43 protein-coding genes are annotated in these 52,061 nt (G+C 64.7%); 24 read left to right on the forward strand and 19 right to left on the reverse strand.

The window, feature by feature from the left end:
- The first annotated feature begins 158 nt into the window (after positions 1-158).
- The 4 genes from FJW08_RS21780 to FJW08_RS21795 all read left to right on the forward strand — a co-directional run bounded on the left by FJW08_RS21780 (position 159) and on the right by FJW08_RS21795 (position 2,577).
- On the forward strand, positions 159-530 hold the full coding sequence (locus FJW08_RS21780; RefSeq protein WP_140812226.1) for a cupin domain-containing protein: 372 nt from the start codon (positions 159-161) through the stop codon (positions 528-530).
- Positions 531-1,036: 506 nt separating this feature from the next.
- Positions 1,037-1,483 carry a hypothetical protein gene (locus FJW08_RS21785; RefSeq protein WP_210241206.1) on the forward strand — a complete coding sequence of 149 codons (447 nt, stop codon included), beginning with the start codon at positions 1,037-1,039 and terminating at the stop codon, positions 1,481-1,483.
- Between the two features lie 62 nt (positions 1,484-1,545).
- Positions 1,546-1,968 carry an ester cyclase gene (locus tag FJW08_RS21790; RefSeq protein WP_140812227.1) on the forward strand — a complete coding sequence of 141 codons (423 nt, stop codon included), beginning with the start codon at positions 1,546-1,548 and terminating at the stop codon, positions 1,966-1,968.
- Positions 1,969-1,971: 3 nt separating this feature from the next.
- Positions 1,972-2,577 carry a TetR/AcrR family transcriptional regulator gene (locus tag FJW08_RS21795; RefSeq protein ID WP_140760317.1) on the forward strand — a complete coding sequence of 202 codons (606 nt, stop codon included), beginning with the start codon at positions 1,972-1,974 and terminating at the stop codon, positions 2,575-2,577.
- A gap of 88 nt (positions 2,578-2,665) precedes the next feature.
- Here the strand turns inward: FJW08_RS21795 and gshB are convergent, their stop codons facing one another.
- The 3 genes from gshB to FJW08_RS21810 form a co-directional block, all read right to left on the reverse strand.
- Positions 2,666-3,610: a glutathione synthase gene (gshB, locus tag FJW08_RS21800; RefSeq protein ID WP_140812228.1), complete on the reverse strand. Its 945-nt coding sequence runs from the start codon at positions 3,608-3,610 to the stop codon at positions 2,666-2,668.
- A 122-nt stretch (positions 3,611-3,732) separates the two neighbouring features.
- A complete protein-coding gene (locus FJW08_RS21805; RefSeq protein WP_140812229.1) occupies positions 3,733-4,107 on the reverse strand; it encodes a GtrA family protein in 375 nt (124 codons plus the stop codon).
- Between the two features lie 3 nt (positions 4,108-4,110).
- Positions 4,111-5,112 (reverse strand): glycosyltransferase, encoded by a 1,002-nt coding sequence (locus FJW08_RS21810; RefSeq protein ID WP_140812230.1) that lies wholly within the window; start codon positions 5,110-5,112, stop codon positions 4,111-4,113.
- 164 nt (positions 5,113-5,276) lie between these two features.
- Here FJW08_RS21810 and FJW08_RS21815 point away from each other — a divergent pair, with 164 nt between their 5' ends.
- The 7 genes from FJW08_RS21815 to FJW08_RS21845 all read left to right on the forward strand — a co-directional run bounded on the left by FJW08_RS21815 (position 5,277) and on the right by FJW08_RS21845 (position 13,210).
- The gene (locus FJW08_RS21815; RefSeq protein WP_140812231.1) at positions 5,277-7,070 is read left to right on the forward strand and encodes a GtrA family protein; all 1,794 of its coding nucleotides are present in this window, start codon (positions 5,277-5,279) and stop codon (positions 7,068-7,070) included.
- A 202-nt stretch (positions 7,071-7,272) separates the two neighbouring features.
- Positions 7,273-8,622, forward strand: coding sequence for an EAL domain-containing protein (locus FJW08_RS21820; RefSeq protein WP_140812232.1), 1,350 nt, complete (start codon positions 7,273-7,275; stop codon positions 8,620-8,622).
- Positions 8,623-8,788: 166 nt separating this feature from the next.
- The gene (locus tag FJW08_RS21825; RefSeq protein ID WP_140812233.1) at positions 8,789-9,556 is read left to right on the forward strand and encodes an SDR family oxidoreductase; all 768 of its coding nucleotides are present in this window, start codon (positions 8,789-8,791) and stop codon (positions 9,554-9,556) included.
- Positions 9,553-10,506 carry a 2-dehydro-3-deoxygalactonokinase gene (locus FJW08_RS21830; protein WP_140812234.1) on the forward strand — a complete coding sequence of 318 codons (954 nt, stop codon included), beginning with the start codon at positions 9,553-9,555 and terminating at the stop codon, positions 10,504-10,506. Before FJW08_RS21825 ends, FJW08_RS21830 begins: the two co-directional genes overlap by 4 nt.
- Complete coding sequence (locus tag FJW08_RS21835; RefSeq protein WP_140812235.1) at positions 10,503-11,141, forward strand: 2-dehydro-3-deoxy-6-phosphogalactonate aldolase; 639 nt, start codon at positions 10,503-10,505, stop codon at positions 11,139-11,141. Before FJW08_RS21830 ends, FJW08_RS21835 begins: the two co-directional genes overlap by 4 nt.
- Positions 11,141-12,016 (forward strand): SMP-30/gluconolactonase/LRE family protein, encoded by an 876-nt coding sequence (locus FJW08_RS21840; protein WP_140812236.1) that lies wholly within the window; start codon positions 11,141-11,143, stop codon positions 12,014-12,016. Before FJW08_RS21835 ends, FJW08_RS21840 begins: the two co-directional genes overlap by 1 nt.
- Positions 12,017-12,151: 135 nt before the next feature.
- On the forward strand, positions 12,152-13,210 hold the full coding sequence (locus FJW08_RS21845; protein ID WP_140812237.1) for a D-alanine:D-lactate ligase-like protein: 1,059 nt from the start codon (positions 12,152-12,154) through the stop codon (positions 13,208-13,210).
- On the opposite strand, the gene FJW08_RS21850 is transcribed toward FJW08_RS21845, so the two are convergent.
- From FJW08_RS21850 to dnaK, 6 genes are all read right to left on the reverse strand, one after another.
- Positions 13,207-13,494, reverse strand: a complete 288-nt coding sequence (locus tag FJW08_RS21850) for a DUF1330 domain-containing protein (RefSeq protein ID WP_140812238.1) — start codon at positions 13,492-13,494, stop codon at positions 13,207-13,209. The genes FJW08_RS21845 and FJW08_RS21850 overlap by 4 nt on opposite strands.
- 27 nt (positions 13,495-13,521) lie before the next feature.
- On the reverse strand, positions 13,522-14,235 hold the full coding sequence (pyrF, locus tag FJW08_RS21855) for an orotidine-5'-phosphate decarboxylase (protein ID WP_181183005.1): 714 nt from the start codon (positions 14,233-14,235) through the stop codon (positions 13,522-13,524).
- Positions 14,236-14,261: 26 nt separating this feature from the next.
- Positions 14,262-14,858, reverse strand: coding sequence for an NADPH-dependent FMN reductase (locus FJW08_RS21860; RefSeq protein ID WP_140812240.1), 597 nt, complete (start codon positions 14,856-14,858; stop codon positions 14,262-14,264).
- A 338-nt stretch (positions 14,859-15,196) separates the two neighbouring features.
- The gene (pmtA, locus tag FJW08_RS21865; RefSeq protein WP_140760345.1) at positions 15,197-15,802 is read right to left on the reverse strand and encodes a phospholipid N-methyltransferase PmtA; all 606 of its coding nucleotides are present in this window, start codon (positions 15,800-15,802) and stop codon (positions 15,197-15,199) included.
- A gap of 104 nt (positions 15,803-15,906) precedes the next feature.
- Positions 15,907-17,037: a molecular chaperone DnaJ gene (gene dnaJ, locus FJW08_RS21870; RefSeq protein WP_140760347.1), complete on the reverse strand. Its 1,131-nt coding sequence runs from the start codon at positions 17,035-17,037 to the stop codon at positions 15,907-15,909.
- A gap of 221 nt (positions 17,038-17,258) precedes the next feature.
- Positions 17,259-19,175 (reverse strand): molecular chaperone DnaK, encoded by a 1,917-nt coding sequence (gene dnaK, locus FJW08_RS21875; RefSeq protein WP_140812241.1) that lies wholly within the window; start codon positions 19,173-19,175, stop codon positions 17,259-17,261.
- A 241-nt stretch (positions 19,176-19,416) separates the two neighbouring features.
- On the opposite strand from dnaK, the gene FJW08_RS21880 reads away from it, so the two are divergent.
- The 5 genes from FJW08_RS21880 (at position 19,417) to FJW08_RS21900 (ending at position 29,242) form a co-directional block, all read left to right on the forward strand.
- A complete protein-coding gene (locus tag FJW08_RS21880; RefSeq protein WP_181183004.1) occupies positions 19,417-21,630 on the forward strand; it encodes a hypothetical protein in 2,214 nt (737 codons plus the stop codon).
- 10 nt (positions 21,631-21,640) lie between these two features.
- The gene (locus FJW08_RS21885; protein WP_140812243.1) at positions 21,641-25,501 is read left to right on the forward strand and encodes a hypothetical protein; all 3,861 of its coding nucleotides are present in this window, start codon (positions 21,641-21,643) and stop codon (positions 25,499-25,501) included.
- 206 nt (positions 25,502-25,707) lie between these two features.
- Positions 25,708-26,385 (forward strand): ribulose-phosphate 3-epimerase, encoded by a 678-nt coding sequence (gene rpe / locus FJW08_RS21890; protein WP_140812244.1) that lies wholly within the window; start codon positions 25,708-25,710, stop codon positions 26,383-26,385.
- Between the two features lie 404 nt (positions 26,386-26,789).
- Positions 26,790-27,536 (forward strand): GntR family transcriptional regulator, encoded by a 747-nt coding sequence (locus FJW08_RS21895; protein ID WP_140812268.1) that lies wholly within the window; start codon positions 26,790-26,792, stop codon positions 27,534-27,536.
- Positions 27,537-27,715: 179 nt separating this feature from the next.
- The gene (locus tag FJW08_RS21900; RefSeq protein ID WP_140812245.1) at positions 27,716-29,242 is read left to right on the forward strand and encodes a malonyl-CoA synthase; all 1,527 of its coding nucleotides are present in this window, start codon (positions 27,716-27,718) and stop codon (positions 29,240-29,242) included.
- A 24-nt stretch (positions 29,243-29,266) separates the two neighbouring features.
- Here FJW08_RS21900 and FJW08_RS21905 read toward each other — a convergent pair whose 3' ends face one another.
- Genes FJW08_RS21905 through FJW08_RS21925 form a run of 5 tightly spaced genes read right to left on the reverse strand, consistent with a single transcriptional unit; the run spans position 29,267 to position 34,250 of the window.
- Positions 29,267-30,379 carry an NAD(P)/FAD-dependent oxidoreductase gene (locus tag FJW08_RS21905; RefSeq protein ID WP_140812246.1) on the reverse strand — a complete coding sequence of 371 codons (1,113 nt, stop codon included), beginning with the start codon at positions 30,377-30,379 and terminating at the stop codon, positions 29,267-29,269.
- 10 nt (positions 30,380-30,389) lie between these two features.
- Positions 30,390-31,562 (reverse strand): N-acetylglucosamine-6-phosphate deacetylase, encoded by a 1,173-nt coding sequence (gene nagA / locus FJW08_RS21910; protein ID WP_140812247.1) that lies wholly within the window; start codon positions 31,560-31,562, stop codon positions 30,390-30,392.
- A complete protein-coding gene (locus FJW08_RS21915) occupies positions 31,559-32,593 on the reverse strand; it encodes an SIS domain-containing protein (protein ID WP_140812248.1) in 1,035 nt (344 codons plus the stop codon). The genes nagA and FJW08_RS21915 overlap by 4 nt, the downstream gene beginning before the upstream one ends.
- A complete protein-coding gene (locus FJW08_RS21920; protein WP_140812249.1) occupies positions 32,590-33,372 on the reverse strand; it encodes a GntR family transcriptional regulator in 783 nt (260 codons plus the stop codon). Before FJW08_RS21920 ends, FJW08_RS21915 begins: the two co-directional genes overlap by 4 nt.
- Entirely contained in the window at positions 33,369-34,250 is an 882-nt protein-coding gene (locus tag FJW08_RS21925) for an N-acetylglucosamine kinase (RefSeq protein WP_140812250.1), read from the reverse strand. Before FJW08_RS21925 ends, FJW08_RS21920 begins: the two co-directional genes overlap by 4 nt.
- A 200-nt stretch (positions 34,251-34,450) precedes the next feature.
- On the opposite strand from FJW08_RS21925, the gene FJW08_RS21930 reads away from it, so the two are divergent.
- From FJW08_RS21930 to FJW08_RS21955, 6 genes are all read left to right on the forward strand, one after another.
- Positions 34,451-35,401, forward strand: coding sequence for an N-acetylmuramic acid 6-phosphate etherase (locus tag FJW08_RS21930; protein WP_140812251.1), 951 nt, complete (start codon positions 34,451-34,453; stop codon positions 35,399-35,401).
- Between the two features lie 117 nt (positions 35,402-35,518).
- Entirely contained in the window at positions 35,519-36,778 is a 1,260-nt protein-coding gene (locus tag FJW08_RS21935) for an ABC transporter substrate-binding protein (RefSeq protein ID WP_140812252.1), read from the forward strand.
- A gap of 232 nt (positions 36,779-37,010) precedes the next feature.
- Complete coding sequence (locus tag FJW08_RS21940; protein ID WP_140760380.1) at positions 37,011-37,940, forward strand: sugar ABC transporter permease; 930 nt, start codon at positions 37,011-37,013, stop codon at positions 37,938-37,940.
- A 302-nt stretch (positions 37,941-38,242) separates the two neighbouring features.
- Positions 38,243-39,082 carry a carbohydrate ABC transporter permease gene (locus tag FJW08_RS21945; RefSeq protein WP_140812253.1) on the forward strand — a complete coding sequence of 280 codons (840 nt, stop codon included), beginning with the start codon at positions 38,243-38,245 and terminating at the stop codon, positions 39,080-39,082.
- Complete coding sequence (locus tag FJW08_RS21950; protein WP_140812254.1) at positions 39,079-40,140, forward strand: Gfo/Idh/MocA family oxidoreductase; 1,062 nt, start codon at positions 39,079-39,081, stop codon at positions 40,138-40,140. Before FJW08_RS21945 ends, FJW08_RS21950 begins: the two co-directional genes overlap by 4 nt.
- A gap of 16 nt (positions 40,141-40,156) precedes the next feature.
- Positions 40,157-41,155, forward strand: coding sequence for an ABC transporter ATP-binding protein (locus FJW08_RS21955; protein ID WP_140812255.1), 999 nt, complete (start codon positions 40,157-40,159; stop codon positions 41,153-41,155).
- A 194-nt stretch (positions 41,156-41,349) separates the two neighbouring features.
- Here the strand turns inward: FJW08_RS21955 and FJW08_RS21960 are convergent, their stop codons facing one another.
- From FJW08_RS21960 to FJW08_RS21980, 5 genes are all read right to left on the reverse strand, one after another.
- Positions 41,350-42,195: a fumarylacetoacetate hydrolase family protein gene (locus FJW08_RS21960; RefSeq protein WP_140812256.1), complete on the reverse strand. Its 846-nt coding sequence runs from the start codon at positions 42,193-42,195 to the stop codon at positions 41,350-41,352.
- 196 nt (positions 42,196-42,391) lie between these two features.
- On the reverse strand, positions 42,392-43,123 hold the full coding sequence (locus FJW08_RS21965; protein ID WP_140812257.1) for an SDR family oxidoreductase: 732 nt from the start codon (positions 43,121-43,123) through the stop codon (positions 42,392-42,394).
- 159 nt (positions 43,124-43,282) lie between these two features.
- Complete coding sequence (locus FJW08_RS21970; RefSeq protein ID WP_140812258.1) at positions 43,283-45,655, reverse strand: aldehyde dehydrogenase family protein; 2,373 nt, start codon at positions 45,653-45,655, stop codon at positions 43,283-43,285.
- A gap of 71 nt (positions 45,656-45,726) precedes the next feature.
- Positions 45,727-46,773, reverse strand: coding sequence for a deoxyribose-phosphate aldolase (gene deoC / locus FJW08_RS21975; RefSeq protein WP_127871140.1), 1,047 nt, complete (start codon positions 46,771-46,773; stop codon positions 45,727-45,729).
- A gap of 203 nt (positions 46,774-46,976) precedes the next feature.
- Positions 46,977-47,804, reverse strand: a complete 828-nt coding sequence (locus FJW08_RS21980) for a ferredoxin--NADP reductase (protein WP_140760397.1) — start codon at positions 47,802-47,804, stop codon at positions 46,977-46,979.
- 219 nt (positions 47,805-48,023) lie between these two features.
- Between FJW08_RS21980 and FJW08_RS21985 the strand changes: the two genes are divergently transcribed.
- Positions 48,024-50,108 carry a hydantoinase/oxoprolinase family protein gene (locus FJW08_RS21985; protein ID WP_140812259.1) on the forward strand — a complete coding sequence of 695 codons (2,085 nt, stop codon included), beginning with the start codon at positions 48,024-48,026 and terminating at the stop codon, positions 50,106-50,108.
- A 1-nt stretch (position 50,109) separates the two neighbouring features.
- On the forward strand, positions 50,110-51,849 hold the full coding sequence (locus tag FJW08_RS21990) for a hydantoinase B/oxoprolinase family protein (protein WP_140812260.1): 1,740 nt from the start codon (positions 50,110-50,112) through the stop codon (positions 51,847-51,849).
- Positions 51,850-52,061 lie beyond the last annotated feature (212 nt).

A 52,061-nucleotide genomic window follows, 5' to 3' on the forward strand; every position in this document is an offset into this window, starting at 1 on the left:
GCCATTCGACCCGGCGCCGCAGAGGAGAGGAGCGGGCACGGTCAGTATATATTTTAGCAACTGCTTATAATTGTATGCCGGCTCCAAATGGGATATGAATTCGTCGCGGTTCCGACAATCGCAACGTCAGGCTCCGCGTCGAGTACAGGGAGGATGACATGGCCGGTGTGGAAGTCAGCAAATTTGCGTCCAAGTCTCACAACAGCCCGGATGAAGTTCGCACGCCGGACAAGACGCGCGTCGAAGTGGTGCGCCTTCCCGGCTATACGTTGGGCCGGCTCAACATGGAGCCGGGCTGGAAATGGTCCGAATGCGTGAAGCCGGTAGTCAAGACCGACAGTTGTCAGGTTTCGCATGTCGGCTACGTCGTCTCGGGAACCATCACCATCAAAATGGATGACGGAACCCAGAAAACGTTCGGGCAAGGCACATCCTATACGATACCGCCGGGCCACGACGCCTGGGTGGAAGGCAACGAACGCTTCGTCTGCATCGAAGTCATGAGTGCCGAGCAGTATGCCAAGGCATAGTAGGATCTAGGCTCCAGGCCGAGCGCGGTCGGCAGGTGGTAACGGCTGCCTTCCTTGAGCAGGTCCGCCGCCGATGCCTGGAGCGCCGCCTGTCCGCGCTCGCGGTCACCGCCTTGTCGGGCAGGCCGACGATCTGCATGCCGCCCGGCGCGATTCATCAGCGGGACATCGGCCGCCACGAGGCCGGGAGCCATTGTGCGAACCCGCCACCAGCTGTCCGGGCCCTGAACGAAGTCCGTCCGCCACGCTGCGATCAGGTGAGATCAGACCAACACCCCAGCCCTCGCCGGAGCGATAGCTGCCGCGGCCGACCCGCGTCCAGTGCCCCGGGATGTCAAAACCATCGTCTCCTAATAAGATTATTATTGCAATGAGACAGAAATCTCACTATGAGGTGCCCATCGTTCAATCTCACCCAGGGATCACACCACATGTTTTCGACCCGAGCATTTCATTCCGATGCCTCTGAACATCATCGCTGGACGCCCCCTGGGCCGATCCTTCGAATGTTGCTCGTAGCGGCGCTGCCAATTGGGCTCGCCATGGGCGCCGCGAGCGGCGCGTCTGCCGGATCGTTGAAGGCCGAACTTAGTCAACTGCCGAGAATCCGGGTCCTGCCTGCCGGCGTGGTGCAGATTTCACCCTATGTGCCCGGCATGGGCGAGCATTGGGCGAACCCGGCCAATCTGCCCTTCGGACCCATCTACTGTGTGATCGAGGGCCACATCACCTGCATGGAGTATATGATTTCACAGAAGGATTTCGCCGAAGGCGTCTCCCACAACAAGCTCGTGCCTTGGTTTGACGGCAAGCGGCAGCCTCCCATCAATCACATCGATATCGGGTTCGAGCCAAACGGCCACCATGGCTACGAAATTCCGCACTACGACATTCACATGTATTTCCTGTCGCCGGAGGCCCGTCTGGCCGGCGACAAGCTCGTCACGAAGTAAGACTGCTAATCCGCCGCCGCGCCGATGCCGCGGCATCATTCCCGCGAACAATGAGAACCAAGATGATGCTTACCCCCAAGGACATGGATCGGAAGATTGACGAGCATTTCGGCTTCGAGGCAAGCGACAACGTCGAAGGCGTGCTGCGGACCCTGTCCGAAGACGTCGAGCACGACGTTGTCGGCTGGCCCTTCGGACCCTCACATGGACGCGATGCTGCCCGCTCCTTCTACCAGGCGACGTTTTCCGATCTGGCGGAAAGCTCGGTCGATTGCGTCAAGAGGCTTTACGGCGATGGCTTCCTCGTGGATGAGTCACTATGGCGGGGCCGCGCGCCAGGCCGACCCTTTGGGCTTGAAGGCCGCAATCGTCCTTTGGAGTTCCGGCTGCTCCATGTCATAGAGTTCAACAGCCAGGGCGACATCAAGCGGGAAAATGTCTGGCTCGACCTTGCAGCAATCATTCGGCAACTGCCACAGGACTGATCAATGACCCGAGCGGGTAAGGCCGGACGGCCGAACCAACGGCGGCGGACCCGCAAGGACCTGCTTGAAGCCGCGACGCGGCTCATGAAACAGGGCCGCCAGCCGGCACTCGAAGATGTAGCGGCGGAGGCGCTGGTCTCACGAGCCACCGCCTACCGCTACTTCCCGAGCATCGACGCGCTGCTCCTGGAAGCCTCCATCGACATCGCTGTGCCCGGGCCGGAAGAACTGTTCGAGCATGAATCCTCGACTGATCCGGTGGCGCGCGTTGAGCGCGCCGACCGGGTCCTGCATGACATGATCCTCGCGAATGAGCCCGCACTCCGTGCAATGCTGGCCCAGTCAATCGAGCGCCGGGCCAGAGCCGTCGAGGATGGCGACCTCCCTGCCCGCCAGAACCGACGCACACCGCTGATCGAGGCGGCGCTCGAGCCGGCACGTGATTGGTACCACCCGGAGGACCTCGACAGGCTTGCGAAGGCGCTTGCGCTCATCCTCGGGCCTGAGGCCATGGTGGTGTGCAAGGATGTTTTGCAGCTCGACGATGCGGAAGCGCGTGACGTGAAGCGCTGGGCGATCAGAACGTTGGTCACGGCGGCGCGGAAATGAAATAGCGCGGTCGGTCAGCCGGCTGCGTGGCGGGGTCATTGTCGTGCTGCCCGCAGCAACAGGCGGTAAACAAAGGTCGGGGCGCTGCCTAGAGTCGCCGCTTGCCTTCAACGCAATCCCAGAAAAGACTGGCGATGTCGGCGCCGCCGAAGCGTTGCACTTCGCGCACGCCGGTCGGCGAGGTGACGTTGATCTCGGTCATGTAGTCGCCGATCACGTCGATGCCGACCAGGATGAAGCCGCGTTCCCTCAGCGACGGTCCGATGCGGGCGCATATCTCGCGCTCGCGTTCGGTCAGCTCGGTCTTCTCGGCTCGGCCGCCGACATGCATGTTGGAGCGCGAATCGTGCTCCGCCGGCACCCGGTTGATGGCGCCGACCGGCTCGCCGTCGATCAGGATGATGCGTTTGTCGCCCTTGCGCACATCCTTCAGGTAGCGCTGCACGATATAGGGCTCGCGGAACAACTGGCCGAACATTTCGAGCAGCGAGGCGAGGTTGCGGTCGCCTTCCAGCAGATGGAAGATGCCGGCGCCGCCATTGCCGTAGAGCGGCTTGACGATGATGTCGCCGAATTCCTTGCGGAAGGCGGCGACCTCGAGCGGATCCTTGGTGATCAGCGTGTCCGGCATCAGGTCGGAAAACTCGGTGACGAAGATCTTTTCCGGGCTGTTGCGCACCCAGGCCGGGTCGTTGACGACCAGCGTCTTCGGATGGACGCGCTCGAGGATGTGGGTCGTGGTGATGTAGTTCATGTCGAAGGGCGGGTCCTGGCGCAGCAGGATGACGTCCATCTCCGACAGATCGGTGCGTACCTTTTCGCCCAGCGAGTAGTGGCTGCCCTTCTCGTCGCGCACCTGCATCTCCTCAATGCGGGCAAACACCTTGCCGTCGCGCAGCGACAGCTGGTCTGGCGTGTAATGGAACAAGTGATGACCGCGCCGCTGCGCTTCCAGCGACAGCGCGAACGAGGTGTCGCCGGCGATCGACACGGTGGAGACATGGTCCATCTGGACGGCGATTTTCAGCTTCATGGCAGGTTCCCAGCGCAATTGGAGCGACGTGCATCCCCTTGGATGCACAAACTACGCTCCAACACTTTTGAATTGACAGCGATATAAGGGTCGCGGCGCCTTCTGCCAATCGGGCCACGCCGCTAACGGTCGAAGACCAGCCGCGAGTAACCCAGGAAGGACAGCGTCATGGCCACCAGCGAAGCGATGGCGAGAGCCACGAGAGGCGAGATTGCCGGCACCGCGAACAGGACGGCCGAGTAGACGGCATAGTTGACGATGCTGGTGGCGACGCCGACACCGCCATAGCGGGCGCCTTCCCTTGTCATTCCCCTGCTCGACGGCGAGAAGGTCAGGTGCCGGTTGATCTGCCAGGTGACGCAGAGCGCGAAGCCGATCGACAGGATGCGGCTGACGAACGGCCCGAGCGGTGTGACGGTGAGCAGCAGCCAGAGTGCGGCCGCATCAGTGACGAAACCGATGCCGCCTGCGAAGACAAAGCGGACGACGCGGTGCATCGTTCAGGCCGCGCGCGAGGCCTTGCCCCGTTCCGGCTTCCGAACCACATCGCCCGTGCGGCGCTCGACACGGCCCGAAGGCATGGAGAGATAGAAGATCCGCTTCTGTTCGGCGCGCCCACGCGAGACCGAATCGAGGATCAGTCCGGTCACCGCCGCCAGCATCGACAGAAGCAGCAGGCCGACCGACAGCACCCAGGTCGGCATGCGCGGAACGAGGCCGGTTTCGGCGAATTCGACCAGCACCGGCGCCATCAGGAACAGGCTCGAAGCCAGGAAGAACAGCGAAAAGGCGCCGAAGAAGCGCAGCGGTTGCGTCTCCTTCATCAGCATGGCGAACATCCACAGGATCCTGGCGCCGTCGCGGAAGGTCGACAGCTTCGACGACGAGCCTTCCGGCCGGCGGCCGTAGTCGAGCGCGATTTCGCTGACCGGCAATTTGAGCTGCGAGGCGTGCACCGACATTTCGGTCTCGATCTCGAAGCCGCCGGAGACGGCGGGAAAGCTCTTGACGAAACGCCTGGTGAAGACGCGGTAGCCGGAGAAGATGTCGGTGAAATCGCTGCCGAACAGCCATTTGTAGAGGCCGTTGAAGACCCGGTTGCCGAAGGCATGCCCGGCGCGGCCGGCATCGTCGGTGACACCACGCCTGGTGCCCACTACCATGTCGGACCGCTCGGTCAAGAGCGTGTTGATCAGCTGCGGCGCGTCGTCGGGCGCATAAGTGCCGTCGCCGTCGGCCATCACATAGATGTCGGCGTCGATGTCGGCGAACATGCGCCGCACCACATTGCCCTTGCCCTGGCGCGGCTCGCGAACCACGATGGCGCCGGCCGCGCGGGCGCGCAGGGCCGTCAGATCCTTCGAATTGTTGTCGTAGACATAGATGGTCGCCGCGGGCAGCGTCTCGCGGAACCGCCGCACCACCTCGGCGATGGTCAGCTCCTCGTTGTAGCAAGGCAGGAGCACGGCGATGACGGGTTCATGGCTGATGTCTTGCGGCATTTTCGTCTCCGAATGCCTTGTCGACCATGCGGTCGCGCTCCGGAAACCGGCCGCGTTCAGGCGGTTTTACTATTTATTGAAGCCGTTAAGGCTAGGTTTAAGACCGACTTCATGAGTGTCGATTGGCCTGGAAAGGCCCGGCATTCCCGCCAAGGGCGATCGGGATGGGCACAGCAAGGGGAACTTCCACCTGGAAGTCCGATATCGCGTTCGCGCTGCTTGCCGCATTGCTGCTGATGGCGCTCGGGGCCCTGCAGGGGTTCCCGCAACTCGCCAATCCGGCGGGCGACAATGACAGCCTGCTGCAATTGGTCGAAGTCCGCGACCTGCTGGCGGGCCAGGGCTGGTTCGACCTGCACCAGTACAGGATGGGGCTGGAGGGCGGCTTCGTCATGCACTGGTCGCGTCTGCTCGATGCGCCGCTGGCGCTGAGCATCCTTGCCGCTTCGGCCCTGACGGGCAGCGCCGCCTTGGCCGAACAAATCGTGCAAGTGCTCTGGCCTGCGCTGCAGTTCTGGCTGGCGGTCTTCTTCACCATCCGCGTCGCGCGCGCTTTCGCCGGCGCGTCCGCCGTGCTGCCCGCCGCCGTCGTCGGCGGGGCGGCCTTGTATTACATCGGGATTTTTTCCCCAGGCGCGCTCGATCATCACAATGTCCAGCTGATGCTGACGCTGGCGGGCCTGGCCTTGCTGCTCGAGGCGCCCACGCAGCAGCCGGCTGCCCTTGTCGCGGGCATCTGCGCCACGCTGACCCTGGCCATCGGCATGGAAAGCGCGCCCTATGCCGGCACCCTCGGCGCCGTCGTCGCGCTGCTGTTTCTCGGCAAGGGTGACGGTGAAAGGCTGATCGCCAGGGATTTCGGCCTCGGCGTCGCCGGCGCCTCGGCTTTGGTCTTCGCCGCCACCAACCCCGTCTCGTCCTGGGGCCAGGCCCAATGCGACACGTTCTCGGTCGTCCAGTTCGCCGTGACCGGGCTTGCCGGCACCGGTCTGGCAATCATTGCTTCATGGAAGGCCGCCAACGCGACGGCCGCCCGGCGCCTGATGTCGCTTGGCTTGCTTGCCGTCGCCCTCGCTCTCGTTGTTGGGCTCCTATACCCGCAATGCCTGGCGGCGCCCTATGCCCATCTCGACCCGCGCCTGCAGCAGATGTGGCTCGGCTATATCGAGGAGGCGCAGTCGATCGTCCAGCTTGTCGCCGACGATCCGGCCAGGGCCGTGGCGCGTTTTGCGACGCCCCTGGTGGCGATCGTCCTGATGGCGCTCCGCTTCAGCCATGGTGGCTGGCGGCGGCAGGACAGCCTCGTCGCCGCACTGCTGGTGGTGGCGGTCCTGGTCAGCGCCTGGGAAGTCCGAGGCTCGACCTTTTCCATCGCCTTCGCGGTGATTCCGCTTTCGGCCTGGATCGCCAAATGGCGGCAGCGGGCGGAGGCCCGCCCCTCCAGCGGCTCCGTGCTCAGAATGGCCGCAGCCTGGCTGATCTCGGTCAATGCGATCTGGTCGGGTGCCGCCGAGGCCGCCTCGAGCGTTTTCGCAACCACCGCACCCGCCAGGGACGCCAGCATCGATGCGCCCTGCAACAGCAAGGCCTCGTTCGCCGTGCTTGGCGCGATGGCCCCTACCACGGTGCTTGCCATCTCCAATCTTGGTTCGCCCGTCCTCGCCTTTACCGGTCATCGCGTGTTCGCCGGGCCCTATCATCGCAACGTCGCCGGAAACCTGCTCGTGTTCGATGCCTTGCTGGGCTCGGCCAGCGACGCGAAAGCCATCGTCGAAAGCCACCATGTCGGCCTTGTCGCGCTCTGCCGCGGCAACCCAGAAAGCCGGCTGTTCGCGGCCAGGGCGCCGGACGGTTTTCTGGCCGGGCTGATGCGCGGCAGCGTGCCGGAATGGCTGGAGCCGGTCGCGGAGACCAGGGGCAGCCCCCTGGAGCTCTACCGCGTCAAGTCAAACGGCTGAAAATCCGGGTGCTCGACGTATCTTGTAGCCGGCTTCACGAAGGTATCCGGCGTCTGGGCACGGGTCACGGCGAAAGGCGGATCCCGTTTTCGGAATCGTGCTCCGGCTACAAAAATCGTTTTTGGGATACGTTTCCTAAAGGGTTTGCTGCCAGTCTCGAAATAAATTCCGACGACAAGAGCAGGGACGAGCAGGGACACCGATGCAAACTCCGTTTGGCACCGGTCAGGCAAACAGGGAAAGCACGGATCTGGCGTTCACCGATCCGTTGACCGGGCTTGGCAATCATCGCCGCTTCTTCGACAAGGTGGACCGCCTGATCAGCGACCGCGCCGACGATCCCGCGCCCTTCACCGTCGGCATTCTCGATCTCGACGGCTTCAAGCCGATCAACGACCTGTTCGGCCACAAGGCCGGCGACGACATCCTGATCCAGGTCGCGATGCGGCTGCGCGCCTCGATGGACGGCCATTCGACCGTCTGCCGCATCGGCGCCGACGAATTCGCCTTCCTCTACCCCCTGGTGTTCTCGGAGGAGGCGGCGGCGGAAAAATCCCGCATGCTGATCGAGATCCTGTCGGCGCCTTATGATGTCGGCGAGCGCACCGCCAGGCTCTCGGCCTCGGTCGGCTGCTCGCTGTTCTATTCCGGCGACGAGACCACCGAGATTCTCATCAACAAGGCCGAAACGGCGCTTTACCATGCCAAGCGTTCCGGCCGCGGCCGCGTCGTCGTCTACACCCGTGAGATGGAAGAGGCCGCCAAACGCGTCACCCGCATCGAGCAGGCGCTGCGCCGCGCCGTCTCCGCCGGCGAGGTGGAGCCGCATTTCCAGCCGATCGTCGATCTCACCACGCGCCGCACCATCGGCTTCGAGACGCTGGCGCGCTGGACCGACCGCGACCTCGGCGCGGTGCCGCCGACCGTCTTCATCCCCATCGCCGAGGAGCGCGGCATCATCGGCCCGCTGTCGCAGCTGGTGCTGCGCAAGGCGACCGAAGCCGCCAGGAGCTGGCCGAAGGACCTGTTCCTGTCCTTCAACCTGTCGCCCTCCCAGCTCGTCGACCAGAACACCGGCTTGCACATACTGGCGATCCTCGACCGCACCGGCTTCGATCCCCGCCGGCTGGAGATCGAGATCACCGAAACCGGCCTGATGAACGACCCGGCCTCGGCCGCGCAGATCGTCGAGGATCTGCGCCGTGTCGGCATTCGCGTCTCGCTCGACGATTTCGGCACCGGCCAGTCCTCGCTCGGCCGTCTGCGTGAATTCCATTTCGACAAGCTCAAGATCGACCGCGCCTTCGTCTCCTCCATTCTCGACGACCGGCCATCCGAACACATCATCCGCGCCATCCTCGCCATGTGCGAAGGGCTCGGCATGGACGTGGTCGCCGAAGGCATCGAAGAGGAAGCGCAGGCCGACCGGCTGGTCCAGTTCGGTTGCGCCGGCGGGCAGGGCTATCTCTTCGGCAAGCCGGCCGATGCCGACGCCACGTTGGGCTACCTCCGCGATTCCTTCCGTGGCGCCTTGCGCGCCAAGGCGGTCTGAGCGCCAGATTTCGGCGTTGCCCGCCATGCGGCGATGCCGCCTGGCGGGTCGCGCCCGGACGCGATCGCCTTTTGTCCGACATAAGCCTGAAATAGCGTCTTTTCGCCCTTGCCCGCCGGACGTGTCTGGCTAGGATGCGCGCCGGTTGACCCGGGAGACGAAAATCATGATGCCATCGGCGCGTTTTGCCGACCTCGAAGGCGCTTCGGTGCTGATCACCGGCGGCGGCTCCGGCATCGGCGCGGCATTGACCGCAGGATTCATGCGGCAGGGCGCCAAGGTCGCCTTCATCGACATCGCCGACACGCCGAGCACCGCGCTCGCCGACCGCATCGAGAAGGAGTTCGGCCGGCGTCCGCTCTACCTCAAGACCGATCTGCGCGATGTCGAGGCCTTGCGCGCCTCCGCGGCAACGGCCGCCGACACGCATGGCGACGTCACCGTGCTGGTCAACAACGCAGCCTGGGACGAACGCCATGCCGTCGAGGACGTCACCGTCGAGTTCTGGGACAACAACCTTTCCATTAACCTGCGGCCGCATTTCTTCACCGCGCAGGCCGTGGCACCAGGCATGAAGCGGGCCGGCGGCGGCTCGATCATCAATTTCACTTCGACATCCTACCTGATCAACCACCCCGACATGCCGGCCTATACCGCCGCCAAGGCGGGCATACTCGGCCTCACCAAGGGGTTGGCCGGCAAGCTCGGCCCCGACCGCATCCGCGTCAACGCCGTCGCGCCCGGCTGGGTGATCACCGAACGGCAGCAGGAGCGCTGGGTGACCGAAGAGGCGCTTGCCGCTCACGTCGCCAAGCAGTGCATCAGGGATGTCATGCGGCCGGACGACATGGTCGGCACGGTGCTGTTCCTGGCCTCGGATGCCTCGCGCATGCTGACCGCGCAGATGCTGATCGTCGATGGAGGCTTCCTGTGAGCCCAGCCAGCAGCGTTCCGGCAGTCGCGGCGCTCGATTGGGGTACGACCCGGCTTCGGGCCTGGCTGATCGACGGAAGCGGCAAGGTGCTTGCCGAGCGTCGCGGCGACGATGGCCTGATCACCGCGCGCGAAAAGGGTTTTGTCAACGTCCTGGAGGGCCATCTGGCAGCGATGGGCGCGCCGGAGGAATTGCCCGTCATCATCTGCGGCATGGCCGGCTCCCGCCAAGGTTGGCTGGAGGCGCCTTATGTCAGCGTGCCGTCGCCGCTCGGCGCCATTCTCGGCGGCGCGGCCCGGGTGCCCGGCCAGAAACGTGACATCCGTATCGTACCCGGCCTTGCCCAGCGCCTGGCCGACGCGCCCGACGTCATGCGCGGCGAGGAGACGCAGTTAGCCGGCGCCGGCCTGCCGGCCAGGGGCCGCGAACTGGTTTGCATGCCTGGCACTCATTCGAAATGGGTGCTGGTCGAGGACGGCGCCGTCGCCGGCTTCGGCACCTGGCCGACAGGCGAACTGTTTTCCGTGCTTGCGGCGCACTCGATCCTGCGTCATTCGCTGGGCGAACATCCAGGCCCGGTTGCTGCCGACAATCCGTTCTTCCGCCGCTGGTGCGAAATTGCACTGGGCGAGGGTGGTGACGTCACCTCGCGGCTGTTTGCCATCCGCGCCGCCGGCCTGCTCCAGGATCTCGAGGCCGATGACGCGGCCGCCTGCCTGTCCGGCCTGCTGATCGGCGGCGAGATCGCCTCCGCGAAACGGCGCCACGGCGCCGGGGCCACGTCGGCGGTGCTGATTGCGTCGGGGGCTCTGGCGGTGCTTTACCAGACCGCGCTCGGCCTTGCCGGACTTGGTGTGCGGACAGTCGATGCGGACGAGGCTGTACGCGCCGGCCTGGTCGAGGCCGCGCGCGAGAACGGCATGATCGCCAGAACCGGAGCAGCCCTATGAGCCAGACCGCACCCTTTCCAAAACTCAAGCGCGGCCTGGTCGCCATCCTGCGCGGTTTGAAGCCCACCGAGGCGATCGCCATGGGTCAGGCGCTGTTCGACGCCGGCATCGAGGCGATCGAAGTGCCGCTCAACTCGCCCCAGCCATTCTCGTCGATCGCCAGGATTGTCCAAGTGCTGCCGAAGTCAGCCCTGGTCGGCGCCGGCACGGTGCTGACGGCGGCCGATGTCGACGGGTTGCAGCAGGCTGGTGGGCGGCTGCTGGTCAGCCCCAACATCGATGCCGAGGTGATGGCGCGCGCCATGCATTACGGCATGGTGACCATGCCCGGTGTGTTCACGCCCACAGAGGCCTTCCAGGCGATCCGGCTTGGCGCCTCAGCCCTGAAATTCTTTCCGGCGAGCGCGCTGGGCGCATCGGGCATTTCGGCGATCCGGGCGGTGCTGCCGGCGCAGACGCTGGTCGGCGCCGTCGGCGGCGTTTCCGAGAAGGATTTTGCCGGCTACAAGGCGGTTGGCGTGACGGTCTTCGGTCTTGGCTCCAGCCTGTTCAAGCCGGGCATGAGCGTCGACGACGTGGCGGCGCGGGCGCACGCTGCCGTGGGAGCCTGGGACGCGGTGTTCGGAGACGCATGATGAGCGAGGTTTCGGTTTTTTCCGACCATGTCTGCGAGCTCGGCGAAGGGCCAAGCTACGATCCCGCCACCGATGCGCTGTTCTGGTTCGACATCGTCAACGGACAGCTCCTGGAAAAGTCCGTGGCCGGCGGTGCGCTGAAGATCCACGAGCTCGGCCAGATGGCGAGCGCCATCGCCATCATCGACGACAAGCGCCAGCTGATCGCCACCGAAACCGGTCTCTTCGTCCGCGACGTCGCGACCGGCCGGATGACGCTGCATACGCCTGTCGAGGCGGACAACCCCCTTACCCGCTCCAACGATTCCCGTGTCCATCCCTGCGGCGCCTTGTGGATGGGGACGATGGGCAAGAGCGAATCGAAGGGCGCCGGTGCGATCTACTGGTTCTTCAAGGGCGAACTGCGCAAGCTGTTCTCCGGCATCACCGTGTCGAACTCGATTTGTTTCTCCGCGGATGGCGCGCTCGCCTACTACACCGACACCTCGACCGGGCTGCTGATGCGCGTCGCCTGCGATCCGGTCACCGGCCTGCCCTCTGGAGAACCAAACGTGTTCGTCGATCACCGTTCGTCCAAGGGCTATGTCGACGGATCGGTCGTCGACCGCGACGGCGTGCTGTGGAATGCCGTCTGGGGCGGCAAGGCGGTCAAGGCCTATTCGCCCGACGGCACATTGCTGCGCGAAATTGCGATGCCGGTGACGCAGCCCTCCTGCCCGGCCTTTGTCGGCAGGAATGCCGATCGGCTCGCGGTAACGTCGGCCTGGAAAGGCAAGGACGACAAGCAGCGCCAGCTCGATCCGCAGGCCGGCATGACCTTTCTGCTCGATATTCCCGTCAACGGCCGCTTCGAACCGCGCTTGCTGATCGCCTGAACAGGCCGGCGATCGGCTCCGCTCATATCTATCGTGGTGCTGTCACGCAGGCGTCCGGCTTGAGTCGGTTTCGCGAAAGCCGTTTGCGTCGGCCGTGCGATGCTGGGCGATCGCGCCGCCGGGAATGTTCGTCTTATGTCGAGTCACAAGCCAAAGCTGATCCTCGTCCACGAACCTGAGAAGGCCTGCTTCGACCGCCTGGTCGCCGACGGCCATGCGCCGCAGCACGCCGCCGAGATTTCGTCCTACCTGGCGCAATCGACCGATCTCGCCCCCGAATTCGATGCGCTGGCCGCCGCCTGTGACAGGCGTGGCCTCGCCTTCGCCGCGGTGGAGCTGGACCATGCTGCAAGCACGCTCACCGAAGCCGATCCTTCCACGACGCTGGTCTGGACGCTGACCGACGGCATCGCCTATTTCCGTGGCGGCGCCGCACCCGCGCTGGCGCGGCTCAACGGCTTGAGGACGATCGGTGCCGATGATTCGCTCTTCGCGCTCTGCCAGGACAAGTTCCGTTCCGGCGCCGTGCTTGGCGCGCTCGGCCTGCCGGTCCCGCAGGCGGGTCTTGCCCGGGATGGAACCTGGCTGGTCGCGCCGCCGGCCTCCGCGGCGGGCTGGTTCGTCAAGCCCAACCGGCTCGGCGCCAAGATCGGCATCTGGTCGGATTCGCGCATAACCGATCTCGGTCACGCGCTGGAGCTTAGCCGGCGTGTTTTCGCGGCCTATCGCGATGATGTCGTCGTCCAGCCCTATGTCGGCGGCCGCAATGTGCGCGCCAGCTTCCTCGGGTTGACGCCGCAAGTTGGTGTCGAGGCGCTTGGCATTGTCTTTGTCGAGTCAGGCGCCGATTTCCAGACCATGGCCGACAGCCTGGCGCTTTATGGCGACACCGGCGAGGCGGCAAAGGCTGCCGGGCACTATGCCGAACCCGAACTCGCCCCGGTCGCGGCCAGCCAGCCGGTGGCCGATGCCAGGATCCGCGCGATTGCCAAACGGTTGATGGACGGGCTCGGCCTGCGCGACGTGTTTTCCGTCGACCTGCGCGTCGAGCCCGACGATAATGTTCATCTCATCGAGTTCGAGGTCTGCCCCGGCCTGCCGTGCTTCGATTTCCGCTCCTATTGCCGCCAGCAATGGGGGCTGAGCCTGGCCGACGCGATGGCGGAAACCGCGGCGAACAGGCTCTTCCGCTAGATGCCTTCCACCAGCACGATCTCGCCGTCGGCGACGTTCTGGCGGATCGCCACCGCGCGTTGATACTCCGGCGAGTGATAGCAATCATGCGCGGCCGCGAGCGATTCGAACTCGATGAGCACATTGCGCGCCCGCCCTGGGCCCTCGGCTTTCTCATGCTCGCCGCCACGGGCCAGGAATTTCGCGCCGAAGCGCTCGAAAGCCGGTTTCGCCGCCGCGACGTAATCCTTGTAGCCTTCCGCGTCGCGCACATCGACGCGGGCGATCCAGTATCCCTTGGGCATTCTCTTTCTCCTGTCCGTGCGGGCTCGTCAGGCCGAGCGCATTTCTTCGAGTATCGCCTCCGCCGCGGCGCGCCGGTCGCCGGCCGCCACGATCGGCCGGCCGACCACGAGGTAGCTGGCGCCGTTGCGGATCGCCTGTGCCGGGGTTACCACGCGCTTCTGGTCGCCATGGTCGCTGCCCGCAGGCCGGATGCCGGGCGTCACCACCGCCATGTCGGGGCCGACGATGCGGCGCACCGCTTCGGCCTCCGCGGCCGAGCAGACGATGCCGCCCATGCCGGCATGCAGCGCCTGTTCCGAGCGCCTCAGCACCAGCGTGTGCGGGTCATATTCATAGCCGACGTCGATCATGTCCTGCTCGTCCATCGAGGTCAGCACGCTGATGGCGAGCAGGCAAAGCTCGCTGCCGCGCGCTGCCTCCACCGCCGCGTGCATCGCCTTGGGATAGGCATGGATGGTCAGCATGGTCATGCCCATCTTGACGATGTTTTCGACGCCCTTGGCCACCGTGTGGTCGATGTCGAGCAGCTTCATGTCGAGGAAGATTTTCGTCCCGCCGCTGGCCAGCTCCCTGGCAAAGTCGAGCCCGCCGGCGAAGGCCAGCTGATAGCCGATCTTGTAGAAGGAGACGACACCGTCGAGCTCGCGCACCGCCTGCTCGGCTTCCTTCACGGTCGGCACGTCGAGGCCGACGATCAATCTTTCCTGCATGGATTTGGCCTGCATGGGGTGGGTTTGTATGGGATGGGCCTGCATGGTAGCGGCAGTCACGCCTCGACCCTGGTCGACAGCATGCGTGAGGTTTCGATCAGCGTGCGGCATAGGTGCTCCATCGATTTGTGCAGTCTTTCGTCGCGGAGATGGCCGTCCCCGTCGAAGGCGTCGCCACCCTCCGGCACCGAGCATTCCGGCGTCACCACCTCCATCTGGCAGCGCACCAGGACGGCGCGCAGATGGTTGATGCAGCGGATGCCGGCAAAATGGCCTTTGGAGGATGAGCAGAGGCCCGCGACCTTGCCGGCAAGCGGCCTGACCGACTGGCCGCCATCCCGTCGCACCCGGCTCACCCAGTCGATCGTGTTCTTGAGCAGCGGCGGGATGGAGCCGTTATATTCCGGCGTCGCGATCAGCAGCCCGTCATGAGAGGCGATCAGCCGCGCGAGCTTCTGGGCGTTCTCGGGGACGCCCCTTTCCTTCTCCAGGTCCTCGTCTAGGATCGGCAAGGGATAGTCGGCGAGCGAAATGCGGGTGACCTCGGCGCCTTGCAGCGCAAGTTCCTTCTGCGCCGCGTCGGCGGTCCTGCCGCTATAGGCGCCGCCGCGCACCGAGCCGGCGAAGACGAGGATTTTCGGGATCACTGCCATTGGCCACCCTTGTTCTGGGACTGGTACAGCCAAGGTTCGATCAAATCAACGCATCAAACGGAAACCGCAACTCTAAACTTCGTCATCCTGGGGCGAAGCAGGAGCGAAGCTCCGTCGCGGAGAACCCTAGGATCCATGCCGCGACATTCGCCGAAGGACGCAATGGAGCAGAACTCCCCACCGCAGCAGCGCCTCGAAGTCGCGGCATGGATCCTCGGGTCTGCGCCGCGTCGCCTCGCTCCTTGCCCCGCCCGTGGATGATGAAGTCCTGGGGCTTCCGCCAATCGCCAAGGTATGCTGCCAGCATCAGGAACCGCGAGCGCCTCCGCGACGGGAATCTAATGCGCTTCGCGCCGGTAGATCCAGAGCTGCGTCGGTGGGATGTTGCGGAAGATGAAGTCGAAATGCTTGACCGTATAGTCGCCGCGGCCAGCCGGGATCGGCGACATCGGACCATAGGTCAGTTGCACGATCGGCCGTCCGGCCGGGATGCGGTCGAGCAGGCTCTCGATATAGGCGATGCGCTGGGCGACCGGGAAGTTGAGCAGCGGCACCCCGGAAACGACGCTGTCGAAGATCATCCCGCTCCTCTCGCCAAGCGTGGCGTTGAGGTTGAAGGCATCGCCCTCGATGACGTTGACGCCGGGGTAGAGCTGGCGCAGGTGGCGCACGAAATCGGTATTGTACTCGACCGCGTAGAGGTTCTCGGGACGCACGCCCTGGGCGAGGATGGCACGGGTGATGACCCCGGTGCCGGGACCGACCTCGAGCACCGGCAGGCCGGACTTCGGGTTGACGATCGAGGCCATCTTGCGCGCGGTGATCGAGCTGGTCGGAACGATCGACCCGACCGTCTTCGGCTTGTCGATCCAGCCCTTGAAGAATTTGAGTTCGTCGTCGAACTTCTCGGCAAACGCCTTCCGCAGTCCGTGACCACGTGCCATGCAAGCTCTCCTCAGCGCTCCCGTGGAAGCTACTTAACACCTGGGTGACGCAAGGCAAGGCGCGGCCATGCCTCTGCCGTGGATAAGATAGCTCTGGTCGCGTCTCAACGCTCGCCGAAAGACTCGAAAAAGTCCTTCATGCGGGCGAAAAAGCCGCTCGATTGTGGCGAATTGTCCTGCGAGGAGAGTTGTTCGAACTCTTCCAGCAATTCGCGCTGGCGGCGCGACAGGTTCTGCGGCGTCTCGACCGCGGTCTGGATGTAGAGGTCGCCGACATTGGGCTGGCGCAGCACCGGCATGCCCTTGCCCTTGAGGCGGAACTGGCGTCCGTTCTGCGTGCCTTCGGTCACCTTCACCTTGGTCTGCGTGCCGTCCAGCGTCGTCACCTCGAAGGAGCCGCCAAGGGCGGCCGTGGTCATCGAGATCGGTACCTTGCAATAGAGATCGGCGCCGTCACGCTGGAAGAATTCGTGCGGCTTCACCGCCAGGAAGATATAGAGGTCGCCCGAAGGCCCGCCGCGCAGGCCGGCCTCGCCCTCATTGGCAAGGCGGATGCGGGTGCCGTCCTCTATGCCGGCCGGGATGTTGACCGACAGCGAGCGCTCCTCGGTGACGCGGCCCTGGCCGGCGCATTTCGGACACGGGTCCTTGATGGTCTGGCCGCGGCCCTGGCATTGCGGGCAGGTCCGCTCGATCGAGAAAAACCCTTGCGTGGCACGCACCTTGCCGTGGCCGTTGCACATCGAGCAGGTGACCGGCTGGGTGCCCGGCTTGGCGCCGCTGCCCGAGCATTCCGTGCAGGATATCGAAGCCGGCACGCGGATCTGCGCGGTCTTGCCTGCGAAGGCTTCCTCCAGCGAGATTTCCATGTTGTAGCGCAGGTCGGCGCCGCGCTCGCGGCCACCGGAAGAGCGGCGCTGGCGGCCGCCCATCATGTCGCCGAAAATATCCTCGAAGATGTCGGCGAAGCCGCCGGCGCCAAAGCCTTGCGCGCCGCCATTCATGCCGCCCTGCTCGAAGGCGGCGTGACCGAAACGGTCATAGGCCGCGCGCTTCTGCGGGTCCTTCAGCGTCTCGTAGGCTTCGTTGATTTCCTTGAACTTGTGCTCGCAGGAATGATCGCCGGGGTTGCGATCGGGGTGGAACTGCATGGCGAGCTTGCGAAAAGCGCTCTTGAGCTCCTTCTCGTCGGCGCCTTTTTGCACGCCCAGCGTTTCGTAGAAATCAGCTTTCATTTTTTCCCGCAGTCCGGATCAACGTCTTGATGCATGGTGTTGCGTCGTTTGCCGGCACGTTGTCTCGATTTAGGAGCGGTGCTGCCCGTATGCTAGGGCCGGCGCGACCTTGTCCGTGGTTTTCAGTGATTTTTTCGGCAGTGCTCGCGCTTTTTCAGCGAGGGCTGCAAAAAAGCCCGGCCTTGCGCCGGGCTTTTCGCATTATCTTGCCGTCAGGCCGTTCAGGCCGACTTCTTCTTGTCGTCGTCTTCGTCGATTTCCTCGAAATCGGCGTCGACCACGTCGGAGTCCTTGGCGGCATCCGCCTTGGCGTCGGCTTCCGCCGTTTCCTTCTGCGAGGCCTCGTACATGGCCTGGCCAAGCTTCATGGAAGCTTCGGCAAGCACCTGGCTCTTGGCCTCGATGTCGGCCGGGTCGTCGCCCTCGGCGGCGGTCTTCAGCGACGCGATCGCATCGGAAATCGCGGTGCGCTCGGCCTCGGAGACCTTGTCGCCATATTCCTTCAGCGACTTCTCCGAGGAATGCACCAAGGCTTCGGCCTGGTTGCGGGCCTCGACCACGGCGCGACGCTTCTTGTCCGTATCGGCGTTGGCCTCGGCGTCCTTGACCATCTTCTCGATATCGGCGTCCGAAAGACCACCCGAGGCCTGGATGCGGATCTGGTGCTCCTTGCCGGTGCCCTTGTCCTTGGCCGAGACGTTGACGATGCCGTTGGCGTCGATGTCGAAAGTGACCTCGATCTGCGGCACGCCGCGCGGCGCCGGCGGGATGCCGACCAGATCGAACTGGCCAAGCGCCTTGTTGTCGGCGGCCATTTCACGCTCGCCCTGGAAGACGCGGATGGTCACGGCCGACTGCGAATCCTCGGCCGTCGAGAACACCTGGCTCTTCTTGGTCGGGATCGTCGTGTTGCGCTCGATCAGCCGGGTGAACACGCCGCCCAGCGTCTCGATGCCGAGCGACAGCGGCGTCACGTCGAGCAAAAGCACGTCCTTGACGTCGCCCTGCAGCACACCGGCCTGGATGGCGGCGCCGAGTGCGACGACCTCATCCGGGTTGACGCCCTTGTGCGGCTCCTTGCCGAAGAACTGCTTCACGATCTCCTGGATCTTGGGCATGCGGGTCATGCCGCCGACCAGGACCACTTCGTCGATCTCGGCGGCCTTCAGGCCGGCATCCTTGAGCGCTGCCTTGCACGGTTCGATGGTGCGCTGGACGAGATCCTCGACCAGGCTCTCGAACTTTGCGCGCGTCAGCTTCAGCGTCAGGTGCTTCGGGCCGGTCGCGTCGGCGGTGATGAAGGGCAGGTTGATCTCGGTCTGCGTCGTTGAGGACAGCTCGATCTTGGCCTTCTCGGCCGCTTCCTTGAGGCGCTGCAGGGCGAGCTTGTCGGCCTTCAGGTCGATGCCCTGTTCCTTCTTGAACTCGGCCGCCAGATACTCGACCAGGCGCATGTCGAAATCCTCGCCGCCGAGGAAGGTGTCGCCATTGGTCGACTTCACCTCGAACACGCCGTCGCCGATTTCGAGCACCGAAATGTCGAACGTGCCGCCGCCAAGGTCATAGACGGCGATGGTCTTGCCTTCCTTCTTGTCGAGGCCGTAGGCGAGCGCCGCCGCGGTCGGCTCGTTGATGATGCGCAGCACTTCCAGGCCGGCGATCTTGCCGGCGTCCTTGGTGGCCTGGCGCTGGGCGTCGTTGAAATAGGCCGGAACGGTGATGACCGCCTTCTCGACCTTCTCGCCGAGATAGGCTTCCGCCGTTTCCTTCATCTTCTGCAGGATCATGGCCGAGATTTGGCTAGGCGACTGCTTCTTGCCGCCGGCCTCGACCCAGGCATCGCCATTGTCGCCCTTGACGATCTTGTAAGGGACAAGCTTCTTGTCCTTCTCCGTTACCGGATCGTCATAGCGGCGGCCGATCAGGCGCTTGACCGCGAAGATGGTGTTTTCAGGATTGGTGACAGCCTGGCGCTTGGCCGGCTGGCCGACGAGACGTTCGCCGTCGCCCGAGATGGCGACGATGGAAGGCGTCGTGCGCGCGCCTTCCGCATTTTCGATCACCTTCGGCTCCTTGCCATCCATGATGGCGATACAGGAGTTGGTGGTGCCAAGATCGATACCGATTACTTTTGCCATTTTTCTAGTCTCTCCGCTAAGCAGGCTCTCAGGACCCGGTAAAGGCGTTCCGACGAAAGCCCCTGTTCATAAGAATTCCCGTTCGGCCACCGGTTCTCCGGCGCCGCACGGCTTGGCGCGTATATAAGAACAGGCGGCATCGCGCGCAAGCATTCTGCGCAAGGCGTCCATGAACCTTTCCGCGCCGGCCCGCGACTGATGTCCAGGTGCCGCATGGTGTGGCCCCGGAAAGGAAGCCCCCATGACCAGCAACCCAGAGACTCCATGGTCTCCGGGACCAACAGGAGCTCGGCGCGACCACCGCCTTCGGGACGGGATCGATGCGCTGGGCTTTCCGCTGATTCCGTTGACCCTGCGCAGGAGCAGGCGTATCGTCACCATGAGGAAAGCAGACAATTCGATCAGGGAAGAACGTGCCGGACCATCGCGCCTTGCCCTGATTTGCGCGGCGACGCCGGGTGTTTCTCCCGTGGCTAACGGGGGTAGCTTGATGTCTCGCGTCCGCGGCACGTTCGTGTCTTCTTTTGACTTTGACGGCCGCTTGCGCGGTGCATTGCAGGCCGGCGGCTTGCTGGCGCTGGTGCTTGCCGCCAGCCTGTGGCTTGGAGGCGCCGCCCGGGCGCAGGAAACCCATATCATCTATCCAGGCTCGATGGCGGTCACCGGCTTTCCCGGCACCATCATCCCCAATTTCGACGAGGGTTTGCCGCCCGGCGTCGATCCGATCGACGAAACCTTCATCGACACTTCGCGCGCCACCTTGCGCGTGTTCGACGTTTCGCACCTGGGCGGTCCGGCCTCCGGCCAGCTCGTCTTCACGCCGCCGCCTTTCGAGGTGACGGCAGGCCAGATCGGTGAGGTATTCGGCCTTACCTATGATGACGGCGTGCGCGACGGGGTGCAGTCCGGCATTCCCAACCTCTATGCCGCCGCCACCTCGCTGCATGGCATCGAGATCGTCACGCCGGACGCCGACAAGGACGGCAGGCCGGAGCGGCAGCGCCGCGGAACGGCGGGCGCCACCTTCATGGAGGGCCAGTTCGGCGCCGAAAACGGCGGCGGACCGGGCACCATCTGGAAGATCGACGGCATTACCGGCCAGGTCGCCAAATTCGCCGACATCGACACCAACAGCGGTCCCGGCATCGGCAATCTCACCTTCGATCCCGTCCACCGCCAGTTCTTCGCCTCCGATCTCGACACCGGCCTGATCCATCGCATCGACGCCAACGGCAGACCGGTCGACACGTTCGACCATGGCGTCGCCGGCCGCCCGGCGCATGGGCTGGCCCCTGTCGCCGACGATGGCGCGGTGATGGACATACAGGGCGCGGCCTTCGACACCGAAGACCCCGACAGCTGGGGCTACACCCAGGACGAGCGCCGCGTCTGGGCCGTCTCCTATCATGGCGGCCGGCTCTACTATTCGGTTGGCGAAAAGTCGGAAATCTGGTCGGTGGGCATTGCCCCCGACGGCACCTTCGCCGGCGATCCGCGCTGGGAACTGACGGTCAGGGCCGACAAGGACTACGCCGTCACCGACATTGCCTTCGACAACAGCGGCTTCATGTACCTAGCCCAGCGCGGCCCGGTCGAAAACCGCTACGACTACAGCCGCTTCGCCGATTCCGGCAAGGGCGAGGTCATCCGCTACTTCAGAGAAAATCCGGACGATCCCGCGACGGAATCGGTCTGGGTGGAGGCACCGCAGGAATATGCGGTCGGCTTCCCGCAAGGCAACAGGCAGTCGGCCGGAGGCCTCGACCTGCAATATGGCTACGATGCCGACGGCAATCTCGACACTTCGGTGTGCACGCTGACGCTGGTCAACACCGGCGACAAATTGCGCGACAACCCCGAGCTTGCTGAAAAACTCGCTGCCGGCGGGCCGCTTGCCGTGCATGGCGTGCAGATCACGCCCAAGGAGCTGGTCAAGCCGGCCAACATGCCGCCCTTCGGCTCCTGGTTCGTCGATTTCGACGGCTATTTCGAGGATCCCGAAGTGGAAGGCCATGTCGGCGACGTCGCCGTCTGGCACCCCTGCGAGGGCCGTGCCGGCTATTATGAGGAAATCCCGGGCGGCTATGAGCCCCCTTTCTACCCGCCGGACTTCCCACCGCCCGGCAATCTGCCTCCGTGTCTCGATGTCGAGGCCGTGCAGTATTACTGCACGCCGCGCGGCCTCGAGGCAGATCTCTATCTCCATGACCATGCCGGCTTCGGCGGCGATTCGATCAAGGCCCAATCCAGGACGCCAGGCGTCGGGGTGACCTCACCCATGTCGCATGCGCCAGACAAGCCGTACACGATCGACATCACCGGCCACTATCCGGGCGACAGAGTGGATGTCGGGCTGTGCTTCTACAGGAAGTCCGACAAGGACAAGGGTGGCTACTACCCTTGCTGCAAGATGACCTTGCCGCTCCGCACCCCAGCCGTCAGCTGCGAACGTTGAGGAGGCAAAGATGACCATTCTTGCCTCCTCCCCGCTCGCGACCAAAACGCAAAAAACCGTCATGGAGACGATCATGAAACCCCTGTCATATGCCAGGCGCGGTGCGCGCTGGCTGATGGCGGCCGGTATCGCGGTCGCCCTTGCGCCCGCACTGCCGGCATCCGCCGCCCAGACCGTCCAGGCCGTCACCAGCCCAGATGTGCAGCCGTTGCAGCTCGACAATCCGCGCATCATCAACCCGGAGCGCGGACGTGTCGTGCCGTTCTTCACCAAGACCGGTGGCCAGCGCAGCTGCGACTCTGTCTTCTACACCTTGACCTTCGGCCTGCGCGGCAATCCGCAGGGCTTTGCCGATCCGGGCCTCGAGGCGGCGCTGAAGAAAGCCAAGCTCGAGTTCAAGGACCAGCTTCCGCACGGTCTTTCGATCGTCAACGTGACGGTATCCGGCGACGGCACCGATGCATCGGGCGGGGCTTTGCCTGCCGCCGTCATCAGTAATTTGGCTGGCCCCAACGATACGGCAACGGTTTCCGATTTCCGGATTTCCGCCAGCGATCTCGATGGATCGGGCGCGCTGAACGAACGCGCCATCACCTTCCGCATCACGGCCAAGATCGACCACGCCGCGTTTCCGGCGCCGGTCAATGTCGACAATCAGGGCCTGATCAAGGTCACCGGCGGCGTCGGCACGGGAACCATCATACCGTCGCAGGATCCGGGCAAGCCGGACGATGGCAACATCGCGACCGGCGAAAAGACCTCGATCCGGATCGACCTCACCAAATGCGACAAGCAACCTCCGCCTCCCACCGACCATGAATGCTTCAAGGTCCAGCGCGGCACGGTCGACTGCGTGCCCGGTGGCGGCGCCTTCATCTATCACATGCCGGTCGGCCCGGAGATGGGCGGCAAGTGGGTGCAGGTTTCGACGACCTCATCAGGCATCACCATCATCCCCGACACCCAGAAGGTGCCGGCGGGCGGGGGCGTGCTCGACTGGAAGATCGTCGGCGCTTCACCCGGCGACGTCATCCACCTCATCGTCACCGGCATCGAGACCTATGCCGGGCCGAAGGAGGGCTGGGGCCTGTGCTGCACGCAAACCATCGACATCGTCATTCCGCGTGACCAGTGGTGCCCGCCCCGGGACAAGGAGCCGGACCTCAAGGTCGAGAAACGCGCCGACGTTCCGCGCTGCACCATGGCCGGCGGCTGCGACTTCACCATCCGCGTCACCAATGTCGGCACAGCGCCCTACAATGGCAAGATCGTGCTCGACGAGGTGACGCTGCCGGCCGGCTCGACGCTGACTTCAGGGCCCAATCCGCCCTGGGCCTGCGCGCCGGGAACCACCCCGATGACGTGCACCTATCCGGTAACCACGCTCGCCCCGGGGGCCTTTGTCGACCTCAAGCTCGGCTTCAAGCCGGCCGGAGGCTGGCAAGGCAGCGTGCTGCGCAACTGCGCCACCTACAATTACGGCGCCAGCGGCAAGCCGCTGTTCGGCAGCCAGGCCAATGACCGGGGCTGCGCCTCGATCCCGATCTGCCGCCGCGGCGACCGCAACCCGGATTGTCAGCCGCCAATCGAGAAGAAGGTCGACCTAATCCTCAAGAAGCGTGCCCGCACCGAAGTCTGCACCGCCGATGGCGTCTGCAGCTTCATCATCGACATCATCAACAACGGTACATCGACCTATAACGGGCCGCTGACCGTGATCGACAACTACCCAAGCGGCGCGCCGACGTCCTCGACCTTCGGACCGAGCCCGCCCTGGACCTGCGGCCCGAACGGCCCCGGCCAGTTCCGCTGCGACAATGCCGGCATCTCGCTGCCCGCGGGCGCCTCGACGCCGATCTTCGTCAAGGCGGTGGTGCCGGCCAGCTATCGGTCGGACACGGTCGAGAACTGCGCCGAGGTGAAGGCCATCCCCGGTGAGCTCGATCTCACCAACAACAGGGCCTGCGCCAAGGAACGCATCCGCCATCCCAATGGCGGCCAACCGGCCTTGCGCATCACCAAGGTGTGCAATGGCTCGCTGGCTGGTGCGGCGCTGGTTTCCTGCCGCATCACCGTCAGCAGCGTCGGCACGGCTGCCCCCACCGGTCCGGTGCGGGTCAACGATGCCGCCATGCTGGTGTCGGGCGGAGCGCCCGTTCAGATCCAGACCGTCACCCCTGACGGCGCGGAATGGGCGTGCGGACCGGTTCCGGCCAATGCGTTGTCGTGCCAGATTCCCGGCGCCGTCATGACGCCCGGAACCTCAAGGCACTTCGACGTGACTGTCTCGGCCAATGGCGAGTTCGAGAACTGCGCACGGGGCTCCTATGGCCCGGCGCAGGGCGACGACGTCGTTTATCCGATCGGCCAGGCCTGCGCCAAGGGCGGCGGCTCCTCGACCATCCGTGTCGAGAAGACCGGCGACCGCGAATGCAGGCTCGGCCAGCCCTGCTCGTTCGACATCACCATCACGAATGACGGGACGAGCCCCTTCTCGGGTCCGGTCCGCGTCGGCGATGCGATCGGCGTGGAAGGGCTTGGCCGGCTGGATGGCGTTGCGATCACTTCGATCGACCCGCCCTTCGGTTGCTCGTCCGAACCGACGACGCTGCCGGCCTCCTGCATCGCCAACTTGACGCTCGGCGCCGGCGAAAGCCAGTCGCACCATGTGACGGTGGTCATTCCCGGCGACGGGCGCCTGGCCAACCTGCAGGGCAACGTCAATGGCCAGAACTGCGTGGGCGTGCTCTCTCCCGACACGCGGGTGCAGGGCGGCGGCGACGTGCTGTCCAAGGACGCGACCAACGTGCAAGGCGATCGCGGCAAGGCCTATGCGTGCCATCCCTTCATCATCACGCATGAGGTGAAGAATGAGTGCTCGCCGGGCTTCGTCATGAACGACGCCGGCCGCTGCGTCTGTCCGGAAGGCACCACTTTCCGCAACGGCCAGTGCACGGGCGGCGGCACCAACGTTCTGCCGTTGCCACCGCCGCCGCGCTGCGTCCTGCTCGAAGGCCAGATCCGCACCGAGGACGGACGCTGTGTCTGCCCGCGCGGCACGGGGCTGGAGAACGGAAAATGCGTCAGGACCGACAAGCCCGAGCAGTGCACCATCCGTGGCCAGGTCCACAATGCGGACGGGGACTGTGTCTGCCCGCAAGGCACCGAGGTGCGCAACGGCGCCTGCCGTCCGATCCGACCGAAGCCTGAGCAGTGCACCATCCGCGGCCAGGTCCACAATGCGGACGGAGACTGCGTCTGCCCGCAAGGCACCGAGGTGCGCGACGGCGCCTGCCGCCCGATCCGGCCGAAGCCCGAGCAGTGCACCATCCGTGGCCAGGTCCACAATGCGGACGGGGACTGTGTCTGCCCGCAAGGCACCGAGGTGCGCGACGGCGCCTGCCGCCCGATCCGGCCGAAGCCTGACCAGTGCACCATTCGTGGCCAGGTCCATGACTCCGATGGCAATTGCGTCTGCCCGAGGGGTACCGAGGTGCAAGGCAATGCCTGCCGGCGCAAGCAGCCTGACATGCAGCAGTGCGACATACGCGGCCAGGTCCACAACAAGCGCGGCGAGTGCGTCTGTCCGCGTGGGACCGAGGTAATCGACGGCGCCTGCCGCAAGCCCAGGCAACAGAGCGAATGCGCGCCGGGCTCGCAGATGGTCAATGGCCAGTGCCAGCCGATCTTCAGGCGACATTGTCCGGAGGGTACGATCGGGCGGTATCCGAACTGCCGGCCGATACGCGGACAGCCGTCGCTGGAAATCGATCCGGGCCAGTTGCTGCAATTGCTGCCACGGCGCAGGCAGCCGATCGACCAGCAACAGGACCCGGTTCCAAACAGGATCCTGAAACTCCAGCAGCAGTAACCACCCGGGCGACGCCAAACGAGAACCCGCCGGAGCAGTCCGGCGGGTTTTTTCGTGGCTCGGGCAGGCCGAACCGGCTGCGACAAGATCGGCGCCGTGACACCACCCTGTGGAACCGCGCTTGTGCCCTCGACAAGTCGCCGGCAGCGCTTTAGGCAGTCGGTTCGGGGCGTCCGTATGAAAAGGGCACCCGGAAAGGCCGCGAGATGAGCAAAAAAACCTTGATCGCACCGTCGGTGTTGGCATCGGATTTCTCGAAGCTCGGTGACGAGGTCGAGGCGGTGGCGGCGGCCGGTGCCGACTGGATCCATCTCGACGTGATGGATGGGCATTTCGTGCCGAACATCACTTTCGGCCCGCCTGTCATCAAGGCGATCCGCAACCGCACCAAGGCCTTTTTCGACTGCCACCTGATGATCGCGCCCGCCGACCCCTACCTCGCCGCCTTCGCCGAGGCCGGCTGCGACGGCATGACGGTGCATGCCGAGGCCGGACCGCATCTCGACCGCTCGCTGCAGACGATCAGGAACCTCGGCAAGAAGGCCGGCGTCTCGCTCAATCCGGCGACGCCGGAAAGCGCCGTCGAATATGTGCTCGACCGGCTCGACCTGATCCTGATCATGACCGTCAATCCGGGTTTCGGCGGACAGGCCTTCATCCCGGCAATGGTCGACAAGGTGAGAAGGGTCAAGGCGTTGATCGGTGACCGGCCGATCCGCATCGAGATCGACGGCGGTGTCTCGCCGGAAACCGCGCCGCTGGTCACGTCAGCCGGCGCCGACGTGCTGGTGGCGGGTGCCGCCATCTTCAAAGGTGGCAGTGTCGAGGCTTACCGCGCCAACATCGAAGCCATCAGGACCGCGGCCGACAAGGCCGCCGGCTAGAGCAATTCCAGGAAAAGTGCGTAGCGCTTTCCCTTGGGAATTGCGGGAAAACAAAGAGTTAGAGCGGTTCGGCGATTCCAATAGACACTGAACCGCTCTGACTCGGCCCGATCGATTCGATCGAACCTGCCACTGTCTTTGCGCGCGACAGAAAAGATGCTCGCACGGGCGCACGAGAAACATATGATTCTGCGTGCATACAAACACGTTCAGTTTCTGCTGGTTGCAGAGATATTCGAATTCCCGCGATCGGCGCGCCGATTGGGTATATTTCTTTGTTCTAAAGTACAATAGCGCGATCTTCTGCTTGAGCCGTGGAAGCGTGGCGCTGTATGGTACATGTACAGAAGGGGAGTGTTCGGACTCGAATTGCCCAAGACGACAGTTGGGGACAAGGAGTCGCTTTGACATATGGAGCTGCCAATCTGAACGACGACGGCACGGAAGCCAAGAGTACGCTTGCCAGCACGGTCTATCATCAATTGCGTGATGATCTTCTCGGCGGCGCTCTGGAAGCCCAAAGCAAGCTGCGCGTCGAATGGGTCGTTTCCAAATATGGCGCCGGTGCCTCTCCGGTTCGCGAAGCTCTCAATCGCCTTGCCTCCGAAGGTCTCCTCGGCCGCCATGACCAGCGCGGCTTCTTCATCATGCCGGTCAGTGCGGCCGAACTCGAGGAGCTGACGCGCACGCGCTGCTGGCTCGAGGAGCGGGCGCTGCGCGAATCGATCGCCCACCGCACCGCCGAATGGGAAGAACAATTGGTGCTGGCGCTGCATCGCCTGGGGCGCGCCTCACGGCTTTCGCCGCAAAGTAGCTCGTCGCTCGATCCGGACTGGGAGAAATTGCACCGCGCCTTCCACCGGGTGCTGATCTCGGCCTGCCGGTCGCACTGGCTGGTGGGCTTCTGCGAGCAGCTTTCCGATCATGCCTACCGCTATCGCCAGATGGCCCATGACGGCGAGAGCATCCAGCGCGACGATTTCGCCGAACACCGGCTGATTGCTGAAAATGCGCTGGACGGAAATGCGGATGGCGCCGTCCAGGCCCTGATCGATCACTACCAGCTGACCGCCGCCATGTGCATGGAACGCTTAAAGCAAGGCGAGGCAACAAAGGTCGCCGCCGGTCCGGGTCATCGCGCCCACCGTTGACGGCTGTTTGATCGTCGCGCTCTGCTGTCCCCATCTCTCGAATCTTTTCGATAGACGCCGGGCAACCGTTTGCGGCCTTGACGGCCGGGCCGGGAAACGCGAACTCTTCGCCGCGTGCCGACCCACGGCCGGCGTCGACATTGCTGTCACCCCCCATTGCCGTCACCCAGGAAGATTTCATGAGCAATCATCTGTTCGATGCATTCCGGTCCCGGATGCCGGCGCCTGGGCATCTGTTGATGGAAACCGATGATGGGCGCACGCTCACCTATGGCGACATGCTGGCACGGTCGGCGCAGCTTGCGCATGCGCTGCTGCAAATGGATGTCACGCCCGGCGACCGCGTTGCCGTGCAGGTCGAGAAGAGCCCGGAGATGGTTTTGCTTTATCTCGCCTGTGTGCGCGCCGGCGCCGTCTTCCTGCCGCTCAATACCGCCTATACGCTGACCGAGCTCGGCTATTTCTTCGACGATGCAGCGCCTCGCGTGATTGTCTGCGATCCCGCGCGGTCGGCGGACATCCGTGGGATGGTCGACCCATCCGGTGCCGTCGTGGTCACGTTCGACCGTAATGGCCAGGGATCCCTTGCGGACCAGGCATCGCGTCAGTCCTCCGATTTCCACGATGTCGAGCGCGGCGCGGACGATCTTGCGGCGATCCTCTACACGTCGGGAACGACCGGCCGTTCGAAAGGCGCCATGCTCAGCCACGAGAACCTCGCCTCGAACGCGCGGGTGCTGGTCGATCAGTGGCGCTTCACCAGGGATGACGTGCTGATCCACGCGCTGCCGATCTTCCACACGCATGGCCTGTTCGTCGCCACCAACGTCGTCCTGATGGCCGGCGCCTCGATGCTGTTCGAGCAGAAATTCGACGCCGGCCGCATCATCTCGCTGCTGCCGCGCGCCACCGCCCTGATGGGCGTGCCGACCTTCTACACCAGGCTGCTGCAGCAGGAGGGGCTGGATCGAGAGGCGGCCAAAAACATGCGGCTGTTCGTGTCCGGTTCCGCGCCGCTGCTGGCCGAAACGCACAAGGCATGGCGCGAGCGTACCGGCCACGCCATTCTCGAGCGCTACGGCATGACCGAGACCAACATGAACACCTCCAATCCCTACGAAGGCGAGCGGCGCGCCGGCACGGTTGGTTTCCCCTTGCCCGGCGTGTCGCTGCGCATCGCCGATCCCGATAGCGGCAAGCCGCTTGACCAGGGCGAGGTCGGCATGATCGAGGTCAAGGGTCCGAACGTGTTCGGCGGCTACTGGCGCATGCCGGAAAAGACCAAGGCGGAATTCCGCGCCGACGGCTTCTTCATCACCGGCGATCTCGGCATGATCGACGCTGACGGCTATGTCCACATTGTCGGTCGCGGCAAGGACCTGATCATATCAGGCGGCTACAACGTCTATCCGAAGGAACTCGAAAGCGAGATCGACGCGCTCGACGGCGTCCTGGAAAGCGCCGTTATCGGCCTTGCCCATCCGGACTTCGGCGAAGGCGTCACCGCTGTCGTCGTGCGCTCGCCCGCGTCGCGGATCAGCGCGGCCGAGATCCTCAACGCCATCACCGGCCGCGTGGCGAAGTACAAGCATCCCAAACGGGTGATCTTCGTCGAGGAACTGCCGCGCAACACGATGGGCAAGGTGCAGAAGAACTTGCTTCGCGACAGCTACAAGGACCTCTACGCCTCCGCCAAAGCCGGCTAAATAGGTACCCGCTGCGGCGCCGGCTCAGGCCGGGTACAAGAGTTCGACGACATGGTCGGCGATCGCCAGGCTTGCGGTCAGGCCGGGGCTCTCGATGCCGAACAGGTTGACGATCCGGCCCGCGCCATGATCGGCCGGCCCCTGCACCAGGAAGTCCGCGGCGGGCTGCCCGGGTCCGGAAAGCTTCGGCCTGATGCCGGCATAGGCTGGCTGCAGGGCGTCATCGGCAAGGTCGGGCCAATAGCCGCGGATCGCCTCGTAGAAGACGGCGCTTCGGCCGGGGTCGACCGTATAATCCACGCCGTCGATCCATTCGACGTCGGGGCCAAAGCGCGCATTGCCGGCAAGGTCGAGCGTCAGATGGACGCCGAGGCCGCCTTCGACTGGAACCGGATAGATCAGACGCGAAAACGGAGACCGCCCTGGAAGCGCGAAATAATTGCCGCGCGCCAGCCACTGCCGGGGGATGAGGCCCCTTGGGAAACCCTCGATCCGGCTGGCCACCGCCTGCGCATCGAGGCCCGCGGCGTTGACGAAAGCGCCGGCCTCCAGGGCGAAGGTCTCGCCATTGGCATCGCGCGTGTCGATCCGGATCGCGTCGGCTTCGATCGCTGCTCCGGCAACGGAAGTGAGGAAAGCAAAGGATGTGCCGGCGGCCTCGGCGTCGCCGCGCAGCGACAGCATCAGCGCATGGCTGTCTATAATGCCGGTCGATGGCGACAGCAACGCGGAGGCACAGGTCAGCGCCGGTTCCAGGCTCTCGGCCTCGCCGCGTGTCAAAAGCTCGAGATCGTCGACCCCGCAGCGCTTCGCATTGGCCTCGATCGCCCGCAGCCCGTCCGCTTGGCCGGTCTCGCTGGCGACGATCAGCTTGCCGGCGCGGCGATGGCCAATATCGTGTTCGGCGCAGTAGGCGTAGAGAAGCCGGCGTCCTTCGACGCAGAGCCGGGCCTTCAGGCTGCCAGGCGCATAATAGAGCCCGGCATGGATGACTTCCGAATTGCGTGAACTGGTGACGGTGCCGATCGCGTCGGCCTTTTCGATCACCACCACCTCGCGGCCCGACAAGGCAAGCGCCCTGGCAATGGCCAGCCCGACGACGCCTGCTCCGGCGACGACACAATCTATTGTATGCATGGCCTCGCTCTCAGCGGGAAGCGGCAGCCTCGAACACCTTGTCGCCGCCGATCCAGACGCTTCCTATGCCAAGATCGTCCGACAGCGCAACGATGTCCGCCGCCGTGCCATTGGCGAAGCGGCCAAGCCGGTGCGACTGGCCGATCGCCTGCGCCGGATAGAGCGAAGCCATGCGCAAGGCTTCGGACAGATCGAGCCCGACGGTGCGGTGCATGAACCGGATGGCCGAGATCATATCGAGGTCGGCGCCCGCAAGCGTGCCGTCGGCAAGCCTGAGGCTCCCGTCCTTGCGGTAGATGGTGCGGCCGTTGAGCGCGAACGAGCTCATGTCGGTGCCGATTGTCGCCATCGCGTCGGTGACCAGCACGATCCTGCCCGGCCCCTGCTTGGCATCGAGCGCGATCCTGATCGTGGCCGGATGGACATGGATGCCGTCGGCGATCAGCCCGGCCGACAAGGCGCCGATGTCGATGGCCGCGCCCGCCAGCCCGGGCTCGCGGTTGCCGATCTGGCTCATCGCGTTGAAGAGGTGCGTGACGACGCTGGCGCCGGCCTCGGCGAAGGCTTTTGCCGTGGCATGGCCCGTATCCGAGTGGCCGAGGCTGACGATGATCCCGGCCTTGGCCAAGGCCGGGACCCGGGCCGCATCGACGGATTCGGGCGCGATCGTGGTCAGCAGCACCGGCAATTTGTTGCGCGCCGCGATCAGCATGGCCTGGTCGGCGTCCGTCATCGGCCGGATCAGCGCCGGATCATGCGCACCCTTGCGGGCGATCGACAGATGCGGACCTTCCAGATGCAGGCCGAGAAAACCCGGCATTTTTTGCAGCGCTGCCGCTTCGCCGGCGGCGATTGCCGCGGCGGTGATCGCGGGCGTGTCGGTGATCAGCGTCGGCAGCAGTGCCGTCGTGCCGAACGGCGCATGCGCGCGGCAGATGGTTTCGATGGAAGCAACATCGGGATGGTCGTTGAGCATCACCCCGCCGCCGCCATTGACCTGGATGTCGACGAAGCCCGGCGCCAGCATGCCGCCACCAGTGTCGATGGCGCGGATATCCCCCGGAAGCGCGCCTTGCGGCAGCATGGCCTCGATGAGGCCGTTGCGCACGACGAGGGCTGAGCCTTCATGCCAGTCGTCGCCGTCGAAGATGCGGGCGCCAGTCAGGGCAAAACGGTCGCTCATACGGTCTCCGTCACCTTGCGAAGGTTGCGCGGCGCGTCCGGGTCGAGGCCGCGACGCCGGGCAAAGGCCTCGACGAACATGTAGAAGGAGACGATCAGCGTCAGCGGATCGGTCAACGGGTGACCGGTGGCGACATGCGGCAGGCGCGTGGCGCGATTGGCGAGCGCCGAGGTGACGAACACCGGCGCGCCCTTGGCCGCCAGGCTGTCGGCCGCTTCGGCGACGGAGGGCTCGGACGCGTCGCGCGCGGCCAGCGCCAGCACTGGAAAGTCGGGGCCGATCAGCGCCAGCGGGCCATGCATGACCTCGGCCGCGCTATAGGCTTCGGCATGGATGCCGCAGGTCTCCTTGAATTTCAGCGCCGCCTCGTTGGCCATCGCCGCTGACGGGCCGCGGCCGAGAATGAACAGCGACTTCTGCTTCTCGATCGTTTCGGCCAGCACGCTCATCCAGTCGCAGGCGATCGCCTTGCCGAAATGTTCGGGCAGGCGGGCAAGTGCCGCGAGAAGCGCTTCGTCGCCGGTCGCATGCGCCATCAAGGCAAGACCGGCAACGGCGGAGTTGATGAAGGTCTTGGTTGCCGCGACGCTGCGCTCGGGCCCGGCCAGGATGTCGATGGCGAAATCCGAGGCCTGCGCGAGCGGCGAATCGGCGGTGTTGGTGACGGCGATGGTCAGCGCGCCGCCGGCCCGTGCAGTCTCGGCCATGGCGACGATGTCGGGGCTCTTGCCCGACTGCGAGATCGCCAGGCAGGCCGAGCCGTCAAGCCGGAGCTTGCGGCCATAGATCGAGGCGATGGAGGGGCCGACCGAGGCGACCGCAAGGCCCGCGGTCAGTTCCACGGCATATTTCATGAAGGTGGCGGCATGGTCGGACGAACCACGCGCCACGGTGACGACGAAATGCGGGTCGCGTTCCCTGATGCCGAGCCCGGCTTCGGCCAGCACCGCTCCCGAGCCGTCGAGCAGGCGGGCGACGGCCTGCGGGATCTCCTCGATCTCGCGCTGCATATGGGTGGTGTTGGCAATCATGGTCGGCTCTCTTCGCTCGGCCCTGTCAGCCGCAGTTCGGCGACGAAATCATAGGCGTCGCCCCGGTAGATGGAGCGGGTGAATTCGATCACCTTGCCGCTCGCCAGATAGGAAATACGCTCGATGTGCAGGCCGGCAATACCCGGCGGCACTTCGAGCAGGCGCGCATCGCCATCGCCGAGATTGGCGGCGGAGATGCGCTGCACCGCCCGGACCGGCCGGTTGCCGGTCAGTTCCAGTGCCGCGTAGAGCGAGGAACCGATGCCGGCCGGGTCGGGCAGCACGCTGGCTGACAGCGAGGCCCGTTCGATCGCCAACGGCGTATCGTTGGCGATGCGCAGGCGCGCCACGCGCGCCACCAGCTCGTTCGACGACAGGCCGAGCACCATCATCTCGTCGGGCGAGGGCGCGTAGAGACCGCGGTCGAGCCAGGCCGAGCGCACCGCCATGCCGCGCCGCGCCATGTCCTCGGTGAAGGAGGTCAGTCGCGACAGCGACTGCTCGACGCGCTCCATGCGCGGCGCCACGAAGGTGCCGGAGCCGTGGCGCTGCACCAGGATGCCGCCCTTGACCAGGTCCTGCACCGCCTTGCGCACGGTGACGCGCGAAATGTCGGCCTTGGTGGCGATGTCGCGCTCGGAAGGCAGCGCGTCGCCCGGGCCGATCAGCCCGCGATTGACGGCGTCCTCGATGCTTTTGCGCAGCTGCAGGTAAAGCGGCGCGCCGCTTTGCGAGGATTGTTTGAGCGCAGCGAAGATCTGGTCGGCGGCATCGCTCATCGCGCAGCCCCCAAGGGCCCAGTGAACAGACGCGCCGCCATCTGCACCGCGCCGCCTAGCGCATCGTCGAGCGGTTCCTTCAGCAGGGCGCGGTAGCGCGCCGACAGGCGCGGCGCATAGAGCGGCGCCAGCCCGCCGAGCAGGCAGAGCGGCGCGCCGGCGGCGAGGTCGAGCGCGCCGAGCGAGGCCTCGACATCGGCGACCGCTCTGTCGAGGATCCAGTTGGCGACGATGTCGCCTTTTTGCGCGTGCTCGAACACTTTCGGCGCGAAGCCGCCGAAATCGCCTGGTTTGGCGTTGGTGGTGAATTCGACCACGTCCTCGGGATTGTTGCGGAAAACGGCCATCATGCTGTCGGTCAGCGGCGAGGCCTGGCGCACGCCGTCATGCGCGAGCAATGTCTGTTCCAGGAGGTCGCGGCCGATGCGGGCACCGCTGCCCTGGTCGCCGACCTGGAACCCCCAGCCGCCGATGGCACGCGATTTGCCATTTTTGCGCGCCATATAGGCGGTGCCGGTGCCAAGGATCGCCATCGCGCCGTCGCCGGAACCGACCGCGCCTTCGAGCGCGATCTCCGCATCGGTCTCGACGCGGCTGGTGCTGAACGGCAGGATCGCCTCGAGCTGCTGCCGGTAGGTGCCGACATTGGCGCCGGCAAGGCCGAGAATGGCGGGTGTTTGCGGGATCAGGTCCGGGTCCTGCCCGGCGGCGATGAAAGCCTGCCGCGCCGCATCGACGATGTTCGAGCGGGCGCCGGTGAGGTCGGTGCGGATGTTGGCGGCGCCGCTTTTGGCACGGCCGACGACAACGCCGTCCGCTGTAGCCAATGCGGCTCTGCAGCTGGTGCCGCCGCCATCGATGCCGAGCACGAATTTCACGTGATTTCTCCTCCGGGCGGATAATACCAATAAAATACCAATAGCCAAGGGTTAATTTCCGTTTCAAAAAGATTAAGCCGCATTTTATTGAAAAATCTGTGCAATTCGTCGGCTCAGCGATTTCCTGCCCGCAAGTTCGTTAATGCGTGTGGACAAGTGGTATTTTTTTGGTATTGTTTTCGAAGTTTGGAGGAACTGGGATGGCCGAAACGCGCACCGAAGCGCTGCATGGGAATGCCGAGGGACTGGATATCCAGGCTCCCGAAGCGATCCTCGGCTCGCTGGCCGATGCGCAGGTCGAGGCCGCGAAGGCCGTCCGCAACGCCATTCCCTCCATCGCCAGGGCAGCCGAGATCATTGCCGGCTGCCTGAGCGGCGGCGGCAAGCTTGCCTATGCCGCGGCCGGCAGCTCCGGCCTGATGGCGCTGGCCGACGCGCTGGAACTGCCCGGCACGTTCGGCATCCAGCGCGACCGCATCGCCATCCTGATCGCCGGCGGCGACGGGGCCTTCAGGACACTGGCCGGCGGGCCCGAGGATGATGCCGAGGAGGCCTCGACCGCGGTCGCCAATGCCGGCATCGGCGCGGGCGATTGCCTGATCGCTCTTTCGGCCAGCGGCACGACGCCCTATGCGGTGCGCGCCATCGAGGACGCGCGGCGCCGGGGCGCCGCCACCATCGGCGTCGCCAACAACAGGGACTCTGCTCTGCTCCGCCAGGCCGACACCGCCATCCTGCTCGAAACGCCGCCGGAAGTCATCGCCGGCTCGACCCGCATGGGCGCCGGCACGGCGCAGAAGATCGCCCTCAACATGCTGTCGACGCTGACCGCCATCCATCTCGGCCATGTTCATGACGGCTACATGGTCAACCTCATGGCCGACAACATGAAGCTGCGCGACAGGGCAGCGCGGATGGTTGCCGCCATCAGCGGCGCGAGCCGCGAAGAGGCCGCCAGCCTGCTCGAAAAGAGCGGCGGCGCGGTCAAGACCGCCATTCTGCTCGCCGCCGGCGCCGACAGCGCCGACGCCGCGCGGAAGATACTGGAACGGACGGGCCAGAAGCTGCGGCCAGCCCTTTCCGCGCTGGGGCATGATCCCGAAAAGTGGAAACCGCTTTTCGGAAAAGATCATGCTCGAACAAAGAAATAGAGCCTGTTTCATCCCGATTTCGATCGGGGTGAAACGGGCTTGCGAGGGGAACAAGGGCTCCAAAGCCTAGGTTCTCATCAAAACCGAACCTGAAAAAGGTCAACAGGGAGACTGAGCATGACAACGAAACTACTGACGGCACTGCTTCTGGGCACAAGCATTCTCGGCTCCGCCGGGTTGGCTCACGCCGAGGACGTAACGCTCAACATCGAAAGCTGGCGCGGCGACGACCTTGCCATCTGGAAGGACAAGCTGATCCCGGCCTTCGAAGCCAAGAACCCCGGCATCAAGGTGGTGTTCGCACCATCGGCTCCGACCGAATATGACGCCGCGCTCGGCGCCAAGCTCGCCGCCGGCTCGGCGGGCGACCTGATCACCTGCCGCCCGTTCGACAAGTCGCTCGAACTGTTCAAGAAGGGCAACCTTGCCGATCTCTCGGCGCTGCCCGGCATGGAAAACTTCTCGCCCGTCGCCAAGTCCGCCTGGCAGACCGATGACGGCAAGGCGAGCTTCTGCGTGCCGATGGCGTCGGTCATCCACGGCTTCATCTACAACAAGGACGCCTTCGAAAAGCTCGGCATCAAGGTGCCGCAGACCCGCGACGAGTTCTTCGCCGCGCTCGACAAGATCAAGGCCGACGGTACCTATATCCCGATGGCGATGGGCACCAAGGACCTCTGGGAAGCCGCGACCATGGGCTACCAGAACATTGGCCCCAATTACTGGAAGGGCGAGGACGGCCGCAAGGCGCTGATCAAGGGCGATCAGAAGCTGACCGACAAGGACTGGGTCGCGCCGTATGAGGAACTGGCCAAGTGGAAGCCATACCTGGGCGACGGTTTCGAAGCCCAGACCTATCCGGACAGCCAGAACCTGTTCACCCTCGGCCGCGCCGCCATCTACCCGGCCGGCTCGTGGGAAATCGGCCTGTTCAACACCCAGGCCCAGTTCAAGATGGGCGCCTTCCCGCCGCCGGTCGAGAAGGCCGGCGACACCTGCTACATTTCCGACCATACCGATATCGGCATGGGCCTGAACGCAGCCTCCAAGCACGCGGACGCGGCCAAGACCTTCCTGTCCTGGGTGGCCTCGCCGGATTTCGCCACCATCTACGCCAACGCGCTGCCGGGCTTCTTCAGCCTGAACTCCTCGCCGGTGAAGATGCAGGACCCGCTGGCGCAGGAATTCGTCTCCTGGCGCGGCAAGTGCAAGTCGACGATCCGCTCGACCTACCAGATCCTGTCGCGCGGCACGCCGAACCTCGAAAACGAGACCTGGGTTGAATCGGCCAACGTCATCAACGGCACCGACACGCCCGAGGCCGCGGCCAAGAAGCTGCAGACCGGTCTCGACAGCTGGTATAAGCCGGCCAAGTAAGAGCTCAGGCAACGGAATCGGCTGGGCGCATGCCCGGCCGGTTCCGGATTATCCTGTTTTCATATTGCGATTGTCGGCTCTGCCTCTCGGCCTTACCCTGCTCTTATTGGGGAAGGCTGGCTGACCAGTCGCAGGGCTTTGTCTTGCCGCACCGGGCAAGGTTTGGACCGTGCATCGAGGCATCATCTGGCATCACATCGTCTGGAACCGAGAGACGGCGGGGACCGAACTCATGGCCGCACAAACACGACCGAAAAGACCGTTCCGCTGGCATATCGCCGTTTTCCTGGCGCCGGCGGTGCTGGTCTATACGGCAATCATGATCCTGCCGCTCGCCGGCACGCTGCAGCTCTCGCTGTTCCGAAACGTCGAGCAGTCCCAGATCTTCGTCGGCCTGGACAATTTCCGCACACTGTTCGGCGACCCCAACTGGTCGGTGAATTTCTGGAACGCGCTGCGCAACAATGTCTGGTTCTTCATCATCCACATGCTGGTGCAGAACCCGGTCGGCGTGCTTTTGGCGGCGCTCCTGTCCAGCCCGAAGCTCCGGTTCTCGGCCTTCTACCGCACCGCGATTTTCGTGCCGACCATCCTGTCCTTCGTCATCGTCGGCTTTGCCTGGAAGCTGATCCTGTCGCCGCTGTGGGGCGTGGCGCCGCATCTGCTCGATTTCGTCGGCCTGAAGAGCCTGTTCACGCCGTGGCTCGGCAAGGAGCAATACGCGCTGACCGCGCTCAGCCTTATCTCGGTGTGGCAGTTCATCGGCATCCCGATGATGCTGATCTATGCCGCGCTGCTGTCGATCCCCGAAGAGGTGATCGAGGCCGCCGAATGCGACGGGATCACCGGCCTGTCGCAGTTCTGGAAGATCAAGCTGCCGCTGATCCTGCCGTCGATCGGCATCATCTCGATCCTCACCTTCGTCGGCAATTTCAACGCCTTCGACCTGATCTACACCGCGCAAGGCGCGCTCGCCGGACCGAATTATTCGACCGATATTCTCGGCACCTTCCTCTACCGCGCCTTCTTCGGCTTCCAGCTACAGGTCGGCGACCCCAACATGGGCGCGACCATCGCCACGATCATGTTCCTGATCATCCTCGGCGGTGTCTGCGTCTACCTCTTCCTCATCCAGACGCGCCTGCGTCGCTACCAGTTCTGAGGGGCGGAAATGTCACGGCTGAACACCCCCCTCTGGCCTGCCGGCCATCTCCCCCGCAAGGGGGGAGATCAGATGTCGCTACTGCTTTCGCCAATCGCCAACGTTGCAAAGTGGGCGGCAAGGCCAACGCTGCCAATCTCCCCCCTTGCGGGGGGTGAGGAATGGTCCGCGAAGCGGGCGGAAAGCCAATTGCTTGGCTTTCCGAATAACGAACGCCCGGAGCGACAGCGAAGGGCCGGGTCCGGCAGGACAGAGGGGGGCGCCTTGGCGCCAACCTCTCCATGCAACTGCGAGGCCTTCCAATGAGCATCGCCACCCGTTCGCTGCCCCGCACCATCGGCGCCCACGCGATCCTGTTGACCTACACGGCGATCGCGCTTTTCCCGGTGGTCCTGGTCATCATGAATTCGTTCAAGTCGCGCGCCGGCATCTTCGGCGCGCCGCTGACGCCGCCGACGCCGAAGACCTTCGACATGATCGGCTACACCACGGTGATCGGCCAGGGCGACTTCATCCATTATTTCCAGAACAGCCTCGTCGTCACCGTCGGCTCGCTGTTCTTCGTGCTTCTGTTCGGCGCCATGGCGGCGTTCGCGCTGTCGGAATACCGCTTTCGCGGCAACACGCTGATGGGGCTTTACCTGGCGCTCGGCATCATGATCCCGATCCGTCTCGCCACCGTCGCCATCCTGCAATTGATGGTGGCGAGCGGGCTGGTCAACACGCTGACGGCGCTGATCCTGGTCTACACCGCGCAAGGCCTGCCGCTGGCCGTTTTCATCCTGTCCGAATTCATGAAGCAGGTGTCCGACGATCTGAAGAATGCCGGCCGCATCGACGGGCTGTCGGAATACACCATCTTCTTCCGCCTGGTGGTGCCGCTGGTGCGGCCGTCGATGGCGACCGTCGCCGTCTTCACCATGATCCCTATCTGGAACGACCTGTGGTTCCCGCTGATCCTGGCGCCGTCGGAAGAAACCAAGACTGTGACGCTCGGCGCCCAGCTTTTCCTCGGCCAGTTCGTCACCAACTGGAACGCCATCCTGGCCGCGCTGTCGCTGGCGATCCTGCCGGTGCTGGTCCTCTACGTCATCTTCTCGCGGCAGCTTATCCGCGGCATTACGTCGGGAGCCGTCAAGTGAGTTCGCAAGCCCCTCTTCGTGTCGTCGTCGCCGGTCTCGGCAATATGGGCCGCACCCATGCGCTGGCCTACCACACCAATCCGGGTTTTCAGATCGCGGCGCTGGTCAACCGCTCCGACGTGCCATTGCCTGGCGGGCTGTCCGGCTATGGCATCAGGCGGTCCTTCGACGACGCCCTGCGCGAGGAAAAACCCGACGTCGCCTGCATCGCCACCTATTCGGACAGCCATGCCGACTATGCGGTGAGAGCGTTCGAGGCCGGCTGCCATGTCTTCGTCGAAAAGCCGCTGGCAACGACGGTGGCGGACGCCAGGCGCGTCGTCGCCGCAGCCAAGGCCAACGGCCGAAAACTGGTGATCGGCTACATCCTGCGCCATCACCCGTCCTGGATCAGGTTGATCGCCGAGGCGCGCAAGCTCGGCGGTCCCTACGTGTTCCGCATGAACCTCAACCAGCAATCCTCGGGCCATACCTGGGAGACGCACAAGCAGTTGATGCAGACGACCTCGCCGATCGTCGACTGCGGCGTGCACTATCTCGACGTCATGCTGCAGATCACCGATGCGAAGCCAGTCGAGGTGCGCGGCATGGGGGTGCGGCTGACCGACGAGGTGGCGCCCTCCATGTACAATTACGGCCATCTGCAGGTGCTGTTCGACGACGGTTCGGTCGGCTGGTACGAGGCCGGCTGGGGTCCGATGGTTTCCGAGACGGCCTTCTTCGTGAAGGATGTCATGTCGCCAAAGGGCTGCGTGTCGATCGTCATGAAGGAAGGCATCAAGTCCGACGACATCGACACCCATACCAAAACCTCGACCATCCGTCTGCACAGCGCCGCAACCGGGCCGGACGGCAAATTCGCCAGGCCGGACGAGATGCTGTCGATGGAGGGCGAACCCGGCCATCAGGATCTCTGCGATCTCGAGCAGGCTTTTGTCCTCAAGGCGATCCGCGAGGACATCGATCTCACCAGACACATGGACGACGCGGTGCGGTCGCTCGCCGTCTGCCTTGCCGCCGACGAGAGCGTGCGCAGCGGCGCAGCCGTCAAACTCTAACGACAGGAAAGAAGCCGTGGGCTCGCTGAAGATCGAGAATGTGAAGAAGGCTTTCGGGCCGGTCGAGGTGCTGAAGGGCATCGATCTCGAAGTGACGGATGGCGAGTTCGTCGTCTTCGTCGGCCCTTCGGGCTGCGGCAAGTCGACCTTGCTCCGCGTCATCGCCGGGCTGGAGGATTCGACCTCCGGCCGGGTGCTGATCGATAGCGAGGATGTCTCCGTCACCCCGCCTGCCAAGCGCGGCATCGCCATGGTGTTCCAGACCTATGCGCTCTATCCGCATCTGACGGTGAAGAACAATATGGGCCTCGGCCTCAAGCAGGCGAACACCCCTGCAGTGGAGATCGATCGCCGCATCGGCGTCGCCTCGTCCATGCTGTCGCTGGAACCTTATCTCGAAAGGCGGCCGGCGGAACTCTCCGGCGGCCAGCGCCAGCGTGTCGCCATCGGCCGCGCAGTAGTGCGCGAGCCAAAATTGTTCCTGTTCGACGAGCCTTTGTCGAACCTCGATGCCGCGCTGCGTGTCAACACGCGGCTGGAAATCGCGCAGCTGCATCGCCGGCTGAAGGCGACGATGATCTACGTCACCCACGACCAGGTCGAGGCAATGACGCTCGCCGACAAGATCGTCGTGCTCAACTCGGGCCGCATCGAGCAGATCGGCGGCCCGATGGAGCTCTACAATTCGCCGGCAAACGAGTTCGTCGCCGGCTTCATCGGTTCGCCGAAGATGAATTTCGTCGACGGCGCCCGGCTCGGCGAGACAGCCAAGACCATAGGCGTGCGGCCGGAGCACCTGACCGTCGATCCGAAATCGGGCGCCTGGAAGGGTACCGTGGTGCACGCCGAGCATCTCGGCGCCGACACCAATCTCTATCTCGACTGTGAAAAGGCCGGCCTGATCACCGTACGGATTTTCGGCGTCTACGACGCGGAGCCCGGCGCGACGCTTTACGCGACGCCGGATCCGGCGAAGACGTATCGGTTTGGGGCTGACGGGAAGACGATCAGCTAATCTGAAATAGGTCGGCGCCGCCCCTCATTGTCCTGCCGGACATTTCTCCCCGTTATAGTGACGGGGAGAAAGAAGCTGGCCGCGACGTCGGCGCCAATCGGCGCAAGCAGCGATAACAGCGTCCTTCTCCCCGTTTCACGGGGAGAAGATGGCGGCAGCCAGATGAGGGGCGGCGCAAGCCTGCGAGGTGACGCTCAGACGTCAGCCTTGAACGTCTGCTTCTGCTGGCCCAGACCCTCGATGCCGAGCTCCACAACATCACCAGCCTTCAAGAACACCGGCGGCTTCATGCCAAGGCCGACGCCGGGCGGGGTGCCTGTCGAAATAATGTCGCCGGGGTGCAGCGACATGAACTGGCTGAGGTAGGAGACGAGGTAGGCAACGCCATAGACCATGGTCCTGGTCGAGCCGTTCTGCATCGTCTTACCGTTGACGGTCAGCCACATTTTCAGGTTCTGCGGGTCGGCCACTTCATCCTTGGTCACCAGCCACGGGCCGGTCGGGCCGAACGTGTCGCAGCTCTTGCCCTTGGTCCACTGGCCCTGGCGCTCGGCCTGGAAGGCGCGTTCGGACACGTCATGGGAGACGCAATAGCCGGCGACATAGTCGAGCGCATCGGCTTCGCTGACATATTTCGCGGTTTTGCCGATGACCACGCCGAGCTCGACCTCCCAGTCGGTCTTCTCGGAACCGCGCGGGATCAGCACGTCGTCGTCCGGACCGACGATGGCCGAGCTTGCCTTCATGAAGATGATCGGCTCGGACGGCACGGTGGCCCCGGTCTCAGCGGCATGGTCGGAATAGTTGAGGCCGATGCAGATGAACTTGCCTGTGCCGGCAACGCAGGCGCCGAGGCGCGGCTTGCCGGAAACCACCGGCAACGACTTCGCATCGAGCTTCGACAGCATGTCCAGCGAGGCCGGATGAAGCGTGGTGCCGGCAATATCGGCGACATGGGCTGAGAGATCGCGGATCGTTCCATCCGCATCGAGCAGGCCGGGACGTTCGCTCCCCATCTCGCCATAGCGCAGCAGTTTCATGCATCTTCTCCTGATTGCGGCCTCGTGGCCGTTCTACAAACTCTCCGCCGAGGCATCAGCCCTTCCGGAACCGGGCGGACCGTAGCCACCGGCCTGCTTCACGACAAGCGCGGACAGCCTGTTTTGACGGCCGGCTAGCCGGATTTTCAGACTTCCCGATCCTTCGTCAAACCCGATCTTTGTCCCCGGGCGGCGCTCAGATCGACCAGCCACCGTCGATATTATAGGCCTGCCCCGATGTGTAAGTGGCGCCGGCCAAATACACGGCGAGATCGGCAATCTCTTCCGGTGTGCCGAGCCGGCCCATCGGCTGGCGGGCGATGAAGGCAGCGCGGGCGGCGTCATAGTCGCCCTGGGCATGCATGCGGTCCTGCAGCGACGGGCTTTCGACCGTGCCGGGGCAGATGGCGTTGCAGCGTATGCCCTTGCCGACATAGTCGGCCGCGACCGCCTTGGTCAGGCCGATGACCGCCGCCTTGGTAACGCCATAGGCGAAGCGGTTCGGCACACCCTTGGTCGAGCTGGCGAGCGAGGCCATGTTGATGATCGATCCGTCGCCACGCTCCAGCATGCCGGGCAGCACGGCCCGGATGGTGCGGATCATGGCGCGCACGTTGAGATTGAAGGCGAAATCGAGATCGGCGTCCTTCATCTCCAGGATCGAGCCCGAATGGACGAAGCCGGCGCAGTTGAACAGCACGTCGACGGCGCCGATCTCGGCAAAGGCGGCATTGACCGCCTCGTCGTTGAGCACGTCGACCTTGCGGGTCTTGATGCCGGAGGTCTTGGCGAGTTCCGCCAGCAGCGTCTCGTTGATGTCGGTGGCGTGGACGGTGGCGCCAGCCTTGGCGAAAGCCAGCGCGCTTGCCTTGCCGATGCCTTGCGCCGCTGCCGTGATGACAACGACCTTGCCTGCCAGATCCGCCATGTTTTCCTCGCCTGCTTGGGTCAACTGCCTTTATCGGCGGCCGGCGAAGGCGTCATGTGCCAGTCAGGCGCGATCGTGCGGCCTGTGCCAGTTCACTGATAAAGATGTTTTTTCTCGTTAAAGAACATATACCCGCCCGTCAAGCCCGAACGACAGCGTTCAATCGCCGTAAGGGACCCAGACATTCTTCACCTCGACGGCGCGGTGCAGCAAGGCGTCGCCGGCGGCTTCTTCCGAGGCCCAGTCGAGGCTGCGGCCATTGCCGCTCCAGACGCGCTTGAGATTGCCGATGGAGTCGGCTTCCGCCTTGGCGCAGGTGTCGGCGTCAGCAAACAGCCAGAGCCCGTCGACGTCGTCGTGCTTGGCCAGCACGCCGGCAAGTTCGGCGCTGCGGCCGGTTACGATGTTGATGGCGCCGGCCGGCACGTCGGAATATTCGATGACCTGATAGAGATCGGTGGCCAGCAGCGGATACCGTTCCGACGGCACGGCGACCACCGTGTTGCCCATGGCCAGCGCCGGCGCGACCAGCGAGATGAAGCCGAGCAGGGGCTGATTGTCCGGCGCGACGATGCCGACGACGCCGACCGGCTCGTGCAGCGCCAGCGTCACGGCACGGGCCGGCGGCTGATGCACGCGGCCCTCGAACTTGTCGGCAAGGCCGGCATAGAGGAACAGCCGTTCGATCGAGAGTTCCACCTCGTCCCGCGCGGCCTTGGCATTGGCACCTGTCAACTCGGCAAGGCGGGCGGCAAACTCGCTTGCACGGCCGGAAAGGTTCTCGGCCAGGTAATAAAGCACCTGGGACCTGTTATAGGCGGTCGCCTCCGGCCAGCTCTTGCAGACACGGGCGGCCGAAACCGCATCGCGGATATCCTTGCGGCTGCCGAGCCCGACCTCGCCGGCAAGCTTGCCCTTGGCGGTGGCGACGGCAATCGAGTAATTGCCGTCCGGACGCACCTGCTTGCCGCCGATGAACAGCTTAGCCGTGCGGTCGATATCAGCGCCGTCCGCCTGTTCGACGGGCTGCGCCGAAGACGTTGCCGGCTTGATGACCGGGCCGAGCGGCAGTTTCGCCGCGAGATATTCGAACATGCCTTCGCGCCCGCCTTCGCGGCCGAAGCCGCTCTCGCGGTAGCCGCCGAAGCCGCAGGCGGCGTCGAACATGTTGGTGCCGTTGACCCAGACCACGCCAGCCTTCAGCTGCGGCGCCACATGGAGGGCAAGGTTGACGTTCTCGCTCCACACCGAGGCTGCCAGCCCGTAGCGCGTGTTGTTGGCGAGCTCGATCGCTTCCTCGGTGTTGCGGAAGGTCATGGTGGCGAGCACAGGCCCGAACACCTCTTCCTGCGCCAGGATATTAGCCGGCGAAACACCCGTTGCAAGCGTCGGCAGGTGATAATAGCCGGACGACGGCAGCGCCGCGTCCGGCTGCCAGCAGACGGCGCCCTGCCTGGCGCCCTCGGCGATCAGCCCCTTGACTCGGTCGAGCTGGGTCAGGTCGACCAGCGGGCCGATATCGGTGTTCTTGTCCAGTGGGCTGCCGACTCGCAGCCGGCTCATCCGCGTCTTGACCTTGGCGATCAAGGCGTCGGCGATGCCTTCCTGCACTAGAAGCCGGGAACCGGCGCAGCAGACCTGGCCCTGGTTGAACCAGATGCCGTCGACCAGCCCTTCCACCGCGCTGTCGAGATCGGCGTCCTCGAAGACGATGAAGGCCGACTTGCCGCCGAGCTCCAGCGACAGTTTCTTGCCCGAGCCGGCGGTGGCCTTGCGGATGATCTTGCCGACCTCGGAAGAGCCGGTGAAGGCGATCTTCTGGATGCCGGGATGGTTGACGATAGCCGCACCCGCTTCCGGACCGCCCTGCACGATATTGACCACGCCCTTCGGCACGCCGGCGCGCTCGCAGATCTCGGCGAACAGGATTGATGTGAGCGGCGTGAATTCGGCCGGCTTCAACACCACGGTACAGCCCGCCGCAAGCGCCGGTGCAATCTTCCAGGCCAGCATCAGCAGCGGAAAGTTCCACGGGATGATCTGGCCGACGACGCCGACGCCCTTGTGGCCGGCAAAATCCCGGTCCAGCGCCTGCGCCCAACCGGCATGATGGATGAAATGGCGGATCGCCAGCGGCACGTCGATGTCGCGGCTTTCGCGGATCGGCTTGCCATTGTCGATTGTCTCCAGCACCGCGAACAGGCGCTGGTGGCGCTGCATGGCCCGGCCGATGGCGTAGAGCACTTTCGCGCGCTGATAGCCCGAGGACGCCGACCATTTCGGCAGCGCCTTGGTGGCCGCTGCGACCGCCGCGTCGATGTCGGCGGCATTGGCGTCGGAGACTTTAGCCAGCAGCTTGCCGGAAGACGGTTCGCTGGTCTCGAAAGTCTTGCCGCCGCTCGCCGCCTTCCAATCGCCACCGATGAACAGCGCCTTGCCGAACTCGCGCGCCGCGAGCCAGGCATCCGCCTCGTTGCGAGCCTCCGGCGCCGGGCCGTATTCCATGGCGTGATAGCGTTCGAGAATGTTCATGAAGCGCTCCAGATAATTGTCAGGGAAGGCGTTCCGTCGCGTAGGGCTCCACGTTCAAAGCCTCGCTCGCCTCAAGCCATCGCGTGGCGATGATTGGCCGAATAATGCCCGGTCAGATGATGCTCGAGCTGGCGCTCGATATCGGTCAGCAGGCTGGAGGCGCCGAAGCGGAACAGCTCCGGCTCCAGCCACGGCCGGCCGAGCTCTTCCTTCATCAGCACCAGCCAGTCGAGCGAGACTTTCGCGGTGGAAATGCCGCCGGCCGGCTTGAAGCCGATGAGATAGCCGGTCTCCTCGAAATAGGCCCTGATGGCGCGCACCATGGCAAGCCCAACCGGCAGCGTGGCGTTGACGCTCTCCTTGCCGGTCGAGGTCTTGATGAAATCCGCGCCCGCCATCATCGCCACCATCGAGGCCAGCATGACGTTGCGCAGCGTGGCGAGGTCGCCGGTTCCCAAAATGACCTTCAGATGCGCGTCTCCGCAGGCGGCACGCATCGAGACGATCTCGTTGTAGAGCTCGCGCCACTTGGCGCCGAACACCAGGCCGCGCGGAATGACGACATCGATCTCGTCGGCACCGTCCTTCACCGAGGCCTCGATCTCCTGCAGCCGAGTCGACAGCGGCGCCAGCCCATGCGGAAAGGCGGTGGAGACGGCGGCGACATGGATGCCGGTGCCGCGCACGGCGTCGACAGCCGTGGCGACGAAGGGGTGGTAGACGCAGACGGCGGCGGGCCGGATGGTCTCGCCCGCAATGCCGAGGCCTTCCATGATGTCGCGGCGCAGCGGGTTGATCGCCTTGGCGCAGAGCCGGCGCACGCGCTCCTCGGTATCGTTGGAGTTGAGCGTCGTCAGGTCCATGCAGGCGATCGCCCGCAGCAGCCAGGCGGCCTGGTTGTCGGCCTTGATCGAGCGCCGCTTGGTCAGGCTGGCGACGCGGCGCTCCAGCGCCGAGCGATTGACGCTGCGCACCGATTCCAGGAAACCGAGGTCGAGTTTCAGGCCGGGATTGCGCGCGATGTGATGGTCCAGCGGCACCGGCGTGTTGGCGGCGGCGCGTGCCGGCAGCGGCGTCACCTTGGTGCCAAGATCGGCTTCGCGGATTGTGCTGCTCATCTCCTGCCCTTTCATTCAGCGGCGTGCGCTCTTGGTGCGCATCGTTCTCCCAAAGCCGTTCGGCACTTTGGGCGACACCCACGAAGATAGCCCGCGAAGCCGCGCTTCACGAGTCCTCAAGCGAGGGATAGCTGAAAAAGGCCGCGAAGGCAGCTGATTTTTGACCGGAAGGTCAAAACAGGTTTCTGGGAGACGCGCTGGTCTCAGCCGACGAAGGCGCGTTCGACGACGAAGCTCGAGGGATGGCTGAGCGAACCTTCCTGGAAGCCGAGGCTTTCGGCCAGCTCCTTGACGTCCTTCAGCATGTGCATCGATCCGCAGATCATGATGCGGTCGGTCTCCGGATCGAGCTTCTCGATACCGAGATCGCTGTAGAACTTGCCCGAGCCGATCAGCGCGGTGATGCGGCCCATGCGTGCCGACTCCTCGCGGGTCGTCGAATTGTACAGCGTGACGCGGCCGGCGGTCAGCTCGCCGATCAGCGGGTCGCTTTCCAGTGCCGCCACCAACTCCTGGCCGTAGATCAGCTCGGCATTGTCGCGGCAGGTGTGGGTCAGGATCAGCTGATCGAATTTCTCGTAGGTGTCGGGGTCGCGTAGCAGGCTGGCGAAGGGCGCGATGCCGGTGCCGGTCGAGATCATGAACAGGCGCTTGGCCGGGGTCAGTGCGTCGACCACCAGCGTGCCGGTGGACTTCTGGCGCATGATGACCGTGTCGCCGACCTGGATCTTCTGCAGTTCCGAGGTCAGCGGGCCATCCGGTACCTTGATCGAGAAGAATTCCAGCTCTTCGTCCCAGGCCGGGCTGGCGACGGAGTAGGCGCGGTACACCGGCTTCTCGGCATTGGGCAGGCCGATCATGACGAATTCGCCGGAGCGGAAACGCAGCGACTGCGGGCGCGTGATGCGGAACGAGAACAGCCGGTCGGTGTAGTGCTTCACCGAGACGACGGTTTCGGCATAGACATTGGCCGGAATCGGAAACTGCAGCGGGCGGGCTTCAGCGGTATTGAACGCGGGCGTGGTATTCATCAATTCCAACCTTCTCGCCCAATTACAGACGCGGGCGCCAAACTTTCCCGTGCGCGCCCGGACCATTCAGGTTCCGGCGTGCCATGCACGCTACCGAAGCGGTAAGCTCTTGTGTCCGGAATTTATTAGTATACAAACGATATTTGCGTCAAGATGCCGCCGTAAAACACCTTTCCAAACTGTGGCATATCCGTAGTCCCAGCATTTCGGGTTTCGACAATGAAAGAGAATTTTTCGGTGCAGCCGCCGGATTCCCTGGGCAGCGTCGTCGCCGGCATCGATGTCGGCGGAACCTTCACCGACCTGCTTCTGATCGACGGCAGGGACGGTGGCAAGGTGTATCTGGCCAAGACCCCGACCACGGTCGACAACCAGGCCTTCGGCGTGGTTTCGGCGCTCGGCGCCACCGGCTTTCCGGTCGACGGCATCGACCTCATCGTGCATGGCACGACCACCACCACCAATGCGGTGCTGGAGCGCCGGCTGGCCAAGACCGGCATGATCACCACGCGCGGTTTTCGCGACGTGATCGAGCTCGGCCGGCGCACGCGGCCGCAGCCCTATGGCATGACCGGAACCTTTGTCCCGATCATCCCGCGCAATTTGCGCCTAGAAGTGTCCGAACGCGTCGAGGCATCAGGCGCCGTCCGCACGCCGCTCGACGAGGCCGAGATGGGCGCGGCGGTGCAGGCGCTCATCGCGGCCGGCTGCGAATCCCTCGTCATCCATTTCCTGCATTCCTACGCCAACCCGTCACATGAGCGGCGCGCGGCCGAAATCGCCGCCGAGCTTTGGCCGAACGGTTACATCACCACCGGCCATGCGCTGCTGTCGGAAGCGCGCGAATTCGAGCGTGGGGTGACGGCATCGGTCAACGCCTCGGTGCAGCCGATCCTCGAGCGCTATGTCGAGCGCCTGCGCAAGGAATTGGCCGACAAGGGTTATGCCCGCGATTTTCTCATCATGAACGGCAATGGCGGCATGATCTCGGCGCGCTTCGTCACACGTGAATCGGCCAAGACCGTCATGTCGGGCCCCGCCTCCGGCGTCATCGCCGCCGCCTATACGGGCAAGCGCGCCGGCTTCCAAAACCTCGTCACCTACGACATGGGCGGCACTTCGACCGACGTGGCGCTGATCCGCAACGCCGAGCCGGCTGTCTCGAACGAGATCGAGATCGAATACGCCATGCCGATCCATGTGCCGATGGTGGCGGTGCATACGGTCGGCGCCGGCGGCGGCTCGATCGCCCGCGTCGACGCGGCCGGCCTGATCCAGATCGGTCCGGAAAGTGCGGGCGCCAATCCCGGCCCGATCTGTTACGGGCGCGGCGGGACCGAGCCGACGATCACCGACGCCAATCTGGTGCTCGGCCGGCTGGCGCCGAAGAAGCTGCTCGCAGTCGACAATCCGGTCACGTCGGAGCGCGTCACCGGCATCTTCGAGGACAGGATCGGCAAGGCGACGGGCCTGTCGGGTGTCGAGGCCGCGGGCGCGGTGCTCAGGCTCGGCAACATGAAGATGGCCGGCGCCATCCGCATGGTCTCTGTGTCGCGCGGCCATGACCCCCGCGATTTCGCGCTGTTCGCCTTCGGCGGCGCGGGTCCATTGCATGCCACGGCGCTCGCCCGCGAACTCGGCCTGCCCAAAGTGCTGGTGCCGGCGCGTCCCGGCATCACCAATGCGCTCGGCTGCGTCGTCGCCGATCTGCGCCACGACTTCGTCAACACCATCAACCAGCCCGTGGCTGTGCTCGATGAAAGCCAGCTTCATGAAGTATTGGAACGGCACCGGAACGAAGGCGAGGAGCTGATCGCCAAGGAAGCGGTGAAGCCGGAAACGATCCGCGTCACCCACTCCGCCGACATGCAGTTCGTCGGCCAGACCCACATCATCAACGTGCCGTTGCCGTCCTCGTCGGTGACCCGGCACGAATTGCAGTCCCTGTTCGAGAAGGCCTATTTCGCCCGCTTCAAGGTAGAACTGCCGGAAATCCGTGCCAACCTCGTCAATCTCAACACCTCGGTCACCGGCGTGCGCCCGGCGATCGACCTGTCACGCCTGATCGACCCCGCGGGGCGGGCAAAAACGCTTGAAGAGGCGCGGCGCGAAATCAGGCCGGTCTGGTATCGCGGACGCTGGTATGACACGCCGGTCTATATCAGGGAAAAGCTGCCGCTCGACGCTGTCATAGAAGGGCCGGCGATCCTCGAACAGATGGACGCAACCACCGTGCTGGAACCCGGCGACCGCGCGCGACCGGACGCCGACGGCAACATCGTCATCGACATTGGCGAGGCCTGAAATGAAGCTCGACGCCATTACCCTTTCGGTTCTCCAGGCGGCCCTGCAGCAGGTCTGCGACGAAATGGACCTGACCTTTTCGCGTGCCGCCTTCTCGCCGGTGATCGCCGAGGCCAATGACCGCTCGGACGGCATCTATTCAGCGGTAGACGGCTCGCTGATCGCACAAGGCAGCCAGGGCCTGCCGGTGTTCGTCGGCGTCATGCAATATTCGACCAGGACGGTCATCGAGATGATCGCCGACGGCCGCTGCCTGGCCCCGGAGCCGGGCGACATCTACATCGTCAACGATCCCTATCTCGGCGGCACGCATCTGATGGACGTGCGTTTCGCCATGCCGGTCTATCGCGGTGAAAAGATCTTCTGCTGGCTGTCGAACACCGGCCATTGGCCCGATATCGGCGGTTCCGTTCCGGGAGGCTTCTCCGCGTCCGCAACCGCCGTCGAGCAGGAAGGCCTGCGGCTGCCGCCGGTAAAACTGTTCAAGAAGGGCGTGCTCGATTCCGAAATCTACGCCATCATCTGCTCCAACATCCGGGTTGCAGACCAGCGCATCGGCGACATCAGGGCCCAGGCCGCCGCGCTGCTGATCGGCCAGGATCGGCTCAATGGAATCCTGGATCGTTACGGAGACGAAACCGTCGTCGAGGCGATCGCCGAACTGCGCCGCCGTGCCGCCGAACAGATGCGCGCCAACATCGCGGCCATTCCCGACGGCACCTACCGCTCCAAGGCTTTTGTCGATTCCGACGGCGTGGTCAACGAACCGCTGACCATCGCGCTCGCCGTCGAGAAAAAGGGCGACACGCTGACCTTCGATTTCGCCGGTTCGTCAAAGCCCTGTGCCGGGCCGATGAACAGCGTGCTGGCGACGACATTGTCGTCCGTCTATCTCGCCATGCGCCATATCTTCCCGGACGTGCCGATCAGCGCCGGCGCCTTCGAGCCGCTCGAGGTGAAGCGGCCGGAAGGCACCTTCCTCGACGCGAAATACCCGCGTCCGGTCTCGGGCTGTGCGGCCGAGGTCTCGCAGCGCATCGCCGAGGCGGTGTTCGCGGCCATGGTGCAGGCGCTGCCCGACAAGGTGACGGCGGCTCCAGCAGGCTCCAGCGGCAATTTCGCGCTCGGCGGCAACGACCCGGCGCGCGGCCGCGACTACGTCATGTACCAGATCTCCGGCGGCGGTTATGGCGGCAATTCAGGCCATGACGGCCTGACCAATGGCTGCTCGACCATCGGCATCTCCAAGTCGCCGCCGGTCGAGATCATGGAGCAGGCCTTTCCGGTGCTCTACCGGCACTATGCCTTGCGCGAAGGCTCGGGCGGCGCCGGCAAGCATCGCGGCGGTTTCGGCCTCGCCTATGAGGTCGAGATCCTGCGCGGCGAGGCACGTGCCTCCTTCGTCATGGACCACGGCCGCTTCGGCCCGCAAGGCGCCCTCGGCGGTGGGGATGGCGAGCCCAACAGCGTGACCGTCTTCCGCAATGGCGGGCAACACATACCGCCGCACCTCTCCAAGGAGCAGGACATCCCGCTGAAGGCCGGCGACCGCGTGCGCGTCGGCACGCCGGGCGGCGGCGGCTATGGCGATCCGCGTGAGCGTGATGCCGATCAGGTGCTGCGCGATGTGGCGCTGGGCTATTACACGGCTGAAGAGGCCCTGGACAAATTCGGCGTCGCCTTGTCGGCGGACCGGCTCACGATCGACTGGCCCGCAACGAAGAAAAGACGTACGGCTTGACGCTTCCGGTGACCTGGGCTGCCGCTACCAGTCCGCTGCGCCGGGATCGGCCGGCGGATGTCGTTTCCGTCTTCGGAAATCGTTGTGGCTCCCAAATTACTCATAGTGGCCAGCGGTTGGCGCTGCCCCTCACCTGCCTGCCGGTGTCCAGCGGATAGATGGGTAACAGAATGAACCGGATACATAGGTAACAGTTTTCTCCCCCTAAGATG

Origin of the sequence: Mesorhizobium sp. B3-2-1, from assembly GCF_006439515.1 — a bacterium.
GTDB lineage: Bacteria > Pseudomonadota > Alphaproteobacteria > Rhizobiales > Rhizobiaceae > Mesorhizobium.

Excerpts from the sequence above, each read along its gene's own strand:
- FJW08_RS21915 (WP_140812248.1), bottom strand. The coding sequence starts at position 32,593 with ATGATTGCCAACACCACCCATATGCAGCGCGAGATCGAGGAGATCCCG.
- FJW08_RS21985 (WP_140812259.1), top strand. The coding sequence starts at position 48,024 with ATGAAAGAGAATTTTTCGGTGCAGCCGCCGGATTCCCTGGGCAGCGTC.
- FJW08_RS21795 (WP_140760317.1), top strand. The coding sequence starts at position 1,972 with ATGACCCGAGCGGGTAAGGCCGGACGGCCGAACCAACGGCGGCGGACC.
- FJW08_RS21970 (WP_140812258.1), bottom strand. The coding sequence starts at position 45,655 with ATGAACATTCTCGAACGCTATCACGCCATGGAATACGGCCCGGCGCCG.
- FJW08_RS21840 (WP_140812236.1), top strand. The coding sequence starts at position 11,141 with ATGAGCGAGGTTTCGGTTTTTTCCGACCATGTCTGCGAGCTCGGCGAA.
- FJW08_RS21900 (WP_140812245.1), top strand. The coding sequence starts at position 27,716 with ATGAGCAATCATCTGTTCGATGCATTCCGGTCCCGGATGCCGGCGCCT.
- dnaK (WP_140812241.1), bottom strand. The coding sequence starts at position 19,175 with ATGGCAAAAGTAATCGGTATCGATCTTGGCACCACCAACTCCTGTATC.
- dnaJ (WP_140760347.1), bottom strand. The coding sequence starts at position 17,037 with ATGAAAGCTGATTTCTACGAAACGCTGGGCGTGCAAAAAGGCGCCGAC.
- FJW08_RS21880 (WP_181183004.1), top strand. The coding sequence starts at position 19,417 with ATGACCAGCAACCCAGAGACTCCATGGTCTCCGGGACCAACAGGAGCT.
- pmtA (WP_140760345.1), bottom strand. The coding sequence starts at position 15,802 with ATGGCACGTGGTCACGGACTGCGGAAGGCGTTTGCCGAGAAGTTCGAC.
- FJW08_RS21920 (WP_140812249.1), bottom strand. The coding sequence starts at position 33,372 with ATGAGCGATGCCGCCGACCAGATCTTCGCTGCGCTCAAACAATCCTCG.
- FJW08_RS21940 (WP_140760380.1), top strand. The coding sequence starts at position 37,011 with ATGGCCGCACAAACACGACCGAAAAGACCGTTCCGCTGGCATATCGCC.
- rpe (WP_140812244.1), top strand. The coding sequence starts at position 25,708 with ATGAGCAAAAAAACCTTGATCGCACCGTCGGTGTTGGCATCGGATTTC.
- FJW08_RS21820 (WP_140812232.1), top strand. The coding sequence starts at position 7,273 with ATGCAAACTCCGTTTGGCACCGGTCAGGCAAACAGGGAAAGCACGGAT.
- FJW08_RS21810 (WP_140812230.1), bottom strand. The coding sequence starts at position 5,112 with ATGCCGCAAGACATCAGCCATGAACCCGTCATCGCCGTGCTCCTGCCT.
- FJW08_RS21905 (WP_140812246.1), bottom strand. The coding sequence starts at position 30,379 with ATGCATACAATAGATTGTGTCGTCGCCGGAGCAGGCGTCGTCGGGCTG.
- FJW08_RS21850 (WP_140812238.1), bottom strand. The coding sequence starts at position 13,494 with ATGCCCAAGGGATACTGGATCGCCCGCGTCGATGTGCGCGACGCGGAA.
- FJW08_RS21845 (WP_140812237.1), top strand. The coding sequence starts at position 12,152 with ATGTCGAGTCACAAGCCAAAGCTGATCCTCGTCCACGAACCTGAGAAG.
- FJW08_RS21785 (WP_210241206.1), top strand. The coding sequence starts at position 1,037 with ATGTTGCTCGTAGCGGCGCTGCCAATTGGGCTCGCCATGGGCGCCGCG.
- FJW08_RS21990 (WP_140812260.1), top strand. The coding sequence starts at position 50,110 with ATGAAGCTCGACGCCATTACCCTTTCGGTTCTCCAGGCGGCCCTGCAG.
- FJW08_RS21965 (WP_140812257.1), bottom strand. The coding sequence starts at position 43,123 with ATGGCGGATCTGGCAGGCAAGGTCGTTGTCATCACGGCAGCGGCGCAA.
- FJW08_RS21980 (WP_140760397.1), bottom strand. The coding sequence starts at position 47,804 with ATGAATACCACGCCCGCGTTCAATACCGCTGAAGCCCGCCCGCTGCAG.
- nagA (WP_140812247.1), bottom strand. The coding sequence starts at position 31,562 with ATGAGCGACCGTTTTGCCCTGACTGGCGCCCGCATCTTCGACGGCGAC.
- gshB (WP_140812228.1), bottom strand. The coding sequence starts at position 3,610 with ATGAAGCTGAAAATCGCCGTCCAGATGGACCATGTCTCCACCGTGTCG.
- FJW08_RS21860 (WP_140812240.1), bottom strand. The coding sequence starts at position 14,858 with ATGGCAGTGATCCCGAAAATCCTCGTCTTCGCCGGCTCGGTGCGCGGC.
- FJW08_RS21780 (WP_140812226.1), top strand. The coding sequence starts at position 159 with ATGGCCGGTGTGGAAGTCAGCAAATTTGCGTCCAAGTCTCACAACAGC.
- FJW08_RS21825 (WP_140812233.1), top strand. The coding sequence starts at position 8,789 with ATGATGCCATCGGCGCGTTTTGCCGACCTCGAAGGCGCTTCGGTGCTG.
- FJW08_RS21790 (WP_140812227.1), top strand. The coding sequence starts at position 1,546 with ATGATGCTTACCCCCAAGGACATGGATCGGAAGATTGACGAGCATTTC.
- FJW08_RS21930 (WP_140812251.1), top strand. The coding sequence starts at position 34,451 with ATGGCCGAAACGCGCACCGAAGCGCTGCATGGGAATGCCGAGGGACTG.
- FJW08_RS21945 (WP_140812253.1), top strand. The coding sequence starts at position 38,243 with ATGAGCATCGCCACCCGTTCGCTGCCCCGCACCATCGGCGCCCACGCG.
- FJW08_RS21935 (WP_140812252.1), top strand. The coding sequence starts at position 35,519 with ATGACAACGAAACTACTGACGGCACTGCTTCTGGGCACAAGCATTCTC.
- FJW08_RS21885 (WP_140812243.1), top strand. The coding sequence starts at position 21,641 with ATGACCATTCTTGCCTCCTCCCCGCTCGCGACCAAAACGCAAAAAACC.
- FJW08_RS21805 (WP_140812229.1), bottom strand. The coding sequence starts at position 4,107 with ATGCACCGCGTCGTCCGCTTTGTCTTCGCAGGCGGCATCGGTTTCGTC.
- FJW08_RS21960 (WP_140812256.1), bottom strand. The coding sequence starts at position 42,195 with ATGAAACTGCTGCGCTATGGCGAGATGGGGAGCGAACGTCCCGGCCTG.
- FJW08_RS21835 (WP_140812235.1), top strand. The coding sequence starts at position 10,503 with ATGAGCCAGACCGCACCCTTTCCAAAACTCAAGCGCGGCCTGGTCGCC.
- deoC (WP_127871140.1), bottom strand. The coding sequence starts at position 46,773 with ATGAGCAGCACAATCCGCGAAGCCGATCTTGGCACCAAGGTGACGCCG.
- FJW08_RS21815 (WP_140812231.1), top strand. The coding sequence starts at position 5,277 with ATGGGCACAGCAAGGGGAACTTCCACCTGGAAGTCCGATATCGCGTTC.